52 protein-coding genes and 1 pseudogene (2 of these 53 running past the window's edge) are annotated in these 57,671 nt (G+C 40.3%); 28 read left to right on the top strand and 25 right to left on the bottom strand.

Annotated elements, in window-relative coordinates:
• From atpA to ADHAQ_RS0113775, 5 genes are all read left to right on the top strand, one after another.
• Window positions 1–372, top strand: partial view of a F0F1 ATP synthase subunit alpha gene (gene atpA / locus ADHAQ_RS0113800; RefSeq protein WP_026463436.1) — the final stretch only. It extends 1,206 nt beyond the left edge of the window; 372 of the gene's 1,578 nt are visible here — the last part of the coding sequence; the start codon falls outside the window, past its left edge; the stop codon is at window positions 370–372.
• Window positions 373–473: 101 nt separating this feature from the next.
• Window positions 474–1,364, top strand: coding sequence for an ATP synthase F1 subunit gamma (atpG, locus tag ADHAQ_RS0113795; protein ID WP_026463435.1), 891 nt, complete (start codon window positions 474–476; stop codon window positions 1,362–1,364).
• A 204-nt stretch (window positions 1,365–1,568) separates the two neighbouring features.
• Window positions 1,569–3,227: an alkaline phosphatase PafA gene (gene pafA, locus ADHAQ_RS0113790; RefSeq protein WP_026463434.1), complete on the top strand. Its 1,659-nt coding sequence runs from the start codon at window positions 1,569–1,571 to the stop codon at window positions 3,225–3,227.
• Window positions 3,228–3,297: 70 nt separating this feature from the next.
• Window positions 3,298–3,852: an inorganic diphosphatase gene (locus ADHAQ_RS0113785; protein WP_026463433.1), complete on the top strand. Its 555-nt coding sequence runs from the start codon at window positions 3,298–3,300 to the stop codon at window positions 3,850–3,852.
• A 322-nt stretch (window positions 3,853–4,174) separates the two neighbouring features.
• Window positions 4,175–4,921 carry a UbiA prenyltransferase family protein gene (locus tag ADHAQ_RS0113775; protein WP_157433418.1) on the top strand — a complete coding sequence of 249 codons (747 nt, stop codon included), beginning with the start codon at window positions 4,175–4,177 and terminating at the stop codon, window positions 4,919–4,921.
• Between the two features lie 30 nt (window positions 4,922–4,951).
• Here the strand turns inward: ADHAQ_RS0113775 and ADHAQ_RS0113770 are convergent, their stop codons facing one another.
• The 6 genes from ADHAQ_RS0113770 to ADHAQ_RS0113745 all read right to left on the bottom strand — a co-directional run bounded on the left by ADHAQ_RS0113770 (window position 4,952) and on the right by ADHAQ_RS0113745 (window position 10,231).
• The gene (locus tag ADHAQ_RS0113770) at window positions 4,952–6,469 is read right to left on the bottom strand and encodes an NAD(P)H-hydrate dehydratase (RefSeq protein WP_026463431.1); all 1,518 of its coding nucleotides are present in this window, start codon (window positions 6,467–6,469) and stop codon (window positions 4,952–4,954) included.
• 4 nt (window positions 6,470–6,473) lie between these two features.
• Window positions 6,474–7,205 carry a phosphatase PAP2 family protein gene (locus ADHAQ_RS25700; protein ID WP_051359922.1) on the bottom strand — a complete coding sequence of 244 codons (732 nt, stop codon included), beginning with the start codon at window positions 7,203–7,205 and terminating at the stop codon, window positions 6,474–6,476.
• Between the two features lie 61 nt (window positions 7,206–7,266).
• The gene (locus tag ADHAQ_RS0113760; RefSeq protein WP_026463430.1) at window positions 7,267–8,478 is read right to left on the bottom strand and encodes an NADH-quinone oxidoreductase subunit D; all 1,212 of its coding nucleotides are present in this window, start codon (window positions 8,476–8,478) and stop codon (window positions 7,267–7,269) included.
• Between the two features lie 30 nt (window positions 8,479–8,508).
• Complete coding sequence (locus ADHAQ_RS0113755) at window positions 8,509–9,096, bottom strand: NADH-quinone oxidoreductase subunit C (protein ID WP_026463429.1); 588 nt, start codon at window positions 9,094–9,096, stop codon at window positions 8,509–8,511.
• Window positions 9,097–9,150: 54 nt separating this feature from the next.
• Window positions 9,151–9,672, bottom strand: coding sequence for an NADH-quinone oxidoreductase subunit B (locus ADHAQ_RS0113750; protein WP_026463428.1), 522 nt, complete (start codon window positions 9,670–9,672; stop codon window positions 9,151–9,153).
• 49 nt (window positions 9,673–9,721) lie between these two features.
• Window positions 9,722–10,231, bottom strand: a complete 510-nt coding sequence (locus ADHAQ_RS0113745; protein ID WP_026463427.1) for an NADH-quinone oxidoreductase subunit A — start codon at window positions 10,229–10,231, stop codon at window positions 9,722–9,724.
• A 244-nt stretch (window positions 10,232–10,475) separates the two neighbouring features.
• Between ADHAQ_RS0113745 and ADHAQ_RS0113740 the strand changes: the two genes are divergently transcribed.
• Window positions 10,476–11,894, top strand: coding sequence for a thioredoxin-like domain-containing protein (locus ADHAQ_RS0113740; protein WP_026463426.1), 1,419 nt, complete (start codon window positions 10,476–10,478; stop codon window positions 11,892–11,894).
• Window positions 11,895–11,931: 37 nt separating this feature from the next.
• Here ADHAQ_RS0113740 and ADHAQ_RS0113735 read toward each other — a convergent pair whose 3' ends face one another.
• The 3 genes from ADHAQ_RS0113735 to ADHAQ_RS0113725 all read right to left on the bottom strand — a co-directional run bounded on the left by ADHAQ_RS0113735 (window position 11,932) and on the right by ADHAQ_RS0113725 (window position 14,066).
• Window positions 11,932–12,585: an SdpI family protein gene (locus ADHAQ_RS0113735; RefSeq protein ID WP_026463425.1), complete on the bottom strand. Its 654-nt coding sequence runs from the start codon at window positions 12,583–12,585 to the stop codon at window positions 11,932–11,934.
• Window positions 12,586–12,697: 112 nt separating this feature from the next.
• Complete coding sequence (locus tag ADHAQ_RS25695) at window positions 12,698–13,558, bottom strand: glycerophosphodiester phosphodiesterase (RefSeq protein ID WP_051359921.1); 861 nt, start codon at window positions 13,556–13,558, stop codon at window positions 12,698–12,700.
• Window positions 13,559–13,820: 262 nt separating this feature from the next.
• The gene (locus ADHAQ_RS0113725) at window positions 13,821–14,066 is read right to left on the bottom strand and encodes a hypothetical protein (RefSeq protein WP_157433417.1); all 246 of its coding nucleotides are present in this window, start codon (window positions 14,064–14,066) and stop codon (window positions 13,821–13,823) included.
• A gap of 475 nt (window positions 14,067–14,541) precedes the next feature.
• Between ADHAQ_RS0113725 and ADHAQ_RS0113720 the strand changes: the two genes are divergently transcribed.
• From ADHAQ_RS0113720 to ADHAQ_RS0113710, 3 genes are all read left to right on the top strand, one after another.
• Entirely contained in the window at window positions 14,542–14,943 is a 402-nt protein-coding gene (locus tag ADHAQ_RS0113720) for an acyl-CoA thioesterase (protein ID WP_026463423.1), read from the top strand.
• A gap of 25 nt (window positions 14,944–14,968) precedes the next feature.
• Window positions 14,969–15,403, top strand: a complete 435-nt coding sequence (locus ADHAQ_RS0113715; RefSeq protein WP_026463422.1) for a nucleoside deaminase — start codon at window positions 14,969–14,971, stop codon at window positions 15,401–15,403.
• Window positions 15,404–15,515: 112 nt separating this feature from the next.
• Window positions 15,516–16,868: an APC family permease gene (locus tag ADHAQ_RS0113710; RefSeq protein WP_034256814.1), complete on the top strand. Its 1,353-nt coding sequence runs from the start codon at window positions 15,516–15,518 to the stop codon at window positions 16,866–16,868.
• Between the two features lie 48 nt (window positions 16,869–16,916).
• Here the strand turns inward: ADHAQ_RS0113710 and ADHAQ_RS0113705 are convergent, their stop codons facing one another.
• Complete coding sequence (locus ADHAQ_RS0113705; protein WP_026463420.1) at window positions 16,917–17,606, bottom strand: helix-turn-helix transcriptional regulator; 690 nt, start codon at window positions 17,604–17,606, stop codon at window positions 16,917–16,919.
• Between the two features lie 181 nt (window positions 17,607–17,787).
• The gene (locus ADHAQ_RS0113700) at window positions 17,788–19,503 is read right to left on the bottom strand and encodes an AsmA family protein (protein ID WP_026463419.1); all 1,716 of its coding nucleotides are present in this window, start codon (window positions 19,501–19,503) and stop codon (window positions 17,788–17,790) included.
• Window positions 19,504–19,728: 225 nt separating this feature from the next.
• Here ADHAQ_RS0113700 and ADHAQ_RS0113695 point away from each other — a divergent pair, with 225 nt between their 5' ends.
• From ADHAQ_RS0113695 to ADHAQ_RS0113680, 4 genes are all read left to right on the top strand, one after another.
• Entirely contained in the window at window positions 19,729–20,658 is a 930-nt protein-coding gene (locus ADHAQ_RS0113695; protein ID WP_026463418.1) for an alpha/beta hydrolase, read from the top strand.
• A 474-nt stretch (window positions 20,659–21,132) separates the two neighbouring features.
• Complete coding sequence (locus ADHAQ_RS0113690) at window positions 21,133–21,522, top strand: hypothetical protein (RefSeq protein WP_026463417.1); 390 nt, start codon at window positions 21,133–21,135, stop codon at window positions 21,520–21,522.
• A 91-nt stretch (window positions 21,523–21,613) separates the two neighbouring features.
• Window positions 21,614–25,162, top strand: a complete 3,549-nt coding sequence (locus tag ADHAQ_RS0113685) for a BamA/TamA family outer membrane protein (protein WP_026463416.1) — start codon at window positions 21,614–21,616, stop codon at window positions 25,160–25,162.
• Window positions 25,163–25,170: 8 nt separating this feature from the next.
• Window positions 25,171–25,779, top strand: a complete 609-nt coding sequence (locus ADHAQ_RS0113680) for a histidine phosphatase family protein (RefSeq protein ID WP_026463415.1) — start codon at window positions 25,171–25,173, stop codon at window positions 25,777–25,779.
• A gap of 115 nt (window positions 25,780–25,894) precedes the next feature.
• On the opposite strand, the gene ADHAQ_RS0113675 is transcribed toward ADHAQ_RS0113680, so the two are convergent.
• Window positions 25,895–26,611, bottom strand: coding sequence for a hypothetical protein (locus tag ADHAQ_RS0113675; protein WP_026463414.1), 717 nt, complete (start codon window positions 26,609–26,611; stop codon window positions 25,895–25,897).
• A 451-nt stretch (window positions 26,612–27,062) separates the two neighbouring features.
• Between ADHAQ_RS0113675 and ADHAQ_RS0113670 the strand changes: the two genes are divergently transcribed.
• Complete coding sequence (locus ADHAQ_RS0113670) at window positions 27,063–27,611, top strand: hypothetical protein (protein WP_026463413.1); 549 nt, start codon at window positions 27,063–27,065, stop codon at window positions 27,609–27,611.
• Window positions 27,612–27,694: 83 nt separating this feature from the next.
• Here the strand turns inward: ADHAQ_RS0113670 and ADHAQ_RS25690 are convergent.
• Window positions 27,695–28,491 (bottom strand): annotated as a pseudogene (locus ADHAQ_RS25690) (amidohydrolase family protein).
• A gap of 373 nt (window positions 28,492–28,864) precedes the next feature.
• The gene (locus tag ADHAQ_RS0113660) at window positions 28,865–30,208 is read right to left on the bottom strand and encodes a neutral/alkaline non-lysosomal ceramidase N-terminal domain-containing protein (RefSeq protein ID WP_071781115.1); all 1,344 of its coding nucleotides are present in this window, start codon (window positions 30,206–30,208) and stop codon (window positions 28,865–28,867) included.
• A gap of 53 nt (window positions 30,209–30,261) precedes the next feature.
• Here ADHAQ_RS0113660 and ADHAQ_RS0113655 point away from each other — a divergent pair, with 53 nt between their 5' ends.
• Complete coding sequence (locus tag ADHAQ_RS0113655; RefSeq protein ID WP_026463411.1) at window positions 30,262–30,657, top strand: DUF6960 family protein; 396 nt, start codon at window positions 30,262–30,264, stop codon at window positions 30,655–30,657.
• An 84-nt stretch (window positions 30,658–30,741) separates the two neighbouring features.
• Here the strand turns inward: ADHAQ_RS0113655 and ADHAQ_RS0113650 are convergent, their stop codons facing one another.
• From ADHAQ_RS0113650 to ADHAQ_RS25685, 3 genes are all read right to left on the bottom strand, one after another.
• The gene (locus ADHAQ_RS0113650; protein ID WP_026463410.1) at window positions 30,742–31,398 is read right to left on the bottom strand and encodes an SGNH/GDSL hydrolase family protein; all 657 of its coding nucleotides are present in this window, start codon (window positions 31,396–31,398) and stop codon (window positions 30,742–30,744) included.
• A 150-nt stretch (window positions 31,399–31,548) separates the two neighbouring features.
• Window positions 31,549–32,715, bottom strand: a complete 1,167-nt coding sequence (gene galK, locus ADHAQ_RS0113645) for a galactokinase (RefSeq protein WP_026463409.1) — start codon at window positions 32,713–32,715, stop codon at window positions 31,549–31,551.
• Between the two features lie 390 nt (window positions 32,716–33,105).
• Window positions 33,106–33,483 carry a T9SS type A sorting domain-containing protein gene (locus ADHAQ_RS25685; protein ID WP_051359919.1) on the bottom strand — a complete coding sequence of 126 codons (378 nt, stop codon included), beginning with the start codon at window positions 33,481–33,483 and terminating at the stop codon, window positions 33,106–33,108.
• Between the two features lie 148 nt (window positions 33,484–33,631).
• Between ADHAQ_RS25685 and ADHAQ_RS0113635 the strand changes: the two genes are divergently transcribed.
• From ADHAQ_RS0113635 to ADHAQ_RS28120, 4 genes are all read left to right on the top strand, one after another.
• Window positions 33,632–34,753: an NAD(P)/FAD-dependent oxidoreductase gene (locus tag ADHAQ_RS0113635; RefSeq protein WP_026463408.1), complete on the top strand. Its 1,122-nt coding sequence runs from the start codon at window positions 33,632–33,634 to the stop codon at window positions 34,751–34,753.
• A 92-nt stretch (window positions 34,754–34,845) separates the two neighbouring features.
• Window positions 34,846–35,955 (top strand): type III polyketide synthase, encoded by a 1,110-nt coding sequence (locus tag ADHAQ_RS0113630; protein WP_026463407.1) that lies wholly within the window; start codon window positions 34,846–34,848, stop codon window positions 35,953–35,955.
• Window positions 35,948–36,664: a methyltransferase domain-containing protein gene (locus ADHAQ_RS0113625; protein ID WP_026463406.1), complete on the top strand. Its 717-nt coding sequence runs from the start codon at window positions 35,948–35,950 to the stop codon at window positions 36,662–36,664. Before ADHAQ_RS0113630 ends, ADHAQ_RS0113625 begins: the two co-directional genes overlap by 8 nt.
• A 60-nt stretch (window positions 36,665–36,724) precedes the next feature.
• Entirely contained in the window at window positions 36,725–36,937 is a 213-nt protein-coding gene (locus tag ADHAQ_RS28120) for a hypothetical protein (RefSeq protein ID WP_169728001.1), read from the top strand.
• A 12-nt stretch (window positions 36,938–36,949) separates the two neighbouring features.
• On the opposite strand, the gene ADHAQ_RS0113610 is transcribed toward ADHAQ_RS28120, so the two are convergent.
• The 7 genes from ADHAQ_RS0113610 to ADHAQ_RS0113580 all read right to left on the bottom strand — a co-directional run bounded on the left by ADHAQ_RS0113610 (window position 36,950) and on the right by ADHAQ_RS0113580 (window position 46,461).
• Window positions 36,950–37,852, bottom strand: a complete 903-nt coding sequence (locus ADHAQ_RS0113610) for a histone deacetylase family protein (protein ID WP_026463405.1) — start codon at window positions 37,850–37,852, stop codon at window positions 36,950–36,952.
• Window positions 37,853–38,072: 220 nt separating this feature from the next.
• Entirely contained in the window at window positions 38,073–38,312 is a 240-nt protein-coding gene (locus ADHAQ_RS0113605) for a hypothetical protein (RefSeq protein WP_026463404.1), read from the bottom strand.
• 146 nt (window positions 38,313–38,458) lie between these two features.
• Window positions 38,459–39,847, bottom strand: a complete 1,389-nt coding sequence (locus ADHAQ_RS0113600) for a LutB/LldF family L-lactate oxidation iron-sulfur protein (protein WP_026463403.1) — start codon at window positions 39,845–39,847, stop codon at window positions 38,459–38,461.
• A gap of 261 nt (window positions 39,848–40,108) precedes the next feature.
• Window positions 40,109–41,758 carry a M28 family peptidase gene (locus tag ADHAQ_RS25680; RefSeq protein ID WP_051359918.1) on the bottom strand — a complete coding sequence of 550 codons (1,650 nt, stop codon included), beginning with the start codon at window positions 41,756–41,758 and terminating at the stop codon, window positions 40,109–40,111.
• Between the two features lie 23 nt (window positions 41,759–41,781).
• On the bottom strand, window positions 41,782–42,261 hold the full coding sequence (ispF, locus tag ADHAQ_RS0113590; protein WP_026463402.1) for a 2-C-methyl-D-erythritol 2,4-cyclodiphosphate synthase: 480 nt from the start codon (window positions 42,259–42,261) through the stop codon (window positions 41,782–41,784).
• A 112-nt stretch (window positions 42,262–42,373) separates the two neighbouring features.
• Window positions 42,374–43,654, bottom strand: coding sequence for a M16 family metallopeptidase (locus ADHAQ_RS0113585; protein WP_026463401.1), 1,281 nt, complete (start codon window positions 43,652–43,654; stop codon window positions 42,374–42,376).
• A gap of 47 nt (window positions 43,655–43,701) precedes the next feature.
• Window positions 43,702–46,461, bottom strand: a complete 2,760-nt coding sequence (locus ADHAQ_RS0113580; protein WP_026463400.1) for a SusC/RagA family TonB-linked outer membrane protein — start codon at window positions 46,459–46,461, stop codon at window positions 43,702–43,704.
• Window positions 46,462–46,777: 316 nt separating this feature from the next.
• Between ADHAQ_RS0113580 and ADHAQ_RS0113575 the strand changes: the two genes are divergently transcribed.
• The 4 genes from ADHAQ_RS0113575 to ytxJ all read left to right on the top strand — a co-directional run bounded on the left by ADHAQ_RS0113575 (window position 46,778) and on the right by ytxJ (window position 49,891).
• Window positions 46,778–48,757, top strand: a complete 1,980-nt coding sequence (locus tag ADHAQ_RS0113575) for an alpha-ketoacid dehydrogenase subunit alpha/beta (RefSeq protein ID WP_026463399.1) — start codon at window positions 46,778–46,780, stop codon at window positions 48,755–48,757.
• A 94-nt stretch (window positions 48,758–48,851) separates the two neighbouring features.
• Complete coding sequence (locus ADHAQ_RS0113570; protein WP_026463398.1) at window positions 48,852–49,154, top strand: hypothetical protein; 303 nt, start codon at window positions 48,852–48,854, stop codon at window positions 49,152–49,154.
• Between the two features lie 49 nt (window positions 49,155–49,203).
• Window positions 49,204–49,533 carry a hypothetical protein gene (locus ADHAQ_RS0113565; RefSeq protein WP_157433415.1) on the top strand — a complete coding sequence of 110 codons (330 nt, stop codon included), beginning with the start codon at window positions 49,204–49,206 and terminating at the stop codon, window positions 49,531–49,533.
• Window positions 49,534–49,552: 19 nt separating this feature from the next.
• Entirely contained in the window at window positions 49,553–49,891 is a 339-nt protein-coding gene (gene ytxJ, locus ADHAQ_RS0113560) for a bacillithiol system redox-active protein YtxJ (RefSeq protein ID WP_026463396.1), read from the top strand.
• A 74-nt stretch (window positions 49,892–49,965) separates the two neighbouring features.
• Here ytxJ and ADHAQ_RS0113555 read toward each other — a convergent pair whose 3' ends face one another.
• Window positions 49,966–50,373, bottom strand: coding sequence for an OsmC family protein (locus tag ADHAQ_RS0113555; protein ID WP_026463395.1), 408 nt, complete (start codon window positions 50,371–50,373; stop codon window positions 49,966–49,968).
• Between the two features lie 117 nt (window positions 50,374–50,490).
• On the opposite strand from ADHAQ_RS0113555, the gene ADHAQ_RS0113550 reads away from it, so the two are divergent.
• The 5 genes from ADHAQ_RS0113550 to ADHAQ_RS0113530 form a co-directional block, all read left to right on the top strand.
• Window positions 50,491–51,186 (top strand): hypothetical protein, encoded by a 696-nt coding sequence (locus ADHAQ_RS0113550; protein ID WP_245590616.1) that lies wholly within the window; start codon window positions 50,491–50,493, stop codon window positions 51,184–51,186.
• Between the two features lie 96 nt (window positions 51,187–51,282).
• On the top strand, window positions 51,283–52,167 hold the full coding sequence (gene lipA, locus ADHAQ_RS0113545; protein ID WP_026463393.1) for a lipoyl synthase: 885 nt from the start codon (window positions 51,283–51,285) through the stop codon (window positions 52,165–52,167).
• Between the two features lie 565 nt (window positions 52,168–52,732).
• Entirely contained in the window at window positions 52,733–56,161 is a 3,429-nt protein-coding gene (locus ADHAQ_RS0113540) for a T9SS C-terminal target domain-containing protein (RefSeq protein ID WP_026463392.1), read from the top strand.
• Window positions 56,162–56,185: 24 nt separating this feature from the next.
• The gene (locus tag ADHAQ_RS0113535; RefSeq protein ID WP_084524017.1) at window positions 56,186–57,151 is read left to right on the top strand and encodes a PorP/SprF family type IX secretion system membrane protein; all 966 of its coding nucleotides are present in this window, start codon (window positions 56,186–56,188) and stop codon (window positions 57,149–57,151) included.
• A gap of 18 nt (window positions 57,152–57,169) precedes the next feature.
• Window positions 57,170–57,671: the beginning of an OmpA family protein gene (locus tag ADHAQ_RS0113530; protein ID WP_051359917.1), read on the top strand. Its footprint extends 1,478 nt past the window's final position; 502 of the gene's 1,980 nt are visible here — the first part of the coding sequence; its start codon is at window positions 57,170–57,172; its stop codon lies off the right edge, out of view.

Genomic DNA, 57,671 nt, shown 5'->3' with positions numbered 1-57,671 from the left:
GTAGCTGGTACCCTTAAGTTGGATCAGGCGCAATTCCGGGAATTGGAAGCGTTTGCAAAATTTGGTTCTGACCTGGATGCTTCTACTAAACTGACTATCGAGCGTGGTCGTCGTAACTTAGAAGTGTTAAAGCAACCTCAATTCTCTCCGGTATCAGTAGAGGAGCAGGTGGCAATTATTTATTGCTGTACCAATGGTTTGCTGGATGATGTGCCAGTAAATGAAGTTAGAACGTTTGAAAAAGACTTTTTAACTACCATGCGTACTTCTCATCCAAATGCTTTAGGTTTATTAAAAGCTGGTAAATTAGAAGATGCAGCAATTCAGGCTATCAAACAAGTAGCTAAAGATCTTTCTGCTCGTTATAAATAGTAATAATTAATAAAGGCTCATTTCTGCTAAGGAATGAGCCTTTTATATACATATAAATTAAACTTTAAGAGTTTAGTAAACTTAAGGTAAGACGCAAATAGATGGCAAGTTTAAAAGAAGTACGTAACCGTATTGTTTCGGTAAACTCCACGCAACAGGTTACCAAAGCCATGAAAATGGTTTCTGCTGCAAAGTTGAGACGTGCGCAGGATAACATTATAAGAATGCGTCCATACGCACAGCGCTTAAGCAGTATCCTAAACAATTTATCGCGGTTATCGGAAGATTCTGTGCCGAATGTTTTCAGCCAAAAACGGGATGCTAATCGTATTTTAGTAATTACTATTACTTCTGACAGAGGTTTAGCAGGTGCTTTTAATACTAATATAATCAAGGCTGCTACTGCCTTAGTTAATGATAAATATGCTGCCCAACATGCGGCAGGTAATGTAGAATTTTTAACTATCGGTAAAAAAGGCTACGAAGGATTGGAGCGTAGAGGTTTTAAAGTAATTGGTGACTATACTACTCTATTTACTAACCTTTCTTTTGATAATGTTCGGTTGGCAGCAGAATATGCTATGGACCGTTTTACGAATGGTTATTATGACCGGGTAGAGCTTATTTACAATGAGTTTAAAAATGTTGCTACTCAAGTAATTCGGACGGAGCAGTTTTTACCAATCGAAGACAAAGCGACTGAAGATAAAGCGGCAACTACTACTTTAGATTATATATTTGAACCAAGCCGGGAAGAAATTGTGCAGCAATTAATTCCCAAATCCTTAAAGATTCAGGTATATAAAGCTGTATTAGAATCTAATGCTTCTGAGCATGGCGCCCGAATGACTGCCATGGATAAGGCAACTGAAAATGCGGGAGAGTTATTGAAGGCTTTAAAATTAACGTACAACCGTTCTCGTCAAGCAGCTATTACTACCGAAATTCTGGAAATTGTAGGTGGAGCGGAAGCCTTAGCATCGAGCCGGTAAGTAAGATAAATAATCCGATATCAAAAACGCTCCTACATCAGGAGCGTTTTGCTTTATGCCAAAGGGTATATTTCTTCAAGAGTATGAGGTAAGAGATTACATTATTAAGAATATATTATTATTTAATCCAAGCCTGGGGAGTTAACAGGAAAGAACCTTAACAATATTATCTTTACCGCATTTAGAAGTTAAAAACTACAACCAGTGAAGATTCGTCAGTTAAAAAATTATCTTACTTTAATTTTAGGTTTTGTTTGCCTTTCTACTTTTGGTCAGAAAAATAAAAACACTTTAGAACGACCTAAATTAGTAGTGGGTATTGTGGTAGACCAAATGCGGTACGACTACTTATATCGTTATTGGAATAAATACGGCAATGATGGCTTTAAGAGGCTGCTTCAGAAAGGTTTTAGTTACGAAAATACGCATTACAACTACGAACCAACTTATACTGGGCCCGGACACGCTTCTATATATACAGGTACCACACCAGCTGGCCATGGTATAGTAGGAAATGATTGGTTTAATCGGGCTACCGGCAGAAACATATATTGTACAGAGGATAAATCAGTACAAAGTGTGGGTAGTACTTCAGTTTGGGGGCAGATGTCGCCGGCCAATTTATTGGCGACCACCATTACGGATCAGTTACGGATGGCTACCAATATGCAATCAAAAGTAATTGGTGTTTGTATCAAAGACAGGGGTTCCATAATACCTGCCGGCCATGCGGCTAATGCTGCTTATTGGTATGATGGAACCAATGGAAGTTGGATTAGCAGTACGTATTATATGAAGGAGCTGCCCGCGTGGGTACAACAGTTTAACAATCGTAAATTAGCAGATAAGTATTTAAGCCAGCCTTGGAATACCTTGCTGCCAATAGAGCAATATACAGAAAGCACGCCGGATGATAATGAGTTTGAAAAAACATTTGCCGGTGAAAAAAGACCAGTTTTCCCCCATAACTTACCAGCATTACGTGGTAAATCTTGGGATTTGATCCGGTCTACGCCGTTCGGAAATACCTTAACCAAAGATTTTGCTTTAGAAGCTATCAAAAATGAGAACTTAGGTAAAGGGAGTAACACCGATTTTTTAGCTTTGAGTTTTTCTTCTACCGATTATGTAGGCCACCAATTTGGTCCTAATTCTGTGGAAGCAGAAGATACTTATATCCGGTTAGATAAAGATATAGCGGAGGTACTTAACTTTTTAGATAAGCAGGTAGGAGAAAACCAGTACCTAATATTTCTTTCTGCAGACCACGGCGGAGCCCCAGTACCAGCTTATGCTAAAAGTATAAAGGTGCCAGGTGGTACCGTTTCTTCACCAGAGATCCAGGATTCCGTAAAGCAATTCTTAAATATAAAATATGGGAAAGCAGATTGGGTGCATACTTTCATAAACCGCCAAATTTATTTAAACCATAAAACTATTACCGCCAAAAAAGTTAATTTAGCGGAAATGCAGCAGAAAGTGGCTGATTACTTACTGCATTTTGAAGGTGTATTAAAAACCACTCCCGCTACTGCTCTTGCCGGGAGTAGCCCGGAATCAGGAGTAGAAAGTTACTTACAAAAAGGATATTTAAGTTTACGATCAGGAGACGTATTAGTAACCCTTTTACCCGGATGGTTTGAAGGATATGCCGGAAAAGAAACAAAAGGTTCTACCCATGGAAGCAGTAATGCGTATGATACCCACGTGCCATTACTATGGTATGGCTGGCAAGTAAAAAATGGGGCATCCTCTACCAGAGTTAGCATAACAGATATTGCGCCTACCATTGCTCAATGGCTGCATATAACAGAACCTACCAGTACTACTGGCAGGCCGCTACAAGAAGTATTAAACAGATAAATTAAATAAAATCTGGCCAGGTAATTTGGGCAGAATGAGAAGTAAAGAATATAAGTTAAATACAAAATACATGACAAGAAAGAACAACCCTTGGCACAGTGTGACATACGGTGAGAATGCACCGGCAGTGGTAACTGGAATCATAGAAATTCCAAAAGGCTCTAAAGCCAAATATGAATTAGATAAAGAAAGTGGTTTATTAAGGTTAGACCGTGTGTTATTTTCAGCAGTTCACTACCCAGCTAATTACGGATTTATTCCACAAACCTATTGTGATGATCAAGATCCATTAGATATTCTGGTAATTTGCTCTATTGATGTAGATCCAATGTGTATTATAGATGCCAAAGTAATTGGGGTAATGCAAATGATTGACAACAATGAAGAAGATGATAAAATTATTGCGGTAGCGGCTAATGATATGTCCGTAAATCACGTTAATGATATATCGGAATTGCCTCCTCATACTTTACTGGAAATTCGTCGTTTTTTTGAGGATTACAAGAAATTAGAGAATAAAGAAGTTATTGTAGAAAATTTCTTAGGCCGTGAAGAAGCTTATGAAATTGTGCGCAGAAGTATTGAACTATACAACGAAACTTTCCGCAAAGCAGAAAATGCCTAGTATTATTTCCTGAAATCATCTTCTGAAATGGAAAGATAAAAAGGAAAATAAAATAAGTATGCCGGTTTTTATATCTGCTTTAGTGGCAATATAAAAACCGGCATACTTTTTTATAACCAACTCAAAACCTGGTTTTAGGCAGTTGAATATTTTTTGCTAAGAAAAAGGTTAAACCGCGTATTAAAAGGAAAGTATTTTTATAATAATTAAAAACGCTACATTGAATAAGTACCTGTTGCCATATTTATTTTTTGGAAACATTTTTATTGCCCTCTGTGCTTTTTCTTTAGTATGGTCTACCTGTTTGCTGATAAACTTCCCAATGCCGTGGGAGCTGGGCGGGTGGGTATTTTTAGCTACTTTTTTTTTATACAATTTTGATAGCTTGTCGCCTATTAAATTGCACCAGCCGGTTCTTGTTTCGGAGCGGAAACGTTGGGTAATAGCTCACCGGAAGCAACTGGTATTTTTTGTAATAATTGCAGGCATAGCTATACTCCTTATATTTTATGTTTCTTTCCGCCTTTCCCATTTTTGGTTATTAGCTCACCTGGGTTTTATTTCTTTATTTTATTCTTTGCCAATTATTCCGCTCCGAAAAAAAGTTATTCCTCTCCGGGATATTCCCTTGCTTAAAATTTTTCTGATTGCTTATGTATGGGCCAGCGTAACGGTGTGGTTACCTCTATTAGCCGCAGATTGGCCTATATCGGCTAGGGAAGGCTGGCTATTATTTATGCAACGATTTTTTTTCTTACTACCGCTTACCATCATTTTTGATATCCGGGATGTGGAGCGGGATAGAACTACTGCTACGCTTACTTTACCTGGGCTGGTCGGCATAAAATGGGCAAAAGTAATATCATTTTTAATCTTATTGCTTTATATATTTATTGTTATAGCTTATCAGACAGGACCGAAGCAATATGCATTACTACTATGCGGAATGATCTATGGACTAGTAATTGCAGTGGCATCCGAAAAGAAGGGCGATTATTTTTATGCTTTGGTAGCGGATGGCATTATGATTTTGCAATTTCTTTTTTTGTGGATGGCCGCTAATTTTTAGGTTATTGTATACTAAATGCTTGCTTCTGGCCTATTTTTTATCTGGCTGAAGTTGTAGAAAAGCTTTGCCTAAATATTCTATTACATCGGAGGCAACCAAAGCAAATTCGCCTTTCTCCTGACTAGCTATATCGCCAGCCAATCCGTGAATGTAAACTCCCAGCAAACAGGCTTCCAGCGAAGAATATTTTTGAGCCAGTAAAGCTGTAATAATGCCGGTAAGTACATCGCCGGTGCCCCCGGTTGCCATGCCCGGATTGCCGGTACAGTTAAAGTATAACTCGCCGGTTGGTGTACCAATGCAGGTATGGCCACCCTTTAATACAACATAGCACTTATATTGCTGGCAAAAAGTTTTTAACTGTTCCAGCCGCTGATAATCGTTCTCAGCTTTGCCCACTAACCGTTCAAATTCTTTGGGGTGGGGCGTTAAAATAGAAGCAGCTGGCAGTTGTTGTAACAGTTCTTTTTCTTCTGATAATATATTTAAGGCATCGGCATCTAGTACAATTGGGAAGGACACTTTATGCAGCAACTGGCGAACAACTGCTTTTGTTTCTGCTCTTTTATCTAATCCCGGCCCAATGCCAATTACCTGGTACTTGTCTATATCTGGTAATTCAGTTAAGCAGGTTTTATTGGAGTCGGGTAGAGTCATGGCTTCCGGAACTGCTGTTTGTAGGATAGCGTAGCCGGTTTTTGGGCATTGGATGGTAAGCAAGCCGACGCCACTGCGCAAACAGGCCCGTGAAGCCAATATAGCGGCTCCCATTTTGCCATAACTTCCAGCCATTAATAACGCATGCCCATAGGTGCCTTTGTGCGAAAATTTGGTACGCGGTTTTATATAACCAGCAACCTGATTTCCTGAAATTACAAAATTATCCGTTAGGGCATGCTTTATATAGCTTGTACTAAGGCCAATAGGTACAGTTTGCCACTCACCAACATAAATAAAGTTTTGGGGTAGAAAAAAGGTCAGTTTAGGTAATTCAAAACTTACGGTATAAGCAGCTTGTATAATAATATCTGTTGGCTGGTTAGGTACTTCCGTAAAAAGGCCAGAGGGAGTATCAATAGCTATTTTAGTTGCAGAAGCTTTATTGATACTCGAAATAACCTCAGCAAACAAACCTGTAACAGGCCGGCTTAAGCCTGTGCCAAATAATCCATCGATTATAAAGTCTACAGCCGGAACCTCTGGTAACGGGTTGTAATCCGAAATATTCGAAACCTGGATATCCTGCGGTAAACGCTCCTGGTTTATAATAAAATCGGAGGAGAAGCGTGCAGATTCAGGAGCAACAATCCAGACCTGGACAGCATAATGTTTTTGAAATAGTAAGCGAGCAATGGCTAAGCCATCTCCTCCGTTGTTGCCGGGGCCGCAGCAAACCAGAATACGAGCAGCTTCTTCTTTAAATTTATTATCGAACCAATTAACAAAAGCTTTGGCCGCTCGCTCCATTAAATCTACCGATGCTATTCTTTCTTCCTGAATGGTTTGCTGATCAGCTTCTCTTATTTGGGGAGCGGTTAAAATTTTCATAGTGTCAGAAGGTGGCCATTAAAGTTAATCCTTGCCCACCAAAAAGGGTGGTGGGTACTACAGCTATGCGTTTATTTTTTAAATAATGCTCGTGAATATAATAAACGGTATGTACGGAAATTAAGCCAATGCCGGCACCAGCCAATACGTCTGACATCCAATGCTCGTTGTTTAATACCCGCATTACACCAGTAGAACTGGCTATGGCATAGGCTCCCGCACTTATCCAGGGGCTCTTTGCCCTAAATTCTTTGTCTATAACCGTAGCAATTACAAAAGCAGAAGAGGTATGCCCCGAAGGGAAGGCGCGGTTATTTTCTCCATTGGGCCGCGTAACATTGGTGACGGCTTTTAAGGGATAAACCAAGGCGCCCATTAAAGCACCTGAACTAAGCAATAAGCCGGTTTGGCGACCAATATGATGTCGGTTCTGAGAACTAAATAAATCAAAAGCATATAAACCCAAAGCCGGAATAAAAAACACAAAATCATCAGCTTTGGTACTGAAGTTCGGAAACTCCCTTCGGGCATCCTTACTCGCATCGTAACTGCTATAAAATCCATTATCCCGGACAGTGTAAATTCCCAAACCTACGAGTGCGGCAGGAAGAATAGCTCCTTTTACATAAGCATGCTTTTTTACTTCCGGCGGAATTTGTTTTAAAGAATCGGTTTGTTGAGCAAATGAATTATTAATACCAAAAAGAAAAATAAACAGGGTAATCCGAATAATCATAACTATGGGTGGCGCAATTTTAATTTTTATAGGATATCATAATCTACTTCAACAGCAAAGATTATCCATCTAATTCGCCTAGTACAATATCAATCGAACCCACAATGGCAATTAAATCCGAAATCATACAGCCTTTGGCTATTTCTGAAAGTACAGAAAGATTAGAAAAACAGGGTGAACGTCGTTTACACCGGAATGGGATATCCGATTTGCCGGTAGACCGGAAGAAAAAGCCTAATTCGCCACGGGCCGTTTCACCTCTAAAGTAAAGTTCCTGTTCTTTTGGCCGTATTTTTTTAGGGCACATAGCCTGCGGATCGAAATCAGGTGTTCGCTTGTAGTCACCTTGCAAACGGTCCAGGCATTGCGAAATTATTTTTAAGGATTCCCGGCATTCCAGCGCCCGGACATAATTACGGTCCCAGCTATCGCCAGTAGTACCCATTATGCCTGTCCCAATCGGGATATCGAATTCTAATTCGGGATAAACAGAATATCCATCAATCCGGCGTAAATCGTACTTAAGCCCCGAGCTGCGGAGCATGGGGCCAGAGCAACCATAATTAATGCCTACATCCAGTGGCAAAATACCAACATTAGCTGTGCGGTCAATAAATATTTTATTCTCAAGTAAAATGGTATTCAGATCATCTAATTTTGGAAGCAGGTACTGAACAAATTCCTGGCAGCGTTCCTCAAAACCAATAGGCAAATCATAATACAAGCCACCAATCCAGATGTAATTGTAAAGTAATCGAGCACCGGAAATCCATTCTAATAACCGCATAATATGCTCGCGGTCGCGAAGTAACCACAGGAAGGGAGTATAGGCACCAATATCAAGCGCATACGTGCCGATTGCCAGAAAGTGGGAGCCAATGCGGTTAAGCTCGGCTACCAATACCCGGATGTGCTCCACCCGTTTCGGGATTTGTCCTTCTATACCCAACATTTTTTCCACGCCCATTGCCCAAACATGTTCGGAATCCATGGCCGCCAAATAATCCAAGCGATCTACATAGGGAATAGTTTGGTTATAGGCCCGCGTTTCAGCATGTTTTTCGAAGCAACGGTGCATGTAGCCAATGTGAGGCATAACGTTGGTTACTATTTCTCCATCAGTGATTACCTCCAGACGCAATACGCCGTGGGTAGAGGGGTGCTGCGGCCCCATATTGATAACCATTTCTCCCGGGCATATTTTTTCCGGATCGAAGAAATTAGGCTCTGACTGAAGCAGGTATTGGGTATATGGTGAGCTTGATTCTGCCATCTTTATTAGTAGCTATAACTAAAATAGCTTTTAATTTTCATTAACCAGAGGAGGTAAACCCGGGTTGATGGTGGATGCCAGGCCTTCGCCCTTAAATCCGTTTACCTCATTATGATTATCGTATCTAACTTTAATGCCGTGGTAATAATCCGGCCATTCATAATCCCGGCGCAAAGGGTGCCCATTCCAATCATCCACGCATAATATCCGCCTTAAGTCCGGATGACCCGTAAAGTTTATTCCAACCAGGTCGTAAGCTTCCCGTTCGTGCCAATCCGCTGTTTTCCAGATAGGAGCAACTGTCGGAACATTGGGTAATGCACCCGCTGGAGTAAGCCGTTCCGTTACTACTTTTAACGTTAGCTGATGATCGTAAGGAATAGAGTACAAATTATAAATAACCTCTAAAGTTCCTGCTTCCGGGCCATTATCTAAGCCAGTAAGGCAGGCTAGGTAATCGAAGTAGGTTTGCGGATTTGAAAACAACTCCTGGCATACATCTGCTATTCGGGCAGTTTCTATAACCAGGTAGGGCTGGGGAGCTTGGTTGTGCTCTCTTACCACTACCTCACTTCCAAATTTATCTATTATAAAGTTCCTGATTTCTTCGAACGTCACTTTTATTACTTAAAAGTATTGGAAAATAAATTAAACTATTAGTTACGGGAGCTACTAGGCCTCCTGTTTTGCTAATAAGTGCTGGACAGCTTTTGGTGCTAATAAACTTTCGTTTCGGATTTTCTCCTGAAGCTTCATAAAGGCCCCAATAAGGGCTTCTGGCCGGGGCGGACATCCAGGTAAATAAACATCAACCGGAATAATGCGGTCTACCCCTTTAACAACGTGATAGCCCTGTTCCCAATAAGGACCTCCACAGTTGGCGCAATTGCCCATGGATATAACATAACGGGGCTCCGGCATTTGTTCGTACAGCCTACGTATGCGGTCTGCCATTTTAAAGGTAACCGTACCGGAAATAATAATAACGTCCGATTGTCTGGGAGAAGCACGGGGTATAATTCCTAACCGATCTATATCATAAGCTGAAGACCAAGCCCCCATCATTTCAATGGCGCAACACGCTAACCCAAATTGCATGGGCCACAAAGCTGATAGCCGGGCCCAATTTAGCAGGTCATCCAACTTGGCAACAATTACGCCGCTCTCGCCATCTTTTTCACGTGGAAAACTCATTTTATATTAAGCTTTTAGCAAATTATAATCACTAATTATAAAAAAATCTTTAGGCAGCTTTTACAGGTGTTTCCTTCCTGATCTGAAACTGCCGCTCATTTACTCGCTGGTAAAGTTCAGCAGGTACAGTAGCATGGCTTTTGGGTATTATTGGCTTTGCTTTCACCCAATCCAGATGTCCTTTTACCCAGGCATAGGCCAGGCCTAAAGCTAAAATTCCAATAAATAAAAACATCTCGGCTACTGCAAACCAACCCCACAAACCATTAGTGGCTTCAATTAACTCGCGATTTCCAAACACAACAGCCCACGGAAACATAAACGCTAATTCTACATCAAAAATGATGAAGATAAGTGCAATTACATAAAACCGGGGATTAAACTGCACCCAGGAGCTTCCCACAGCTTCCTCGCCGCACTCGTAGGTGGCCAATTTCTCTGCGTTGGGTTTATGGGGCCTTATCAGTTTAGAGGTTAGTAAACCAATAATGATAAATATTCCACCCCCAATAAAGAACAGTAATAAGGTGCCAAAATCAGATAAATATTGCGAATCCATTTGTTCCTAATTTTATACAAAGTTAAGGGTATTTACGGAGGATTTAAGATTTTATTATTAGCGGCAATTACCATAGGAAAAGCAATAACTCCATTTTATTATTAGTATTTGTTCCGGCTTGTTCAGGCTGTAGAAAGCAATGAAGGGTTAATTCCAATAACAAACGTAACCTTTCCTAAATAGTACAGGTTCTATATAACTTCGTTAAATATTATTTTTATTTACCTACAGATTACCGCAAACTATGATTACTGGACGAGTACGTGCCCCTAAATTAAATACCCGGCACGGTTGGTTAAATTCGGATAAGGAATATACACTACAAGATTTTAAAGGCAAAATTATTCTGCTTGACTTCTGGACCCTTGGTTGTATAAACTGCCAGCACATCATCCCGGACTTAAAACGGCTTGAGGAAGAATTTGCGGAAGAGTTAGTGGTAATAGGGGTTCATTCTGGTAAGTTCGACGCCGAAAAAAGTCATAATGCCATTCGTAAAGCCATTTTAAAATTTGGTATCCCGCATCCGGTAATCAATGATGCCGATTGGGAACTCTGGCGCCAGTATGCCATTAATGCCTGGCCAACCATTGTGCTGATAGATCCTGACGGAAATGTGATAGGCCAAAAGGCGGGCGAGGGGGTATACGATGTGGTGAAGCCAAATATCGAAAATCTTATAGCCGAATACGGTGATAAAATAAATAGAACTGTTTTTCATTTTAAACCAGAAGAGAGTCTGGATTCGGTTTTACAGTTTCCAGCTAAATTAACGCCAGATGCCGAAGGGAATATTTATGTGACGGATAGTGGGCATAACCGCATCCTGAAGATTAATGAGGATGGCAAAATTTTGGAAATAATAGGAAGTGGTAAAACTGGTTTTGAAAATGGTTCTTTTGAAGATGCTTCCTTTAACGAACCTCAGGGAATGGCTTTGCGCGATAACATCTTGTATGTTGCCGATGCCAAAAATAATGCCATCAGAATTGTAGACCTGGTAGAAAAAGTGGTTTCTACCGCTGCCGGTACCGGAGAACTGGAATATTATTTTTATGAAGAAAAATGGGACGAGCCGGTAAACCCCAATAGTCCCTGGGATTTGGTGATAGCGGGCGATGAGCTGTTTATTGCCAATGCCGGTAATCACCAAATACTTAAAATGGACCTGCGTACGGAAAAGGTAATGCGGTTTGCTGGTAATGGCCGGGAAGCATTAGCTGATGGGCCGTTGCGTGAAGCAAGTTTTAATCAGCCCAGCGGCTTAAGCTTACGAAATCATTTGTTATTTGTAGCTGATGCGGAAGCAAGTGCTATCAGAGTTATTGATTTACACACTGATATGGTAACTACTCTAATCGGGCAAGGATTATTTGTTTTTGGAGATCAAGATGGAGTAATGGAGGCCGCTCTATTGCAGCATGCTGTAGGAATTACTGTTCAGGACGATAAATTATATATTGCCGATACCTATAATGGAAAAATTAAAGTATTGGATTTGAAGCTGGCCCGGGTTAAAACGCTTGTTTCTGGATTGGACGAACCCAATGATGTGACCTTTGTAAATGGGATGCTTTGGGTAACGGATACGCACCATCACCAAATATTAAAAATAAACTTGGAAACCGGGGAGAAACATATTGTAGTAGTGGCAGAGAGATGAGCAAACAACCCGTCTCTTTGGTTTAAATTAAACCTGCCTAGTAGTTTTTAGCTCTTTTATAAAGAACGTAAGAATAAACAATAGGCGCTGCTATAAGTAACGTAAGATAGGCGGGAAAAGCCAGGGTATATTTGGTTTCCCAAAAGTTATAAATAAGCATGAAGAGCGAACTATACACCCATAGTAAACCAGTAAAGTAATGTGTTCTTTGCCAGATTTGTTCGTTCCGGAGCGTCCAGGGTAGCCGTAGACCCACCATTTTATTACGTGGAATTTGGCCAATGAACGTACCCGAAACCAGAAACAAACTTATTAAACCGTATTTAATAGCCAACTCAGCTTTAATATCATAGCCTAGAGCCATAAAGCCTACTAAGAAAAATACATAAGTAAGGAGCAGGTGCACTAACGTCTGAATTAAATTCAGGTATTTGTCATGGTCTGCCAGGTTGAGTTCGGGACTAACATTAAAGCGGGGCGCAAGTACGAATATACCATAAATACCTGCATTGAGGCAGGCAAAAAAAAGTAATACCATTTTATTGCCGTAGCGGTCTACTTGCCCATCAAAGTTCCAATGAATCGGGAAACTATCTAGGAAATCTTCCCAGAAGATTATAAGGAAAATAAAAGGCAATCCTAAAATAAGTAGGCGTAAACTCTCTTTTCGAAACCACTTCTGATCTGGCATAGGGAATATTTAAACAACCTTTCGTTACCTGAAAAGGTAATATACTACATTTTTATTAATGTGCTGCGGGGGCTAAGAAGTCAAGGTAAAGTAGCGAAATACTTTTATCGGGCTATTCTATGGTAAGGGTGGTGGCCGCATTGGTAATTATGCCATCGGCACCCCAATCTACTAATCTGTTTATTGCATTTGGTTTATCTACTGTCCAGATGTAAGTTTTAAAGCCATTTGTATGGATGTGCCGGATTATAGATTTGGAAGCAAAGTATTGATTAAGATTAATAGCTGAAGCCCGGTAATATTTATCGAAACTACCCCACCGTATAGTATGATCGAAGTAAACAGGGAGCCACGGTATCTTACCAATTATCAATTTATGAGAAGCAACCGGATATTCATTTTTCCAGATATTTTGCAGTATTTCATCGTAGAATGATTGTAGAATGCACCAATTCTGGGCCTGGTACTTTTGAATCAAAGCAATAGTTTTATCTTCTATACCAAGATAAAAATTATCACCTTTTTTAACTTCAATTAATAACTTCTTACGTCCTTTTACCAGCTTTAAAACTTCTTCTAAAGTAGGCACCTGCTCATTGGTATAGGTTGAGTCAAACCACGAGCCGGCATCAAGCTTTTTAATTTCTGCTAAAGTAAGTTCGGCAATTTCACCCTTGCCATTGGTAGTCCGGTCAACAGAGGCATCATGCATAACCACTACTTCCCCGTCTGTTGTTTGATGAATATCTATTTCTATAAAATCGGCGGGCGATTGTAATGCTTCTTTTATGGAGGACAGGGTATTTTCTGGTGCAACCGACGAAGCTCCCCGGTGGGCAATAAGCGCAATTTTCCGTTTTTGGTGTCTGAGCCGCACCTTTTCAGGAGATTCGGAATGGCAGGCCGCTAAAAGAATGCCTAACCCACCCAATACCATAATGTGCTTAAAAATTTGGTACCAATAAGTAGACATATAAAATGGTGAGGTATTCACTTTTACAGAAATTCTGAAAAGCTAAATTACAATATTCTTGCTTATAAAATACTGGATAATTAAAGTAAAATAAATGTGAGGTTTAGCCGGTGTGTACGCAGGAGTATAATTGGGGATAGGTTAAAGTGTAGATCTTCTGGTAGTGAAAGTAAAACTGGATATTAATAAAAGTGAAAGAATAGAACTAAAGCTGCAATATGGGCTTAAAGCCATTTCACAAACCTTAGTTCTATTTCATCACTTAATCCTTTGGAACCAACAGAAAACTAATGCCATCATATTCATTTGATTTGAGCGCCTGGCTTTTTAAGACCTTTAATCGCGACTCATAATTCTCAATTACTTTGTTAGGAATAAAGAGCTTTTTAGCTTTCCGCAGGTCCATCACCAATATATAGGCATTTGTTTCAACTACCTTTACCACTTGTTTTAAAAACAAATGGGAGGGCTGAATCAAATAATTATAGATATGTTCCTGCGTTTTCATTACCATTTTATTTAGAATAGCAATTCTTTAAAAGTTTTAATAAATTTATTTAGCCCACCTATAGAGTTGGGTTTAATTCTATACTCGAAGTATAACTAAATTGTTTAAGGTAATGCCTTGTTTTTAATAAATACTTGAAAATAGAGTGTTTACGAAGTGTGATATGTTGTTTGTTGTTTTTATAATAGTATTATTTAAATAAAAGTATTTAATTATGCCCTTGTAATATGGAATGCTTAATATAATTTTTAAGGGACTTAAAAAAATACATTTCAATAATGGTAATTCAGTTGGAATAGGCAATAAAAAATTATGATTTACCTAAAAAAATAATAATCCGTACTTTAGTTCCTAATCCAGGTTGTTGCCGGAAAGGCAATTTTGCTTAAGGATAGTACCGGAGATTGTCAGGTTTGGGAGCTTTGGCCACTAAAACCTTGATTAACTACATATAATAAGAAACTTTTTTAGAGCGATGTCTGATCCCAAATTAGGAAAATTTAAATGCCGCATTCAAGTGCTTCCTGAGGATATTGACCAAATGGGGCATGTAAATAATGTGGTGTACCTGCGGTGGGTTCAGGACGTAGCTACGGCTCATTGGTTTCATGTTGCTTCACCGGAGCTTCAGAAACAATATGGCTGGGTAATCTTGCGGCACGAAATAGACTATCATCGTCCTGCTTTTTTAACAGATGAAATAATGGGGTATACCTGGGTGGGAGAACACCAGGGAGCTAAATTTTACCGCTTTGTAGAGATTTATAATGTTAAAACGGAGAAATTATTGGCATCCGCAAAAACTACCTGGTGCTTGTTAGATGGACAAACCATGCGCCCGAAAAGAATTGAAGCAGATATATTAGCATTACTTTAAGCAAACAGAATTAAAAAATTAGTTTATGGATGAATTTATGAAACTGGCCATTGAAGAAGCACAAAAAGGGCGTGCAGAAGGTGGTATTCCTATTGGATCGGTATTGGTTAAAGACGGAAAAGTTGTAGCGCAGGGGCATAATAAGAGGGTACAGGAAAATAACCCGATTTTGCACGGTGAAATGGATTGTTTGAACAATGCAGGGCGTATTGGTAGTTACCGGAATACCGTAATTTATTCTACGCTTATGCCTTGCTTTATGTGTGCCGGCACCATTGTGCAGTTTAAAATTCCAAAAGTAATTGTAGGCGAATCGCAAACCTTTAGTGGGGCCCGCGCATTTATGGAGAGCCACGGGGTAGAAGTAATAGATTTAAACCTGCCGGAGTGCGTTACCATGATGGAAAATTTTATACAAGAAAAGCCCGAGCTCTGGAATGAAGATATTATGGAGTTATAATTTTAAAGGGCGAGGAGTATCTGCTAAATAAAAATTAAAAACTCTTACCTACCTTTATAAAAATTTTTTCAGCAGCCTTACTTCCTGTAAAAGAAGTAAGATAGTCGCTTACATGTCAAAAATCGATTTAGAAAGACGTCTCGGATTAATGCAGGCCACTGCCATCAATATGATTGATATGGTAGGCATTGGTCCTTTTATTACCTTGCCCATGGTTATTGGCATGATGAATGGTCCTTACTTCATCTATGCCTGGGTGGCCGGTGCAATTTTATCTTTCATTGATGCCTTTATCTGGAGCGAGCTGGGAGCAGCTTTTCCAAGAGCCGGTGGTAGCTATAACTTCCTGAAAGAAGCTTACGGTAAAAGTGGCGCAGGCCGTTTCATGAGCTTTTTATTTGTCTGGCAAACCATGATTCAGGCGCCGCTGGTAATGGCTTCTGCCGCCATCGGATTTGCATCCTATTTTTCTTTCCTGGTTCCGTTGTCGCCCCTTGGCTCTAAGTTGGTAAGCGGTGGGGTAGTGGTGTTAATTGTGCTGTTGCTTTACCGCAAAATTGAAGAGATTGGCAAAATAAGTGTTTTGTTATGGATTGGCGTTTTGCTAACCATGCTTTGGATTATTGGGGGCGGCATTGCTTACGGCAACTTTACTCAACCCATTAAACAAATGAACGATGGGGTAACGTTTAATTTTGCTTTTATAGCCGCTATCGGGTTTGCAAGTGTAAAAACGGTATATAGTTATTTAGGGTACTATAATGCGTGCCATCTTGGTGCCGAAATCATTAATCCTACCAAGAATATTCCCCGAAGCATGTTTCTTTCTATTGCGGGTATTGCAGCCTTGTATTTGCTGATGAATATAAGTGTGGTAAGTGTGGTGCCGTGGCAGCAAGCTAAAGAAAGTGAATTTGTGGTAAGCCTTTTTATCCAGGAAATTGCCGGCAGTACGGCGGCTAAAATTGCTACCTGTTTAATATTATGGGTAGCATTTGCTTCGGTGTTTTCGGCCACACTGGGGTATAGTCGTATTCCTTATGCCGCCGCTGCTGATGGTGCCTTTTTTAAAGTTTTTGGCCAGTTGCACCCCACCAAACACTTTCCGCATTTTTCTGTTTTGGCTTTAGGAGCCGTTGCGTTTGTGTTTAGTTTGTTATTTAAACTCAGCGATGTAATTAGTGCCATTTTAGCTATGCGCATTCTTATCCAGTTTATCGGTCAAGCCATTGGGTTAATTATACTTCGCAGTAATAGAGATAAAAAAGAATTTCCATATAGAATGCCTTTATTTCCGCTACCTGTAATTCTAGCAATTGCCATGTGGGTAGGAATTCTACTTTCCACAGGTATTACCATGGTGCTTTCTGGATTAGCAGTTATTTCTGTTGGTACAGTTGTATATTTTATAAAAGCTAAAATAAATAGCGAATGGCCATTTAACGACAGACCGGTTCCGGATTAAATTATAACTAGCAACCTCCTAAGTCTGTTGCTGCTTTTTTCCCAGAAGCTAAATCAAATCAAAAGCCCTGGCATACTGATTAATCTCGTAGAAGGAAGTAATATTTAATTTGTTTCGGATATTCTTCCGGTGCGTGTCTACGGTTGCTACGGAAATGTGTAATTCTTCGGCTATTTCGGAGGATGTTTTACCTAAGGCTGATTGCCGTAATATTTCTCTTTCGCGGTTAGATAGTTTGGCAAAATCGTTGTAATGACGCCGCAGAAAAGCATTTTCTTCCAAAATACGTTCTGCCTTTACCGTTATTTTAGGTATGGTATCAATAGGAATAGCAACCGATATCGTTAATATGGGTTTACCCGCATCATCCCATAACAGTATTTTAGTGCTCGAAATATGCCAGGTCCAGTCTTCGTGGCCAGCAAGCCGTACCTGCTGAAAGTAAGAGCAGCTTTCTTCATTGTTATTTCTCTCTAATAATTGCCGAATTTTCGGGGAATATTCCTTTGCATCATCGGCATTGAAAAAGCGGTTATGATATTCTTCGGTTCTGATGCCGGTGATTTCTTCTAAACTAACCCCTATTTGTTTTAAGCCATTCGGCGACATCCAAACCAGGGACCAATCAAGTAAACTATGAATAATGATAACGCCCGGTATATCGGACGCATAGGCTTTAACTTCTTCTATTTTTGCTTCAATCTTTCTCTGTAAATCACTGGTACTATTATCAGCCATGCCTGAAACTGTCTTAGAATTAAGTTTGAGTTGAAATATATAGATTAGGGCAAGTACGTAAAAACAGGTTTTCAGGCGCTGTCTTTCCCGTTATTATCGGAGAATAAATAATTCGGCTGGTAAATTTATTGTTACTTTCCTGAGCTAATTAACATAAACAGAATTTTTTTTATAATACAGATTAATTGGATTGTGGTACCTGGCTATTCAAACCCAAAGTAGATCGTACCCCACTTGTCAGGCCATCTATCCAAAAGGTAAAGAAAGACCGGTTCATTCTTCTGTTACTGTTTATTTTTCCCTCCTTAAATTTGCCTTCTAAGGTATTATTGTTAGAATTTAAAACTATCTTATTAGCAAAAACAGTTAATACTTTTTTGAAGACAGTTTGCTTTTTCTCTTTTCCTCGCTCTTTACTTGCTTCTTCGTTGCCTGACTTATCCTTGGAAAGCAGATCTACTTTAAAGTCATCATAGTATAAGTGCATAGTACCTGTAACGGCAGTTCGGGTAAGGGTCATCCGGAAGTCTCCTTTCTGAAGTGTTCCGCTTTTAACCCGGACATAATAAGCTGGTTCTATAATGGGATTTATAATCTTAGGGTTAGCTTTACCTATGGACCCGGATATAATGTGTTGAGCTTGGGGATCTAATAAATTTACGCGCGTAACGGCCTTAACATGTGCCTCGCCCATTACAACTACTTCGCCACGTAAAACTGCCGGATTTTTAGCCGACATATATTTTTTATCGTTGGTAAAGTTAGTGATAGATACATTAATTTTCTCAAGCGTTAAATACCCAGTTCGGGTGGCTCGGGGGGCTAATTCATCGTAACGGATAAACAAATTGTGGATGTTGCATTGCTTAAGGTTAAAGTTTACTTTGACCTGTTGTACCATATCGTGCAGCAACGGTTTTTTCTGCTTTTGTTTGAAATTTTTAGTATCCATAAAGGCCTGCACGCGGGGATTATACACCTGAAAACTATTAATGTTTAGGCTGGATAAACGAGCAAAATTAGGAAAATCGGCGCCGGAAAATTTTACTAAAGGTATCCAAATGCGAAGTTGGGGAACTGCGTTACCTACTCGTTTAGCTAAAGCCGCCGGAGTATATAAGGGTACTACCCGTACCTGTCGAAGCTCAATCTTTTTATCTGCTGTATTTAGCCATACTTTTTTAGTTTTTAGCCGGTAGTAAGCATCTGGCAGCAGTATATTGCTCTGGTTGGCATAAGCCTCTATATGTTTGGCATAATATTGTCGTTCCGGATCATTATAGGCAATGCTATCAAAACGGATATCGTTAACGGTAAGGGAAAAACTATCTAACTCTACCGTATGCCATTTGTCTTGGAATTTCTTATAGCTAAAAGTAGCTTCTCTAATTTTAAAAGCTCCCAGTTTAAAGTTTTTAAGCGGACCGCTTAGTTTCTGGTGTAATGGCTGCGACGTCGTATCCTTAGCCATTTGCATGGCATGTATAATTGGTTTGTTTAAACTAATCTGGGTTAGTTCCAGCGGCTTATTAAATAATAGGTTCAGGTAACTTAAACCCCTGAAATCAATAGCTTCAGCTTTTAGCTGTACCAGCAAAGGTGGTAAGTTTGGATAGTTTTGCTTTTTTCTGTTTTGCCACAAGTTGGGGTTGGGGGTTAGGGTTATACCTTTTAAAGTAAGCGTGCCACTTAACAAGGAAGTTTGTAGTTGAGCGACCTTAAAGCTATACAGGCCCTGAGATTTTTCCTGTACTGTTTTTTCCAGTTTCTTTTGGAGCCAGGGTTCTAATACAAACGCCCGAACCAACATGATAAGCAAGACTAATCCGAATAGAGCTATTGAGAAATAAACTAAACCTTTATTCTTTTTATAATCAAAAATAAGTTTGCCCGGCATGCCTGTTTTTATGAATACTGCATTTGTACGCAAAAACAAAATTTATATCTAAATTGGAATAATAGAAAAAAGCCTTGATTTGGTAAACTAATGCGAGGCACGCCAGTTGTTTTTAAAGGGAAGAGAAAAATATTTTGTGCTTTTACCGGTTTCCAATATATTGAAATGCTGTTTCGGATAAGTTTAAAAGCTAAACCAAAAACAACTAAAACATACCACCACAAAATGAAAAAACTGTTATTGTTTTCCATAATAAGCTTTTTAACCATTTCCATGGTTTATAGTCAGCAAAATGCTCGTGAAATACCGCTTTACGAAGGGAAAATTCCCAATGAGGTTCCTGGGCCTGATGAAGAAAAAGGAGAAATGTCCGGGGATATTTATGTGGTAAGGAAAGTAAGGAAGCCGACCCTGACCGTCTATTTACCAGCTAAAGAGAAAGCTAATGGCACCGCTGTTGTTATTTTACCGGGTGGCGGATATGGCATTGTTGCCTCTCGGCACGAAGGGGTAGATGTAGCTAAAAAGTTTAATGAGCAGGGAATTGCTGCGTTTGTGGTAAAATACCGGTTGCCCGATGCAAAAGTTACTTCTAATCCTGAGATTACGCCATTGCAAGATGCCCAGCAAGCTTTAACTATAGTGCGAAAAAGGGCTAAAGAATGGGATATTAATCCGGCCCGGGTTGGTATAATGGGCTTTTCAGCCGGGGGGCATTTAGCCTCTACTGTTGGAACTCATTTTAACAATGTGGTGGCCCCAGCTGCCGGCAAGGTTAGTGTTCGGCCAGATTTTATGTTATTAATTTATCCAGTTATCAGCGGCGATCCGGCTATTGCCCATCAGGGATCTTTTAATAATTTATTGGGTAAAGGAGCTTCTGTTGAAAAGATTAAAGAATATTCTAACGAGCAACAGGTTACAGCCCAGACGCCACCTACGTTTTTATTGCATGCTTCCGATGATAATGTAGTGAAATCTGCCAACAGCATTGTGTTTTACCAGGCACTTATGCAGAATAAAGTTCCGGCTGAATTACACATTTACCAGAACGGGGGCCATGGGTTTGGCCTTAATAACAAAACAACCCAAGACTATTGGTTTGACCGTTGTACAAATTGGTTAAGCAGTAACGGGTTGTTAAAAGCAAATTAATAAAAAAGGCCAGCAATTAGCTGGCCTTTTTTATTAAATCACTGCAAAAGGTAGCCGTTTTGTGATTCTTTAGTACCTTTTCTATGGTCAACCTTCCGGTGGCTGTTCCGGCTTTCTTTCAGATAAACTTCTGATTTTTCAGATTGGTCTGGAGTTATAATATTTTTGAGTTCGGTTTGCCTCCTTTCCCGAATAGCTTTTATCTCCTGACGTTGTTCCGGAGTATGCTTGGTTTCTTTAGGGTATTTTTTCTTAAGACCTGCATGTCCTCGGCATGTTTTAAATTCATGTCTGCAAACGGCTTTTAAAAGATAAAGCCCGACATTTAATAAATAATGATCTTTTTCTTTCTGGTTAAAAAAGCAGCGCTTTAAAAGTTTTAAGATAAATTATCGTTACTTGTTTATGTGTAGGTATCCTGCTATTTTTCCATTTAAATAAAATTTTATTACTCGTTCCTATTGCCATTATAACATGAAAAAAATAATACTGCTTCTTTTGTTTATGCTCCCCCTTGCTGTATCTGCTCAGGAATTATTGGGTAAAAAGAAAAAGTACATAGATTCGGTAAAATCGAACTCGGATATTATTATAGATACCCCGGAAATGACCATCTGGAACAATAGAACGTTGGATGGGGCTAAATACCTGATATGTTATTTCCAGGATGAAAAATGTTATAAATCCGTTAGCATTTTCCCTGCCGATAAATTAGCGCATTGGGAAAAAATATTAGACAATAATTGCATGCGGGTAAAGGGGCAGGATAAGCTTTGGATAGACCAAAAACGCAAAATGATGTTTAAAATATTGCCCGGCGAGAACGGTACATTTGGCTTGGAAAGCACCAAGTCGAACGAATAAAATTAGCTTGCGTAGTTAGCCAAAATATAAGAAACGCTATTTATCTATTTATTGGCTAAATACGTAAGTTAATTCTATTAACCGAATTGAAATGTACGTGCTTCTGAAAAAACTTTCCTTACTATTCTTTTTTATAAATATTGTAATTTGTGGGTTTGCTCAATCCGCTTCTCAGCCCGCCGAGCCTACCGGAGAAATTAGCTACACCCTGTTTTTGGTGGGCGATACCGGTGAGCCGCAAGCCGGAATAAACCAATCGTTAAAAGCACTCCAGTCCCAGCTAAATAAAGCTAGCCAGGCCAGCCAGTTAATTTTATTAGGAAACCCATTTTACCCAAAGGTCTTACCTAAGAAAGATGACTTGGAACGAACAAATGGAGAGAACAAATTAAAACCTCAGCTTGATCTGATAAAAAACTTTGCCGGTAAAACTATATTAATTCCGGGTGACTACGGAAAGAAAAATAAAGATGAACGGCTCCACCGCCGGCAGGAAAATTTTATTGCTGATTACCTGGAAAACGATAAGCTGGTTCAGCCGGATCATAGCTGCCCGGGGCCGGTAGAAATGCATATCAATGATGATATTCTATTATTGATATTAGATACGAAATACCTTTTACCTAATAATCAGCCACCCGCCGAAGGCAGTGGTTGCGAAATAACCAGACCCTCTCAGGTGCTGGCCCAGATAGATGATATTCTACGGGCTTATCCGGAAAAGCACGTTGTACTGGCTACTCATATTTCTCCGGATATGAATGGGTTGGAGTACCGTTACCTGCAACGTTCGCTGGCTATGTACCTGGCATCCCATCCGGGCTTGGTAATGGTTCAAAGCAACGGCGCCGCACTTAGCCATAGCTTTGCCGATAGCCTTCATTACGTTTCGGCGGGAACAATGGCCTCCCGGGCTAAGTTTGCCGCCAATGTAAAAACATTGTTTACTAATCCTGCTTCAGGCTTTGCTAAAATTAATTTTTATAGCAGCGGCGAGGCTTGGTTAGAGTTCTGGACGGCTACTAACTCCAATGATGCTCCGGCTTATCGGGCTTTGTTGATGAAAAAGCCGACGCAGGCTATGTTGGTAGCCAGTTTAGCAAACCAACACTTTGATTTTTCTGATAGTGTAGTAACTACCAGTGCTAGTTTGGATTACCAGGCTGGTAAATTCAGGCGTTGGTTATTAGGAGATAATTACCGGGACGAGTGGAGCGAAAAAATTACGGTGCCTGTTTTTGATATAGGCAAAATGCACGGAGGGTTAAAGGTTGTTCAAATGGGCGGCGGTTTTCAGACGCGTTCGTTGCGGTTGGCCGATGCCAACGGAAAAGAATATGTATTACGTTCTGTAGAAAAATACCCGGCAGCGGCTTTGCCCCGGCCATTACGTGAAACCGTTGCCGCCGATGTAGTAAAAGATCAGATATCGGCTTCCCATCCGTATGGTCCGCTGGTAATTCCTACTTTATCGGCAGCGGCCAATGTTTACCATACAAATCCTAAATATTTTTATATTCCGGATGACCCCCGGTTTGGGAAGTACCGGGTTGGCTTTGCTAATACCCTAGGTTTGTTTGAAGAACGCGCCGATGATGATCAATCGGATGCCCCCAATTTCGGAAACTCTAAAAAAGTAGTTAGTACTTCTAAAGTTATCGAGAATAAAGAAGAAGACAATGATAATGAAATAGATCAGAAAGCGGTATTGCGGGCTCGGTTATTTGATTTCCTGATTGGCGACTGGGACCGGCACGAAGACCAGTGGCGGTGGGCCAGCTTTGAAAAGAAAGGAACGAAAGGGAAAATTTACCGACCTATTCCGCGCGACCGCGATATGGTATTTTTTGTGAACGAGGGCGTAATTCCAAATATTGGTAGCCGCAAATGGCTTTTACCTAAAGTACAGGGCTACGACCACGATTACCGGGATATTGCCGGTTTTAATTTTAACCCTCGGTATTTTGATAGACTGTTTCTGACCAGCTTAACTCTAGAAGATTGGGTGGCCACAGCCAATGAAATAAAAAATGCTATATCTGATTCCGCCATTGAAGCAGCCGTAAAACAGTTGCCTGAACCAATATTTAAAATGTCCGGGGCTGAAATTATTTCTAAGCTGAAAGCACACCGCAATAGTTTGCCCAAAGATGCCGCTGATTATTATAAATTTTTAGCGAAAGAAGTAAACGTGGTAGGAAGTGATAAAAATGAGCTTTTTGAGGTGCAACGGGGGGAAGGACTTACTAAAGTAACGGTACGAAAAATAGCTAAAAGCGGGCATTTAGAGCAGGTTTTATTTGAGCGGACTTTTAACATTAACGAAACCGAAGAAATTCGCTTGTATGGCCTGGATGGTAAAGACGAGTTTAAAATAACCGGCAAGGCAAGCAAGGGAATCCGGGTTAGAGTAATTGGTGGTGACGATGCCGATAAAATTGTTGACGATTCTAACGTAAAAGGAATTGGTAAGAAAACAGCTGTATATGATACAAAATCAGGTAACGACCTTCAGTTAGGTAAAGAAGCTAAAGACTTTACTTCTTCTGATCCTAAGGTAAACGAGTACGATCCTAAGTATTTTAAATACAATTATAAAGGTCCGTTGCTGGCCGTCGGATATAACCGGGATGATGGCATTTTAGTTGGAGCGGGAACGCTGATCCGCACCCAAGGCTTTCAAAAAGAACCATTTGCGATTTCGCATCGGGTCCTGACCCGGTACGCCCTGCTTACTAATTCGTTTCGGGTAGATTATCAGGGCTATTTTACTAAAGTATTATTCCGGAAGATTGATATGCAATTAAATGCAGATATCCGGACACCTAACTATGCCGAAAACTTTTTTGGATTAGGTAACGAAACAACTTTTAATAAAGATGTACCTTTTAATTTTTATCGGTACCGATCTAAGCAGTACTACTTTAGTGCACTGTTCGGAACAAAATTAGGTAAGCACCATACCCTTCTATTGGGGCCCACTTACCAAAGTATAGATTTAAATACGGGAAATGATAATTATGCCGCTGTTTTTGGTATCATAAACAATGAGGGGAGCGACTTCTACCAAAGAAAGAACTTTGGTGGCTTTGATTTTCGCTATACTTTTGATGCCCGGGATAATGCCGCAATACCTACAGCCGGTAATTTATTGCGGGTAGGGGCAGGAGTATATGTTGGTTTGAATGAAGATGCTGCTAATTATCAGAATATATTTGGTGAGTGGAGCTTTTACAAAACTTTCCGAATACCGCTAAAATTAACTTTTGCTAACAGGGTAGGAGCTGCTCATAATTTTGGTGATTATGAGTTTTACCAGGCCAATACGTTAGATGGTAATTACAACCTGCGGGGGTACCGGCGCAACCGATTTGCCGGTGGTACCAGTTTTTATAATAACACAGATCTCCGGTTACGATTATTCAGCTTTAAAACTTACTTATTCCCGGGGTCCTTAGGTATAATTGGATTTCATGATATAGGAAGAGTATGGGAGGAAGGTGAAAAATCAAAAACGTGGCATACCGGTTACGGCGGGGGCATATGGATTTCACCGGTAAATATGTTTGTGCTTTCCGCTGAATATGCCATTTCTAAAGAAACCAAAATGCCTCTTTTGCGCGCCACCTTCTTATTCTGATTTTTATAATGCCGCAGCAAAATACATCTAAGGTTACCTTACATATATTTTTGGTGCGGCATTATAAGCCAGCTATTTCCCGCTCGGGCTGGTTTAATCATAAGCAGGCGACCCAGTTTGTGTCGAAATACGATGCAGCTGGGATTGAAGCTATTTTGAATAAACCAAAAGTGTTGCTTTTTGAACAGATAAAGCGGGTACATTGCAGTGCACTACCAAGGGCCAAACAAACGGCCTTAGCTTTATTTGGTCCGGAAGTAGAGTTAGTAGAAGATAAGATTTTTAATGAATGTGAGCGTAAAATTTTAGCCTTACCACTCTTTCGTTTTCCTATTAGTGTTTGGTTGGCCGGGGCACGCCTGCTATGGCTCATGGGCCTTAATAACAAAGAGATTGAAAGTTATAATAAAGCCCGCCAGCGGGCAAAGGAAGCGGCTGAAATCTTAGCCCATTATGCCGAAGAGGAAATACGGACGGTTTTAGTAGCTCATGGCATGCTGAACATATTTATCAGGAGGTCTTTGGTAAAAATGGGCTGGAAAGTTATAAGAAAAGGCGGCAATGGATATTTAGCTGTTACAGAATTAGTAAAAAATGCACGTTATTCCGCATTGTAATCAGATTTACAACGGGATTAAATTTATTTATAATACCCGTCGGAATGTGCCAGCCGTAATATTTTATCAAGTTAAATAAAAGAGGTAAATCTATTTCTGATTCAAAGAAGAAAGTTTAATTACAGGTATAAGCAAATTTCCAGATTGGCTGATTACCCTCGTAAACATTCCGGATAAGCCCTTTTTCATCTAAAGTATAAGTGAAAAGCCTTATTAAATTGCTTGTGCCAGAACAATTGCTATCTGCTTTAGTTAGCAGATTTGTACTTAGATAAAAAGGTAACTTAACAAAGTTATCCGGTAAATCTATAAAATATAAATCACTAACAGCATTAAGATTGTTTTTCTTTTTTAAATTATAGCTATAAGTATAGTTACATAAAACCTGTGATCCGATACGGGAAGTCAGGGTGGTTAAATTGCCGGAAGTCCAGGTAATATCGTAACTATAAATTGTGCCGGATGTGTTAAAGGTACTTTCTTCCTGAATAGATGTAAGCTGTTTATCTGTATACTTATACTGTACCTTTCCTTTATATACCCAGTCCGGGCCTTCCTTGAAATAAGTAATCTGTTTTGCTACTTTTCCTGAATTGTTATAGGTGTATGTAAAGCGGGTGTAGGGATTTTCCAGAGGTCTTTCTTGCTGTATCATTTGCCCTGATGCATTATAATGCATCAGGGCACCTGTTGATGTACCGTTACCTATAGCTACCATATTAGCCCCATCGTAGGTAAGGATGTAGTTTAACCCTCCGGTATTTATTTCTGTTAATAAGCATGAGGGAGTTTCGTCCTTTGTCTTTTTACAACTAACAAATACCAAGAGCATAAATAAGATTAAACAAAAAGCATGCTTAATTCTTTAATATTAGTTACTTCTAATATATATAAGAATCGGCAGGCAAAAAAAAATTTGTAACCTTATTTTAAGGAAGAAGCTGATTTAGTTAAGCTAATAAATCAATAAAAAAAGAGTAGCTAAAAAAAATAATAGATAGTAAAGTACCTGATCAACTTCTTGCTGTTATAGGTAAAAAAAGATTTCAAATTTAGTGACACTAAAGAGGCTGGGGCCAAAGTAAGCATGATTTGTAGGAATAAGTACTTTTCTTTTTCTTTTAAAATTATACAAGGTTACTAGTAGAGAATTGAAGGGTATCTAACAAAAAAGCCTAAGTGATTAGAATTAAGTATTTAATAATCTAATTCTTAACCTCTACTTTTTCTGCTCGTAAACGTAATTACTTCCGCTTTTAGTTGAACATTTAAAACAGAAGATCATGAAGGGAAATCATAAAGGAAACAGTGGCAATGGCGATCATCGCTCGCCTGATAATATACATAGCAAGCATAATATGGATGAAGCCGTGCAGCATCCAAGCGGCGACGATAACGGTACTACTGCCCAATTTAAGAGCGGCGAACGGCATAAAGTTACCGACTCAGGTGACAATAAGCTAGGTCGTCAGGGAGGTGGTCCCGGAGAACATCAAAGCAAAGCCGGGGAACAAGGTTATAAATCAGAAAATAATTTTAATACCAATAAAGAAGGCTCGGCTACCAAGTCTGGTGAAGTGCGCGGTGCCGGTACTTTAAAAGATGGTTCGAGTAGCGATCAGGATTGGAAATACGGGTATAATAACTCTGATTATTCTGATGATATTAAGCAAACCCGATGGAACCGGCAGGATTCCGGGCCAGGGGCTGTTACCGGAAGTGCTAACCGGAAAGGTGGAGATGCAGATGGCCGGGGAGGCGGAAAAAGCAGTGGCCACGAGGGGATGAATAACCCTGATAACCCGGTAAAAGTGAATAAACGAAACGATTAATTTAAGATGAGAAAGCCTGCTTGAGAGAGAAGCAGGCTTCTCTATTTATAAAGTTACCTTTTCTGTTTTACCTAAAACAGGTATTAATTTGGAAAGGCTTTAGAATCAATTCCCGGGAAAATTTTAAGGGCATTTTTATGATACACCTTCTTTAATACGTCATCAGGTAAACCCATACCGTACATTTTCCAAAAGGCATGGCGCTTCCGGTAGTAATCAAAGTATTCATCCTGAGTTTCTAAAACCCGGAAAAAAGTATAGTATTCTGTGGGTTCCCAAATGTCCTTTCCAAACAAAATACGGTCCTGATATTTTACGAAAAAGTCGCGGGCAAAACGCGGTTGCCGGCCCAGTTCCGCTAATACAGCTCCAATTTCGGTGTACATGTTTGGCATTTCGTCCATCAATTTACCAAGGCGGGCCAAGTCGCCATCCAGCCTAAATGAGCATTTATAAAAATAGTTTTAGGATGCTTTTTAAACATACGGTGCTGTTCGGCCATAATTATTTCCCAGGAAGGATATTTACTGGCAGGGCGGGCCCGGTTAGGGAATTGTTTTAGCTCCAGCCAACGCTCGTTGTGTTTATCATGCGGATCAAAAAATTGTTTAGGTTCACCTGTATGAATAAGTACCGGTATTTTTAACTCCGCACACTTGGCCCAGATTGGATCCAGCCGCGGGTCGTCGGTTTGAATACGCTTGCCGTTTTTATCTGTAACGGTCAGCCCCAGATTCTTGAAAATTTTAAGTCCCTGCGCCCCATTCCTAACATCTTGCTCTAGTTGGGCAGCTGCTTTTCTGCCAAAATCCGGATCATCAACATTATTAAAATTTATGTTAGCAAAAACCAAAAAACGGGTTGGGTAGTTGCCTTTCATATTGGCTACGCCACTTTTTAGTTCGCTCCCGCTGCCGCCACTCAGGTTAACCATGGTTTGCAGGTTAAGCGCATCCATGTCTTTTACCAGTCTGGCTAAATCAGCTTTACTCATATTAGCGTTTTGGTGGCTATGTATATCTATAAAGGGATATTTTGCCCGTTTGGTAGGGTGATCCGGTACTTTTAAACCAGATATAGGTTCGTATTCTTCAAAAGTTATATCCTGAGCCTGCAGAGTAAGTGTAAGACCAAAGCTTAGCGTGCAGCAAAAGAATAGGGACGCTACTATCTTAGATTTCATAGGAAAGACAAAGTATGAGCATAAACCAAATTTAACATTTCTTTAGTGGTTGTCAACTTAAATAGTTGGTTTATAACTTCTTTAGTAGTAAAGTAATCATTTCGGAGAGGTAGGCGCCGTTATAAGGTCCAAAAAAGTTCATGTCCCGGGTTTCATACTTTCTTAGGTCGTAATATTTATCGGGTGTTATGTACCCAATATAGCCGCCATTAAAGCTGGTTATTAGTAATTTGTCATTGCCTGTTCCAAGTTGTTTTTCAATATCCGGTACTAATTCCCCCGAAAAATCGCAAGGCGTTCCAATCCAGAGCATATTGCCCAGGCGCATTCCGGTTAAAGTTGCCGGGTATTTGCCAAAGGCCAGGTGAAATAAAGCTGGGTGGAACCGCCAGTTTTTAGCGAAGCGCCAATGCGGGCTGCGCAGGTACAAAGGCACAGAAACTGCCCTAAGTTTGAACTGAAAGGCTAAAGGGATATCCTCGAAATCAGTTCTGATAATGCTGGCCAAGCCTTCGGCCATGTTATTGGCTTTCTCGTAACCGGTTCCCGGTGCCGCCGGACTATGACTGGCTACCGCACCGGCTCCAAATGCGGCAAAATTAATACCGGGTTGTTTTTCCAGTAGTCTCACAAACGCACCGGGGTAATCACCCGTAATGGCTACCTCAGCAGCGGGCAAACAGGTAGCATGGGCAGCGTAGGTACATAGTAAAGCCGTTTCGCCATTTGTTTTTCTGATTTTGAGCAAGCGTAGAAAAGTATCTCGTCCGCCTTTTTCGCCTACCAACCGGTTATTGACAAGTTTATCAGCATTTAAAGCAGAAAAGCCAATCTGGGCTGGAGCTGCGCTTTGTTCAGCATGTTGCACCGCCTCTGTAATAGATTGAGAAAGATGTTGAACAATAATTTTGCTGTATTTACCTGCCATTAAATAACCTGCCGGTTTGCGGGCCCAGCCGCCCATGCTGCTGTGCGAATGGGTGGCGGTTAAATATATCTGGTTTTTGCTATAACCAAGGGTAGCCAGTTGTTTTTGTAAAGCTTTGGTTACGGCCATGGGTACAATGAGTAAGTCCATGGTTACAAAGGCAACCTTTTGGTGGTGGTTTTTAAATACAAAGGCACGTACATAAATAGAGTCATGAATGCCTTCTAACCGTTTGCCCATACGCTTGCCATAACCTGCCATGGGTGCCTGTGTAGTTGGGGTAATATTAACTTTAGCCCAGCCCGCCTTTATGGTATCGGGGACTATAGGTAGAATAGGTAAATTCTGAATGGCAGCCGTAGTTTTACGGTAATATTTTTTCTGCTGATAAGGAGTACGGTTTACGGGTAAACAAGCTGGCAGCCCCACTAGCCAAATGAAAAGAAGAATCCAAAAATGCTGCTTTTGTATTTTATTTGATTGCACGGTTTCCTTAAACTAATTTTGCAACGTAAAATTGCAGATTAAAAGTACAAAGGATGCTCCGCAAAGCAATAGAGTTTGGATTATACCCTTGGTTTCCGGCCCATGGTTATTCATATATTCATCCAGCCAATCGGCAGGATTTTGAAGCCATACAGCCGCACGACAAGGTTTTTGAGAAGATAGATGAGAATGACAAGTGGATTCTGTTGCAATACGGCCATAAACAATTTAAAGTAGAACCTGATTTGTACCGCTCAGTAAGCAAATTGCCTTTTAGCTTTGGCGATTTAGTAGAAGAAGTTAACCGGACGCCGGGCCAGTTTCGGGTACGCGGCGAAATATTTAATATTTACTGGAATTACCCCGAGGACCGGGCTTACTACCAGGTTCGGGAAGGAAAAAAAGAGATCGAGCGCCATTATACCGCGGAAGAACTTAGACCTGTTTAGTTAGGTAGCAGACATAAGAAGCTATGAACGACAGGGAATGCAGGAAATACCGTAAGTGTTTCCCTGCATAACCTGGTGGTCAGCTTATTTTAAATATGGCTTTACTACTTTTGCCCAAATATCATAACCTGGTTTCGTCATATGCAGGCTGTCGGCCCGGAACAAGATTGGATTTGGTTTGCCATTGGATAACATCATGGGCGTATAAACATCAATAAAGCTGGTATTTTTTTCAGAGGCCAGAAACGCTCCAATCTGTTCATTCGCCGCTTTTATTTGCGGTGCAAATTTCATCCGGGATGGGCTGGGCTTTATAGAAATAAACGTTACTTTGGCTTTAGGTGTGCCTTGGCGAATTTTAGTGAATAAATCTTTAAAGTCATTAACTACCTGTTCTGCTGATTTTCCGGAAGCTAAATCATTATCGCCTACATAGATTATTACTTGTTTTGGTTTATAGGGAGTAATAATCCGGTCGGCAAAATGAGTCACTTCAAAAGTTTGAGAGCCTCCAAAGCCGCGGTTAATTATATTTTTACCTGAGAAATATTCGTTTAAGTTTTCCCATAACCGAATAGAAGAGCTGCCGGTAAAAACAATACTACCTTTTTTAGGAGGATTACTTTTATCTGCCTCCTCAAATGCCTTCATTTCGGGCTCCCACCTTTCAAATTTTTGGGCATGGGTTTTAAGGCTAAATATAAGGCAAACCAATACGCAAATTAAAAACAGTTGCTTCATGTAATAAAAGATTAATTCAGAAAGGAAGGTACAGAAAGTTATGCAAAAGCCTTATATATTTTTGCCATAAATTCCGGGCAGAATGGCCTCCAATAAAAAAGCACAAGTTTTTGTCTTGTGCTTTTTTATTAAGGAAAAAGTCAAAATGATCTAACAGGTATAACTACCAGCGCCATCTACTAGCTGATAGTTGTTTATTTCGGTAATAATATCATATTCCCGGATATATTCTTCGGTCATAAAGGTGTTAAACTTCTGCACAGAATCCTTTCGGACTAAACTAATGGTGCACCCTCCAAAACCACCGCCCATCATACGGCTACCGGCACAATAAGGCAATTGTAAAGCGGTATCTACTAAGAAATCCAATTCCGGGCAACTTACTTCATAGTCATCGCGCAACGATACATGGGAAGCAGTTAATAACTTACCTAATTCTTCAAAATTCATTTGCCGTAAGGCCTCGGCGGCATCCAAAACCCGTTGGTTTTCCAGGATTAGGTGGCGAATACGTTTTTGCTGTACCGGATCCGTCACCAGCTCCAGATCGGCAGCGGTAATGTCCCGGAAGCCTTGTACGTTGGGGTTCTTGCTTTTTATTTCCTCTAATGCGTTAGCAGTTTCCTGTACCCGCTCCGAATATTTACTGCCAGCCAACTCCCGTTTAACTTTTGAATCTGTTAGTATCCAGGCCCAATCTTTCATGTCAGCCTCTACATACTCAGAAGATAATTGGTTAAAATCCAAAATCATTAATTTGCCTTCCCGGGAAAATTGCGAAGCGTATTGGTCGAGCAGGCCACTGTTAACTTTCAGATATTCATGTTCTACGCGCTGACATAGCTTTACCAATGCCAAGTCATCTATGTCAGCAGTATAGGCAGCCCGTAAAGCATTCATCAGCGCTACTTCCATGGCCGCCGAAGACGACACTCCGGAACCAATAGGTACATTTCCCCAAATCACGGCGTCAAAACCTTTATCCAACTTAAACTGATTACCAAAAATAGTTATGCTGCCGTAGGTGTATTTTTGCCAGCTGTGGCTAGGCACATAGGCTTCTCCAATGGTGTATTCCATCTTATCATGGTAGTTCTGGCTTATAATGGAAATAAGCTGATCGGGCCGCGGCCGCAGGCAAACAATTACCCACCTGTTAATAGCTGATGGCATTGAAAGGCCTAGATTATAATCGGTATGTTCGCCGATTATATTAATCCGGCCAGGAGCATAAGCCACCAGGGTTGGGGTAGCACTAAATTTTTCCTGAAAATAATTACTGGTACTTTCAATATATTTTTTCAGATCAGTTATCATACTGCAATATCTTTAGAATACAAAATACAAACTGTTGCCCTTACTAGACGCAAGCAAATATATTTGGTTTTAATAGAATATAAGTTCTCGCTTATTGTAAACCCGTCAACTAAAAACCAATAAAGCTTTTCATGTCTGATTTTTAAGGGTGAAAGTGGAGGAGGAAATATTTTTTAAGCAGATTTCCTCGGCAAAAGGATTATGAAAACCAAAATGAGGTAAATATATAGGTAGGTTTTTATTAATTTGAAAAACAGTAGTGGTGCAGCTTTATAAGCACGGGCCGTAATAGAGTCCGGGCAAAAGATAAAGCTTATTTAAGGTTTTATTCTTGAATGAAAGAAGAGGTTATACCAGCCCTATAACCACCGCTATATTATTATAGTCAACTTAATTTATAATTACTTTTCGGAGTTCACTATAATCATCCGCCTGAAGTTTTACGTAGTACAAACCGTTTGCATACCTGGTTAAATCAATAGTTTTTGTAAATTGTTCATCTACATCATTTAACGTTTCACGGTAAACAACATTGCCAATTACATTCATTATACGTATTTCTGTTTTGCGGCCTTTAAAACCTGATAACGCTAAATGAATGATGCCATTACTGGGATTGGGATATACTAAAATATCCGGATTTGAAAGGCGGGTAGTACTTGGGGCAACTTGTTGCTTTTCTTTAGCCAGCTCAACGGGATAACTTGATTGTGACCATCCAATTGTGCATAGTAAGAGTATGTTTAATATAAGTATAAGTTTCTTCATATAAAGTATTTAATACCAATCTATTAATTTAGTAAAAGGTATAACGGTGTATTATTTATTAAAGTTTTGGATTATATTATTTTAGATTGCTGATTTTAGTATAATGGGTAAATAAGTTATTGGACATTTTTTATATTTGTATTGAACTATCAAAAATTCTGGAAATATAACAATCATTGGTGGTGGTTTAGCGGGTCTGATAAGTGCTATCCGTCTGGCCCAGCTTGGCCTGGAGGTGGTGCTTTTTGAGAAGAAATCTTTTCCTTTTCATAAAGTATGTGGAGAATACATTTCCAATGAAGTGCTTCCTTTTTTAGAAAGTCTTGGCATTGATATAGCAGAATTGCAACCGGCCCGCATTAACCAGTTTTTGCTTACCTCTCCTACTGGTAACGCCTTATCAGCACCATTAGATTTAGGTGGTTTTGGCATTAGCCGCTACACCCTGGATAACTACCTAGCCAATAAAGCCAAAAAGGCAGGTGTAAAAATTTATGAACAAACGGCTGTTCAGCACTTGCAGTTTAATCAAGATAAATTCCTGCTTCAGTTAAGCAACGGTCAGCATTATGAAACGGATTTAGTAATAGGTTCTTATGGTAAACGGACTAACCTGGACCGGCAGTTAAACCGACGTTTTTTTACCAAAAGCTCCCCTTATGTAGGGGTTAAGTATCACATAAAATATAATTTCCCCAAAGACCTGATTGCTTTGCATAATTTCAAAGATGGTTATGCAGGTATTTCGGCAATAGAAGAAGATAAATATTGTTTTTGTTACCTCACTACCCGGGCAAATCTAAAAGCTGCCGGATCTATTAAAAATATGGAGACGCAAATACTAGCCCAGAATCCGTACCTGAAGGCTATTTTTAAAGAAGCCCAGTTTCTGTACTTGCAGCCAGAGGTTATAAACGAGATTTCTTTTGCGCCAAAATCTTGCGTAGAGAATCATGTTTTATTATGTGGGGATGCAGCCGGATTAATTACTCCATTATGTGGAAATGGCATGGCCATGGCCATGCACTCAGGTAAAATCTTAACCGATCATTTAATAAAGTTTGTGGCCGGAGAATATTCCCGAAGCCAATTAGAACTAGCTTATACTAAAAGTTGGGAGCAAAGCTTTGCTACCCGTTTATGGGTAGGGCGTATGGTACAAAGCATGTTTGGCCGCCCCATGTTAACCGAACTATTGGTAAGTACGTTTAAGCATTTACCGGCGGGTGTCCGGCTTCTGATGCAACAAACTCATGGTAGGCCTTTTTAGTATTCTTGATTATATATTTTAAACCTGCGCCAGTATTAGCCACTTAAAATTTTATTAAAACAATTTGAGCTTAATTTGTTTATAATAGCACAATGAAGAGTTATATCTGCGCAATTGGAACTGCAAACCCATCTGTGCTAATACCGCAAATGCAGGTAGCGCAGTTTATGGCTAATGCCCTGAATTTTGACTCTGCCGAAACCCGGAAGCTAATGGCGCTTTATCGGGCATCTGGTATTGAACAGCGTTTTTCGGTTTTGGATGACTTCAACAACCAAAACGGGGATTATACTTTCTTCCCTAATACGCCGGACCTGGAGCCTTTCCCCACGGTAAAGCGGCGGATGGATGCTTACAAGCAACATGCTTTACAACTGTCGGTAGCGGCTATTAATGATTGCTTAGTGCATATCCCGGAAGTTACCCTGAGCTCCATTACGCACTTAATAACCGTTAGCTGCACCGGAATGTATGCTCCTGGTTTGGATATTGAGATTTTAGAAGAGCTTCACCTGCCCACCACCATTCAGCGCACAGCCATTAATTTTATGGGCTGTTATGCTGCTTTTAATGGTTTAAAAGTGGCTGATGCCTTTTGTAAAGCTAATCCGCTGGCCCGGGTGCTGGTAGTTTGCACCGAAATATGTACCATTCATTTCCAGAAACACCGCGAAACTGATCATCTTATTTCTAATGCTTTATTTGGCGATGGCGCAGCGGCGGTTTTGGTGCAAGCCCGCCCAACTGAAAGTACTTGCCTGCGCATGGAATCTTTTCATTGCGATCTGGTACCAGCAGGCAAAAAGGAAATGGCCTGGCATATATCCGACTTTGGATTTGAGATGACCTTATCTTCTTACGTACCGGAAATGATCAAAAAAGGTATCCGGCAGCTGGCATCCAATTTACTGGCTAATCTGGATGTTAATTTTACGGAAATCAACTTGTTTGCCATTCATCCGGGAGGGCGGAAAATTTTGGAGTGTATTGAAATGGAGCTGGGAATTACGCGGCACGAAAACCGGTTTGCCTACGACATCTTGAAAAATTTCGGCAATATGTCGTCGGCTACGGTATTGTTTGTATTAAAAGCTTTAATAGAGTCGGTTGGACCGGAGCACGAAGGCGCGCCTGTTTTAAGTTTTGCTTTTGGTCCTGGACTCACGCTGGAATCTATGCTTTTAAAGGTACAGCATGTTTAAAAAGCGTTCTCAGGAGCTGGAGTTAATGGACGATCTTAATCTGTCCAATGAAGCTCTCCGTAAGAACTTGGACGAACTGGAAATAATTAATAAGTGGTTGGGCGGTAACCAGGTTGTAACCAATGGGCTGCATAAAGTGCTTAAAAAGTATTATTACAAAAATTTACCTGATACGACCTTAACTATTGCGGATATAGGTTGTGGTGGGGGCGATATTTTACGGGAAGTAGCTGTTTGGGCCAAAAGAAAAAGTATTCCGGTAAACCTAACTGGAGTAGATGCAAACTCCTTTATGGTTTCTTATGCTACCCAGAAGTGTAAGGAGTATGCTAATGTTCAGGTGGAGCAGCAAAATATTTACGCAGAGGAATTTAAACAACAGCAATTTGATGTAATAATCTGCAGTTTATTTTGCCACCACTTTACCGATGAGCAACTTGTTAAGCTGTTGCGGCAACTACATAAGCAGGCAAAATTAGCCGTTATCATTAACGATTTACACCGGCATCCCTTCGCTTATTATTCTATTAAATGGCTTACACAAGCTTTCTCAGGCTCTTATTTAGTTAAAAACGATGCTCCACTATCCGTATTACGCGCCTTCCGCCGTCCTGAATTAATAAAAATACTAGCTCAGGCAGGTATTCAATTTTACTCCTTGCAATGGCAATGGGCATTCCGGTGGCAAATAATTCTTTATAAAAGGTAAGTTTTAAACAAGTTTCTCCTTATTTTAGTCTTCTCACTAATGGCCACGGCGCTACCATCCATGACAAAGAAATCAGTTACTTTCTGGATATTACTCGTTGCTTCCCTTTTTATTGCCACTTTACTAATTTCCATTACGCTTAAAATAATGAAAGCAGCTTTTTATTTACTGCTTTTAACTGTAGTTACGCCCATCATATATTTCCTGCTGAAAAGCTTACTATCATCAGGAAAACAAAATTCTAATTCAGATAAACTGAAAAGCCGGGATTAACTTCAGGCAATTTTAAAAATATAAATACTGCGCTAACCGGAATGTATTGGCATGAGCTTCTACAATGTCGGTAATCTTTTTTGAATAGCCGCCTCCCATACTTACCACTACTGGTAGTTTGTTCTGGTGGCAGGTTTCCAGCACAAACCGATCGCGGGCTTTGCAACCAGCCATGCTTACTTTTAAACGCCCTAACTTATCAGTTGCCAGAATATCTACGCCAGATTGATAAAAAATAAATTCGGGTTGCACCTTATCCAGCAGCTCTGGTAAAGTTTCGTGTAAAAGAGTTAGGTACTTTTCATCTTCCGTGCCGTCGGGTAAGGGAATATCCAGGTCTGATTTTTCTTTATGAAAAGGATAATTGTGGCCGGAATGCATGCTAAACGTAAATACTTGAGGTTCATGCTGAAAAATCTGAGCGGTCCCATTGCCCTGGTGTACATCCAAATCAATAATCAGTATTTTATTAAAATTTTTGTGGTGGAGCAGATAATTTGCTGCTATTGCCTGATCGTTTAACAAACAAAAGCCTTCGCCGCGGTTGGTAAAAGCATGGTGGGTGCCGCCAGCTATATTCATGGCTATACCGTGTTCCAAAGCAAATAAGGCTGCCTGAACGGTGCCATTCATAATTATAATTTCCCGCTCTACTAACTCCGACGATAAAGGAAAACCTGTTTTCCTGATTTCAGAAGCCGTTAACTGTAATTGGCTTAGCCGGTTCCAGTAATCCTGGTCATGGGTAAGTAAAATTACCTCGTCCGTTAGCGGCTCGGGTTCAAAAAGATTGGCAGACATAATGGTGCCTTCGTAAAGTAACTGCTCGGGTATTAAATCATACTTCAGCATCGGGAACCGATGGCCTTCTGGCAAAGCATGCGCATATTTTTTTGTCCAGGCAATTTTAAGCATGGGCTTCTGGTCTAATATTTCCTATATAACCTTTACAAACCTTAAGTGTTAAAATTTTTATTGGATTACTATTTAATAAAATATATTTATAGGATTATAACTATATAAACACTTATTGGTAGCAGCTAGTAAAGGTAAATATGCACGTAAATCATAAAAGAAAGAATTAACCAAAGTAATATCTGGTTAAAAATTAAAATGAATTTGAAAAGCAAAATTTTTACTCTCCTCTGTGCTTGGGTGGTTTATAAATGGCTCCGGTTGCTAAATCTACAAACAAGGGTACCACACCTGTAATCAGGTCTAAAGCTACAAAACCCGGTCGCATATCTCTTTTTGGTTGGCCAGGATGAGGTTTACGTATTTGTTTTGTAGTGATAGGTCCGCCCAATATAGTGGCACAACCAGATAAACTAATGGATAAGATACAGGTATATACTAAAGCTTGTATACTCTTCATGCAATTGTTATTGGTGAAAAAGAAAGAATAAAATAGTTCTTCCCTAACGCCAGTAACCAAGCTTTAGTATTAGGATTATTTTGAGTTAAATTTCTTGTTATACTGGAGCTGTAATAAAAAAGCCCCAAATTACTGGGGCCTTTTTATTAAAATTTCTTTTTATCTATATGGTCGTTCCAGAGATCTTTAAAAGTTTTGGTAGGCGCTTGAAGCGGCTCCCGTTTTTTACTCCAGGTATTCTTCTGGATAAGCCGCAACCCGTAATTCTTTAAACCTGTTGGCACCATATTGGTTAACGATTTGTGGGTCATAGCAAATTCCCAGGCTTTGATGGCCATTTTTTCCTGCTTTTCAACGTGGCCTTCAGCTACGCTTTGTTGGCGGTTTAATAGCAAAAGGTTATGCAGGTTAATTTTAACCGGGCAAACTGAGGTGCAGGCGCCACATAGGGAGCTGGCAAAGCTTAAATGTTTGTGTTCGGCCATGCCGTTGTAGTGTGGCGATATTACCGAACCAATAGGACCACTGTAAGTAGTTTCGTAGGTATGGCCGCCAATATTTTTATAAACCGGGCATACATTCAAACAAGCTCCGCATCGGATACAATTTAAGGCTTCCCGCTTCTCTGGTAAAGCCAGCAAATCTGAGCGGCCATTGTCTAACAAAATAACAAACATTTCCTCCGGACCATCTTTTTCCTGGGGTTGCCGTGGGCCGGTAAATATAGTGTTATAAACGGTTACATTCTGCCCGGTACCACTCGTGGCTAATAACGGCCAGAACAAGTCCAGGTCAGTTAGTTTAGGAATAAGTTTTTCAATGCCAACTATGGCAATATGGGTTTTAGGAAAGGTGGTAGATAATCTGCCGTTGCCTTCATTTTCCGTAACTGCAACCCCGCCAATATCAGCAATCAGAAAGTTGCCCCCCGTAATACCTACTTCGGCCGTTGTGTATTTGTTCCGGAGCAACCGCCGGGCCGTTAATACCAGTTCCTGCGCATCATCAGTAGGTTTAATTTTAAGTTTTTTAACAAACAAATCAGCAATGTCTTTTTTAGACATGTGCATGGCAGGTGTAACAATGTGGTAAGGACGTTGCTCGGCCAACTGTACTATGTATTCCCCTAGATCAGTTTCAACGGTTTCAATGCCATTTTTTTCCAGGTAAGTAATCAGGTGTATTTCTTCTGTAGTCATTGATTTAGATTTTACTACAGATTTAGCCCGTTTACGTTTCATAATCTGGCCTATTTCCCGAAGTGCTTCTTCCGCATTCTGGGCCCAAATAACCTTGCCGCCGCGTTTGGTAAAATTCCGCTCAAATTCGTTTAGGTATTTATCCAGGTTGTTGATAACGTTGGATTTTATATAAGAAGCCCGGGCCCTTGCCGCATCATGATCTAGATATTGTTTCAGCCCGTTCTGAACCGCAAAATTATACTTACCTATATTAAATTTTATTTTCTGCCGGTGGTCCATATCAAACGCTTTTGATTCGGCATCCAGCAGAAATTGTTTTAGTTTCGTTCCCATTTTTAGTTTGTCGTCGATTACTCGTCGTCTTCAAGCAAATATTTAAACCTGCTGCTTTATTTTAAATCCCGACAGTAAAAGGTATTTTATAAAATACGAATTTTTGTCTTTAAAATTACTTTAAAAATACAAAAATAGCCAGAGCAGGCTAGATTTTAAATCTAATCTTCTCTGGCTATTTGTTAAAAGCTTTTTAGAATTAGTTAGGTGGCCCGGTATAGCCTTTAGCTTCCGACAGGCAGGTTTTGGGCAACAGCACAATCAGGGTTTATTGCTGTCTACTTTTATACGCTCTTCGCGGTTCACTAAATCCCAAGCCGTATAGAAAACCAAATCAGTTATTTTTTTCACCTTATCAAATAAGATTTTATCTACTTCATCGGTCTCTTTGTGGTAATCTTCATGAACGCCGTTAAAGTAAAATGCTGCCGGTATTTTGTTTTTAGCAAAGTTATAGTGGTCAGACCGGTAATAAATCCGATTAGGATCGTTCGGATCGTTGAATTTGTAATCTAGTTCCAGCTTGGTATACGTACTGTTTGTTTGTTCGCTTATGGCATGCAACTCCGATGATAATTTATCAGACCCTATTACATACACATAGTTTTTGTTAGTAGCATGTTCCGGATCTAACCGGCCAATCATGTCAATATTTAAGTTGGCTACCGTATTGGTTAACGCAAAAACCGGGTGATTGACATAATATTCTGAACCAAGCAACCCTTTTTCTTCGGCAGTTACGGTCATAAATAAAATACTACGTCGTGGACCAAAGCCCTCTTTTTTGGCTTTAGCAAACGCTTCGGCCATTTCTAAAACCGCCACCGTGCCAGAGCCATCATCATCGGCCCCATTAAAAATTTTGTTTCCTTCTTTACCAACGTGGTCATAGTGAGCAGTTATTACTATTAACTCCTCTTTTTTGTCGGTTCCTTCTAAATAGCCCAGAACATTCTCGGTAGGAGCAGGGGTTCGTAGTTTTTCTGCTCGTATCGTTACTGTTTTAGCTACCGAAAAGGCAGGTTTGCGGGTTGTAGTAGCACCGTTGGTTAAATATGCGCCTAGCTTTGATACTGAAGAACCTAATAGAGCAGCTCCTAAATCAGGCGAAGCAAACACCGTAGGTACCAATTTAAAGGCAGGATTTCCTTCTCTTTTTCTGCCAATTTTGTCGCGCATAATAGATGGTCGCAAGTCTTCCGCTGTTTTTTTGAAATTGTCAGTAGTCTTGCCGGTTATTAAAATTACCACGTTAGCTCCTTTTTCCCGGGCAAGAGCTGCTTTATTCCGGTAGTCGGTAGCCCAGTTCGATTTTTCATTTGTGCCGGTAATCAGGGATTGGCCTTGGCTGTTTACTGGTTCTCCGGCAAAAATAACTACTGCTTTACCTGTTACATCTACCCCCAGGTTTTTGTAATCAGAGTACTTTTTATCTTCTATGCCGTATCCGGCAAAAACTACTGGTATATTGGTTTCCTTATCAAAAGGAGTATCGCCTAAAACATAAAAGTCTTCTATAAATTTAAAGGCTTTATTGTTCACTCTTACATACACCTCGCCCCATTTAGCTCTTTCCAGGTCAAAAGATTGTAAATAGTTGTCCGGACCTCCTTTAACCGGGCCAACTAATCCATTTGCTTTAAATTGATTCTTGATGTATTCGGCAGCCATTTTCTGACCTTTTTCGCCGGCTTCCCGGCCTTCGTATTCATCCGATGCCAGTATAGTTAAGTGTTTGGTTAAATCTTCGGGAGTAATAGTGGCCGCATACGTTGGGGCCGCTGTTCGTAACTGTTCGAGGTTAATCTGGTTGTTGGCTGAGCTTTTGGATGTAGTGCTGGTAATAGCCTTTTTCGTGCAACCAGGTGCACCCGCTAATAAAAGAACAACCGGAACTAAATATTTATACATATAAATTGGGAATACTGCTTAAATTAATTTTTTTGAATAAGGACCGTTGCATACGCCGCAACGCCTTCTTTGGTGCCAACAAAGCCTAATTTTTCCGTGGTAGTAGCTTTAATGGAGATATCATCTTCCGGAATATTAATGACTTCTGCCAAACAAGTTTTCATGGCCGGAATATGAGGATTTACTTTTGGCTCCTGTAGGCAAATAGTAGAATCAATGTTGCCAATCGAATAACCTTTTTCGGCAAGTAACGCAACTACTCGCTTTAATAATATTTTAGAATCAATGCCTTTGTATTGCGGATCCTTATCCGAAAAATGGTAACCTATGTCGCGCAAATTGGCGGCTCCTAATAAGGCATCACAAATTACATGGATTAATACGTCTGCGTCGGAGTGGCCATAAGCTCCGTGCGTATGAGGAATTTTAATGCCACCCAACCAAAAGTCAATACCCTCGCGCAGTTGGTGCACATCGTAACCAAATCCGGTTCTGATTTTCATTTATGCTATACTTGTTTAATGCTGATTCGGGCAAAATTACAAATTGAAGAGCACAATGTGTACATAAAAAATCCTCTCCGGTGCAGGAGAGGATTTTAGAAGCGTTATTTTTTTATTCTTCTTCGTCTGAAAGGTCTACGTTTTGGGAGGCAATAGCCGGATCAGCATAATAATATAGTGTAGTGCAGTTATCAGGTCGTAAAACTGTTTTGGCCTGTGTTAAAATATCTTCAGCGGTAACTGCCTGTACTTTTTCGCCTTCCTGGTTTACCAGGTTGGTATCTCCTAATAATTTGCTGTAGGCTAAGTTCATGGCCCGGTTCAGTAAATCAATTTCAGAGAAAACAATAGACGCTTCGGCTTGGTTTTTTACTTTTGTTAGCTCCTCCTCGTTCACCAGGTTCTCCATCATTTCTTGGGTAATGGCTTCTATGGCCGCATTAGCCTCCTTGGCATCTACGCCTTTATTCAGTTTCCCCTGAATAATAAGCAGCCCGGTATCGGTAGAGCCCGTGCAGGAAGCACTAAGGGAGTTGAATAATTTTTTTTCTTTTACCAGTTTGCCGTATAACCGAGAAGATTTTCCTCTGCCCATTATATCACCTAATAAGTCCGCGGCATAATAGTTTTTGTCCATTCTGCCGGGCATTAGGTAAGCTTTATATATGCCGGTTAAAGGTACTTTGGCGGTATGCTCTGCTATTTTTTCTTTTTTCCGTGTTGGTTCCTGCGGTAAGTTCCGGCTGTACTTTACACCGGAAGGAATCGGGCCAAACCATTTTTCGGTAAGTTCCTTTGCTTTATCAAAAGTGATGTTACCGGCAATAACTAAAATGGCATTGATAGGTGAATAATGTTTGTTAAAGAAATTCCGGACATCCTGCATCTGCGCATCGGCAATATGCGAAATTTCCTTACCAATGGTCGCCCATTTATATGGGTGTACTTCATAAGCCAACGGACGTAATTTTAACCAAACATCGCCATACGGCTGGTTTAAATAGTTTTGCTTAAACTCTTCAATTACAACTTTTCGTTGCACTTCCAGGCCATGCTCATCAAAAGCCAGGCCCAGCATCCGGTCCGACTCCAGCCAGAAACCTGTTTCAATGTTTTGAGCAGGTACCGACAAATAATAATTGGTTATATCCGGGCTGGTAAAAGCATTATTTTCGCCACCTACTTTTTGCAGGGGCTCGTCGTAGTTTGGGATATTAACCGAACCACTGAACATAAGGTGCTCAAATAAATGAGCAAATCCGGTTTGGTTTTCATTTTCGTCTTTAGAACCAACATCGTACAGCACGTTTATTACTGCCATGGGCGTGGTAAAATCTTCGTGCACAATTACCTGAAGGCCGTTATCTAGTGTGAATTCTTTAAAATCTATCATTAATAAATATTAACTGGCAAGTCTTATTTTGCGGGAGTAAAGTTATTTTATAAAGTTAAATTAATTCCCATTATGTAAGTACGTGGAACAGGAATATTATAGTTGTCAATACCTTGTCCATAAGCGGTGCGGCCACCAATTTCCGGATCATAACCAGAATATTTGGTAAAGGTTCTCAGATTCTGCCCACTTATAAACAGTTTTCCTCCTATTTTGGAGTTACCTACTGCTATTAGCTTAGGAAAGTTTACCGAAAGCGTAATACTTCTTAACCTTAAATAGGAGCCATTCTCTATATAGTAGCTAGATGGTTTCCTGTTATTAGAACTGCCATTAATACGCGGAATAGTGGCTGAAGTATTATTGGCGCGCCAGGAATTTGAGTAAACCTGGGATGAGGCATTTTGAGGAATTGCTGTATGAAAGCCATTAGATAAGAAATTATATAAATTAGGCAAAGTATTGTTAAGAATGTTATTTCCTGCTACGCCCTGGAGAAGAAAATTTAATGCTATTTTTTTATACGATAAGGTATTATCAATACCATAAATAGATTTTGGAAAAGCTGTTCCAATTACTTTTAATTCAGGGTTCTGGAAATTTTCCAGTTCTATATCCCCTTTATTGGGCCAATCATAAAAAGAATTAAGAGGAGGTTCAGAAGGAACATCTGTATATAAGCCAACGGCCTTGTAGCCATATAAGGAAGCAACAGAAGCTCCTTTAGTCAAGTAAAGCGGCAAGTTGTAACCAGATTTTTCAAAAACGCCCAAATCAGTTATTCGGTTTTGAGTTCTGGCAAAAGAAAAATTTGTTGTCCATAAAAATGCCCCTCGTGTATTTTGGGAGTTAATGGCTAATTCTACTCCCCGGTTCTGGATTTCCAGCCCATAAGTAACAGGATGAGCCGGAACATCAGCATAAGAGATGTTTTCGAAAAGGTTAGAAGTATTGCGGTTAAATACATCTAAAGACATATATACCCGGTGCTTTAAAAACCCTAAATCAACGCCGGCATTAAGCTCTCTGGTTTTCTCAACCGGAAACAGATGGGCATCATTAGGATGAATATCGGTAGAAAGAGAAACTAAAGGTTTAAAAAGATTGCCTGTTTGCCCAAAGCTTGCCCTGATTTTTACATCATTAAAAAAAATGTTTGAGGTGCTGCTGGGAGTGGATAAAATATGCCAAGTGGCTGAAATAGCAGGTGAAATAAAGTACGTGCTTTTTTCTGATGAAAATCCTAATCCGTCCCTACTTAAACTGGCATTAACGAAATACTTATCCGCGTAGTTATAGCGTAATCCAGCAGTTAGAGAGGAAAGATTATGTCCTTTAAGAGTGGTTTTAAAATTTTCGGAAGTAGAAGTAGATGAATTGCCATTTTTTATAAGTCTTATGTTTGTTACGTCAACATTATTTAAGGCCCTCTGATAAGATAAATCAGTTATGAAATTAAAGCTATGTTGCCCGATATGTTTACTATATAATAGAGAAATCGCCTTATAGGAGCTTTTATTATTTGAGGAGTAATTATTGGTGGTGATTATTGAATTGTCATAAATACCATAGGGCCTATTATACATGCCATTCCCCCTGTAGGTAACAATAGGAGCGTAATTGTAGCTGAAATTTCCTTTTTGGTTTATATTATTTAGCTGGTAATTTATGCTAAGCTGCAGCCCTTTGGTAATAATATATTGGGCAAATAAATTAGCCCAGGAAGAATTGCTTTCTTTATATAAGATATTTTGTAGATAAGCAACAGGATTAGTAAACCTATAAAAATCTCTATAACCGTGTATAGAAAACTTCGGATCTATTGTATAATTAAAGGCGCCTTGGGTATTTTTAATGCTGACAATAGGAGGCGCTAACAGTGCGGCTTCAACAACTCCATCCTGAATAGGAGTATTAACCAGGCTACTTCTAAATGCTGATATTCCGATCTTTAATTTTGGTGTAATATTACCATCGTAGTTTAGCCGGAAGGCATTACGTTTAAATTGCGTATTAAGAATTGTGCCTTGTTGATTTGTATTGGCTGCAGAAGCATAAATGCGATGATTTTGGCTGCCACCACTGTAGCTCAGGTTATGATTCTGAAGAGGAGCCGTCTGGAAAATTTCATCTTGCCAATTTGTGTCCGCTGTTTCTTGCCCGGGTTTAATATAAAGGTTTTCTGCTAGGATAAGGCTCCTGTATTCTGATGTATTTAATAAAGAGAGGTGGTCAGGAGCTTTTTGCCAGCCAAAATAATTGTTAAAATTTACTTTGTTTTTCTTCTGGTGGGTACCGCGTTTGCTGGTAATTAAAATAACGCCATTGGCTCCCCGCGCACCATATAGAGCAGTGGCGCCTACGTCTTTTAAAACTTCGATCGAGGCAATATCACCAGGGTTGATATAATCTAAAATGGAAAAAGGTTGTTGTTCAATGGCTGTATTAGAGGTATTAGGCACGGAAAGAACAAGAGGAACACCATCTAAAATGTATAAGGGCTCCGCATTGCCAAAAATAGTATTGATGCCGCGTATGCGCACCGAAGCGGATGACCCGGGTGCCCCTGAATTTTGGGTAACCTGGACCCCGGCTACCCGCCCTTTTATTAGCTGATCAATAATAGGAACCGGTACAGCCTCTAACTGTTGCTCAGTTAGGTGCACTACCGATCCGCTAATAGCTTTTTTCTTTATCAGGTGAGATTCAAAGGTTAATGTGTCGGCCGGAAAAATAGAATCCTGCAGGATTGGTTTATTGAGCTTACCGTAAAGCAAGGGCGGTGCCTTACCAACAGCCTTGCTCATTAGTAGCATAAGGCAAGCTGCGATAAGAACTAAAATGAACCTCATTACTATATTAAATTTTCAGCTGTATTAAAGGATAAGTAAGTGTTAATGCAATTATTTATTAAAAGATAATATCAATTCTGAAAGCAAAGGTGTTCAGGTTTTATTCTACAGGTTGATAAACAAAAGTATAGGAATTTACTATATTAAGAAGCTTATATAAATTTATTTTTTGGGGCTCTGGTGGCAATATTTAATAATGATTAACTAGTTAAACTTACCGTGCCGCCATCATTATTTTCATTAATTTTGCCAACCGAATTTTAATGATTATATGAGTTTTAACCGAAAAGAATATACTGACGACGATTTACTTGAATTATATAGGCAGGTAGCGCTGTCGCGCATGATCGAAGAGCGAATGCTGACTTTGCTACGGCAAGGAAAAATAAGTAAGTGGTTTTCAGGCATTGGGCAGGAGGCTATTTCGGTAGGCACAACTCTGGCTTTAGAGCCCGACGAATACATTTTACCCCTGCACCGCAATTTAGGGGTTTTTACCAGCCGCAACATTCCTTTAGATAAATTGTTTGCCCAATTTCAGGGGAAGAAGACTGGGTTTACCAAAGGTCGTGACCGTTCCTTTCATTTTGGCTCCAAGGAGCATCACCTGGTAGGCATGATCTCGCACCTGGGGCCGCAACTGGCCGTTGCCGATGGAATAGCGCTGGCCGATTTATTAGATAGGAAAGAAAAAGTAACGCTGGTTTATAGCGGAGACGGGGGAGCCAGTGAAGGCGATTTTCATGAGGCTTTAAATGTGGCAGCCGTTTGGAACTTGCCGGTCATTTTCCTGATCGAGAATAATGGGTATAGCTTATCTACTCCTAATAGCGAGCAATTTAAATTTAATTATTTTATTGATAAAGGACCATCTTATGGCATTGATGCCTTGCAAATAGATGGCAATAATGTAGTAGAGGTATATGATACTATCCGCCAGGCGGCGGCCCGTATCCGTAAAAATCCGGGACCTATTTTAATTGAGGCTATTACTTTCCGGATGCGCGGGCACGAGGAAGCATCCAGTACTAAATATGTGCCGCAGGAGTTGTATGAGAAGTGGGCTAAAAAAGATCCGGTTGAAACCTTTGAAGCCTATCTTTTAGGGGAGAAGGTACTTACCCCACGACTGTTGACTACCATTCGGGAAGAGTTGCGTACCCAGATTGAAGACGGAATAACCAAGGCTTTTGCTGAGCCAATACCGGAAGCGAATGCCGCAGAAGAGGTAGCAGATATGTATGCGCCCTACAGGCCAGAACTAATAGCGCCGGCAACGGAGAACAAATCGGAGAAACGGTTTGTAGATGCTATTTCGGATGGTTTACGCCAGAGCATGGAAAAATACCCGGAACTGGTATTAATGGGTCAGGATATTGCCGAATATGGTGGGGTATTTAAAGTTACAGAAGGCTTTGTTGAAGCCTTTGGAAAGGAACGGGTGCGTAATACGCCATTATGCGAATCGGCCATTGTGGGCATCGGTTTAGGATTGGCAATTAAAGGTAAAAAATCAGTTATCGAAATGCAGTTTGCTGATTTTGTTACCTCTGCTTTTAATCAGATTGTAAATAACCTGGCAAAATCTCATTACCGCTGGGGGCAAAATGCCGATGTGGTAGTCCGGATGCCAACAGGTGCCGGAACGGCCGCCGGGCCTTTTCATTCCCAATCAACGGAGGCCTGGTTTTTTCATACCCCTGGTTTAAAAATAGTATACCCCTCCAGTCCGTACGATGCGAAAGGTTTATTAAATGCAGCTATTGCAGATCCTAATCCGGTTATGTTCTTCGAACATAAATTGCTGTACCGGAGTATTGCCAGCCAGATTCCGGATGCCTACTATACCTTGGAAATTGGTAAAGCTAAATTAGTAACCGAAGGCGAAGATTTCTCTATTATAACTTATGGTATGGGGGTGCATTGGGCAAAACAGGCGCTTCAGGCCATGCCCGAGGTAAATGCTGAAATACTGGATTTATGTACGCTATTACCCTGGGATAAAGAAGCGGTAGAAAAAACCGTGAAAAAGACCGGACGGGTTTTGGTATTGCACGAAGATACATTAACCGGGGGGATTGGCGCAGAAATAAGTGCCTGGATTAGTGAAAACTGCTTCCGGTTTTTAGATGCTCCGGTAATGCGCTTAGCTAGTCTGGATACAGCTGTACCGTTTTCAGCGTCTTTGGAGCAGGCCTTTCTGCCAAATCAGGAACTCAAAGAAAAAATAAGACAGTTGCTGGCGTATTAACAACAGGAACATAAGTTTGTATAAGCGCTTCTGCGTGTTTTGATTAGACATTATTTAAAAAATTAAGCATATTTGTAAACAGAGAAGTACTTATATGCTTAAATACCTTTTGCGTTTGAATTCTTTTAAAAATTTTCTGGTACTGTTGGTAATAGTAGCAAGTTTAGCCGGCTGCCAGAATGGGAAAATACCTTGCCCGAGTTTTGGCAAGTCTAAATTGTTTTCTGCTTTTAGAGGCAAAAAAAAACCTGGAATGGGAGGCGCTAAAGAGGCACCATCCGGGCAAAACGTTACGTATACTAAAAACGGGTTAATAAAAACGAAGAACTACAAACGGTTAAAGCAAGATCGTCATAAGCAGAAGAAATACAAATATAAACCTAACTTTAACGGTTAATCAGGGTATTACTATGACTAAGCTGTGTTGGTTAATAAATAAAAAAGCAATGCTTGCTTTTTTTTGTGGATTGCTGGTGTTGCAGGTTGTAGCGCCTGCTTATTCTCAGATTGCTCATGGGAGATTGGGAAAAGCAAAAGCAGAAACTAAAAAAAATAAGCGAGCGGCGGCTGATTTTGATGCTGATCATAAAGAAACGCATCTTGATTTTTCCTCGCACCAACTAAAGCCAGGCGAGAGTGGCCGTAAATCTAAAATTGTGGAGGAAGATCCTACTGGTTTTGAGCACGACCGTGAAATAGACATTATAAGAGAGGAGCCGGGGATGCGTTCAAATAAAAGAAAGATGTCCCGGTCAGTAAAAAGCAAAAAAAATTAAAGCAAAAAGATTAGCAATGATAAACTGGAGTCCACTTACGCAGCAAGATCAGATTCAAACCATTATAGAAGAGTCTAAGCAAGCTCCTGTAATAATATTTAAACATAGTACTTCCTGCTCCATTAGTGCTACCGCAAAAGCACGCCTGGAACGCCAGTGGGATGATGCCGGTCTGGAAAATGTAAAACCTTATTACCTGGATTTGCTGTCTTATCGTTCTGTTTCTAATGCTATTGCCGAAACGTTTGCCATAATGCATCAATCGCCTCAGTTGCTGTTAATTAAGGATGGGGAATGCTTGTATGATGCTTCTCATATGGGCATTCGCCTGGATGAGGTAAAGAAGCAGGTAGCTTAATATCAAACTTAGTAGACTTAACGCGTGCTATATATACTTTTTTTTATAGTTTAGCGTTAAGTCTTTGCAGCTTATTACAGGTACTTAAAAGTTGTGGTTTGCTTTATATCAGGATGCAGGCTCAAAGCTACCGGACATGTATGAGCAGCATTTTCCAGCAATGCACGGTCCTGAGGTGATAAGTTGTTGGCTGGCATCGTAAAGTTTAAAATAATTTCGGCTATACGACGAGGATTTGCAGACATTATTTTGGTTATTTCAATCTGAATACCATCGATATTCAGGCCATGTTTATTTGCTACAATGCCCATAATGGTGGTCATGCAACTACCCAGAGCAGCACAAACAAGGTCTGTTGGAGAGAATGCTTCACCTCGACCATTATTATCTACAGGCGCATCTGTAATAATAGTATTGCCGGATGCATTGTGTTTAGCTTCGGTTCTTAAATTGCCGGGGTAAAAACTTGTAATTGTGCTCATTATCTGATAACTAACTTTTGTGATGCGCGTAAATTTAGTTACTTTTAGTTAATTTTAATTCATAATTGCGTGCTCAAATTTAAACTCTTAATATTTGGCTTATTTATATTCACAGCTGTGTCTGCCCAGAGACAGGAGGAAGAACCGTATAAGCGCGAATTTAACTATGGTATTAATTTTAATACCAATGCCGGACTTATCGGCGGTGGTATGGTCAAGTCATCCCGCTACTTAGGTGGTAACTGGTCTAAGTTTTGGGCGCTGGAAATTGTAGAAGTAAAGAGCCCTAAAGAGAACCGGGTATTTAGCATCCAAACGGGTAATTCTTTTATTTTGGGTAAAAGCAACTACTTGTATGTATTACGACCTCAGTATGGCCGCGAGTTTATATTCTTTCGAAAAGCTCCGGAATCTGGTGTACAAGTAAACGGTATTCTGGCTGGTGGCCCATCCATTGGCTTATTAGTGCCTTATTATGTTTCTTATGATTATGCCGGTCCGGCCGGTGGTCGTCCAGGTCAGTCCAGAGTGCGCACAGAACAGTACGATCCTGGAAAGCACACATCTCCGGAATATATCAGAGGAAGTTCCGGTTTTTTGACCGGCATGCAGGAAGCCAATCCTAATATTGGTGCCCACATAAAAAGTGGTATAAGTTTTGAATATGGCCGCTACCGGGAAGATGTTACCGGTGTGGAGGTAGGCTTTTTATTAGAGGCTTACCCAAATAAAATGGTCCTGGTTCCGCAAGCCAAAAACGCCTCCTTCTTTACTTCTGCTTACCTTACCTTGTATTACGGACGCCGTAAATAATTTTCTATAATTAAATTGGGCTAAGTAATTTAAGGAAGGATTGCCAGCAGAATATAATTGAATAATATTATTGTTTATCTTTGCAGCATGGATGAAATTGTGATGTTGCCGGTAATACAACCGGCCGAAATACAAGCAAGACCGCGTAAGCCAGATTGGTTACGGGTTAAACTTCCGGTAGGAAAAGAATATGCCCGGGTTAGAAACCTGGTAGATGAATATAAATTACATACTATTTGCGAGAGTGGCAACTGTCCTAATATGGGAGAGTGCTGGGGAGCTGGTACGGCTACTTTCATGATTTTAGGGAATGTATGCACCCGTAGCTGTTCTTTTTGTGCAGTAGCCACCGGGCGGCCAAATGAATATGATCAGGATGAGCCACGCCGGGTAGCGGAAGCTATTAAATTAATGGGCGTAAAGCATGCTGTAATTACTTCTGTGAACCGTGATGAACTGAAGGATCGCGGCGCAAGTATCTGGCATGAAACGGTAGTGCAGGTAAAACAATTATCGCCGGAGACTACTATTGAAACTTTGATACCAGACGTAAAAGGTAATTGGGAGGCTTTAGAAGTGATGATATCGCCGGGCCAGGAAGTAGTTTCACATAATATGGAAACGGTAGGGAGTTTGTACCGGATGGTGCGCCCGCAGGCTAAATACGAGCGCAGTTTAGAGCAGATTAAACGGACGAAGGAATATGGTAAGCGTACAAAATCTGGTATCATGTTGGGCTTAGGCGAAACTAAAGAAGAAGTATATAAGGCTATGGATGATCTGGTTCAAAATGGGTTAGACATTTTAACATTAGGCCAATACCTGCAACCAACCAAACGGCACCTGGAAGTTGCCGAGTTTATTCATCCTGATTTATTTGCGCATTACCGCGAAGAAGGTTTGAAGCTTGGATTAAAATATGTAGAATCCGGACCTTTGGTTAGATCTTCTTACCACGCAGAGCGCCATGTTTCGGTTTAAGTAAATATAAATTATAAATACAAATAAAAAGCGCCTCCAACTGAAAAGTAGGAGGCGCTTTTTATTTGTATTTATAATTTTCAAGATAGCTTTTAATGAAAAATCTTAATAGTTATATATAATAATATTAATATCAAGAGTTAAACTAGGAACGAATAATAGGCTTTATTATTATTTTTAAATTAAAATATTTTCACCCTTTGCAGTAGGTGTTAAGAACTTGTTTTAAAAAATGGTAATGCTGCTACGTGCTAGTAATTAAGTAGATAGGTGTGGGTAGGTGGGTTTTATAATTATTTCTACAAAGCTAACCTAATTATTTAACTTGAATAACGGGGTAATAACGCTATAAGTGGTGCAAATCTTTTTTTTTTAATAACATTAATTATTAATAAAATTCTTGATATTTGTTATTTGATACCCAGCATGAATTGGGTTTACCCTAATGGTTTTAAGGTAATCCTTCCAAGCAGAAGATATGGTGTCAGAAACTATATGCTAGAGCAAATTTTATTTTAGCTAACTTTTATTATAAGAATGTATACAAATTGCTGCCCTTTTTAACATGAAGAAACTTTTACCGGTAATTGCTCTTTTCTTTTTCTTCTCATTATACAGCTTTACGCAAGCTGTCGCTCCTCCTCTTTTTGATGTTCAGGAATTTGGCGTATTAGGCGGATCCGTAGTTAATACTGGCCAGACCTTAGTTTACGCCAAAGTAGGTTCTACGCCAGGAAACGTATTAGGGTTTCCTCCAGGTACTGCATTAGGAGGTGTAAATAATAATGACATTGTCTCTCAGGCGGCCCGCGAAAGTGCCGTAAATGTGTACAACGCTCTGGAAGGCCAAACTTCTACTGTAAACCGTACCGGCCAGCAACTGGGAAATGGTTTTGCTAATACGCCTGAGGCGGTTAATGGTATGCGCATTGGTCCGGGGGTTCATAATTTTGCCGGTAATGTTTTGCTTTCTGGTAAGTTAATATTAGATGGCGGAGGCGATCCGAATTCAGTGTTCATCTTCCAGGTAGGCCAGGATTTTGTTATTGATCCGGGTTCAGCTATTGGTGTTGATAATGGTACGCAGCCTAAAAACGTATTTTTCCAGGTTGGCAGAAACGTATTGGTAGGCCCTAATGGTAAGCCAGGAACACCAAGCAGTTTAACCGGAAATATTTTAGCAAAAGGCAACATTACTTTAGATACGTTTGCCAGTTTAGAGGGACGGGTATTAGCAATTTCTCCTAATAGTGTTGTTACCTTAAATAATAATATTATTTACCTGCCAACAATAGAAGAAGCAGACCTTAGCATTACTAAAACAGTAAGTGCGGGGCCTTATACAATTGGTGGAGTAATAACTTATACGCTTACTGTAACTAATAATAGCTTAAATGAAGCTACTAATGTACGGGTTACCGATGTGCTTTCTGGTAACCTGGCCTTTGTAGATTATGTTGCTACCCGTAATGGAGTAGCTGATAATTCTATTACTTTTAATCAGGGTACAGGGTTTTTCGCCGTTGGAAGTGTAGCTCCAAAACAAACTGTTGTTATTAATATTCGGGCTACTATAACAGCAGCGGGTATTGTTCCTAATACTGCAACTGTAATTGGGAACGAAGTAGATCCTAACCCAGGAGATAACTCTGGTGGAGTAACCATTGTGGTGCCAGTGGCATCAGCTGATTTAAGTGTGGTAAAAACCATTGAACCTGCTTCAGGTCCTTTTACAGTGGGTACCAGAATTACTTATGTGATTACGGCAAAAAACAACGGACCAAATAATGCTACGGGTGTTTTAGTAACCGATATATTACCGGAAGGAATTACTTTTGATTTAAGTGCTATAACAGCCACTACCGGCAATAACACCTATAATCCTACTACTGGTATCTGGACAATCGGGCCATTAGCCAATGGTGCAACCCAGGTGCTTAGAATACCAGGTACGATTAATAGAGCGGGTACTATTACCAATACCGCCGTTATTGAAGGTTCTAACCAGCAGGCAGATCAAGTTCCGGGAAATAATTCTTCAACGGTTACAATTGATGTAAATGCAAACGCGCCAGTAGCAGATTTAGCTGTTGTGAAGAGTGTGAGCCCTGGCCCATATAATTTAAATACAGAAGTAACTTATACTTTAACCGTGACCAATTTTGGTCCGGATGCGGCTACCAATGTTATTGTAACAGATATGTTGCCGGCTGGTTTGCAATACTTAAGCTATACTACTAGTCCACAAAATGTTATTAATACTGCTACTTCTGATCCGGCAAATGGAGTTTTCCGGATAGATAATATGGCGAATGGTGCAGTTGTAAGAATTATGATCAGAACCAGAATTATAACCACTGGTAATATCGTAAACAATGTAACGGTTATTGGTGATCAGGTTGATCCGAACCCAACAACTACTACCGGAGGAACTACCACAAATGGTACAACAACGTCCACAACTGGTACTACCACTACGACAACAAGTACTACAACTACGGCAGGAACAACCACCGATGGTGGATCAACCACTTCGACAACTGGTACTACTACATCAGGTAATACCGATGGTGGTTCAACTACATCAACCACCACTACATCAGGTACAACTACTGTAGGCGGTTCAACTACTGAAGGTGGGGGTACAACCGGAACAGTTATTATATGTGTACCGGCTGCTGCACCAGCGGCTATTACGGGACCTGCAACGGTTTGTCCGGGTCAGAATGTAACTTATTCGGTAACGGCCGTGCCTGGTGTTGGGTCTTATACCTTTACCTTCCCGGCAGGATGGAATAACGGGAACAACGTTATTGTTGTACCTGCAGGTGGAGCTAATCCTTCTATTACCATTCCAGCAGGTTCAGAACCAGGAGTTATTTCGGTTTTTGCTACCAATGATTGTGGGGATACAGACGCCACCACGCTGGCAGTAGCCATTGGAATAGGTCCGGAAGCAGCAGGTCCGATAACGGCTACTAATTTAGCACCGTGTCCTGGAACGCCAATTACCTTTAGTATAGCAGCGGTACCAGGGGCAACTTCTTATACCTGGTCTTTCCCGGGCACCGACTGGACTATAACCTCGCCGCAAGGTTCTACCACTATAACAGTAGTAGCGGGTGCCAGCAGAGGAAACGTGACGGTAACAGCTTCTAATAGTTGTGGCAACACTTCCAGTTCAGTAGCTATTACGCCAGGTCCGGGCCCAGAACAGCCAGCTCCTATAACAGCCAGCACCTTAACGCCATGCCCTGGCGCAACGGTAACCTTCAGCATTCCAGCCGTAACTGGGGCAACTTCCTATAACTGGACCTTGCCAGGCAACGATTGGACGGTAACTTCTGGACAAGGTACTAATACTTTAACCGTAGTAGCTGGCAGAACCAGCGGCAATGTAACGGTAACAGCCTCTACCGCTTGTGGTAATAGCTCCAGAAACTTAGCTGTTTCACCGGTAATTGTGGCTAAGCCAGGCGATATTACTTCTGATATTGGTCCTTGTGTAGGAATGAAGTTCTCAATTGCACCAGTAACAGGCGCTACCTCTTATACCTGGACAGTAAGCTCCGGACTAAGAATCGTTTCGGGTGCAGGTACAACCAATATTACAGTGGAAGTAGATCCGGCTAATGCTAATCTTACCAATGGAACGGTTACTGTAGTGGCTAATAATGGTACCTGTGTAAGTGAGCCGACTTCTCTAACTTTTGATCCATCCAGATCAGGTAACCAGTTATTCTTCCCGAATGCCTTTAGCCCGAATGGCGATGGTATAAACGATGTTTGGAAAGTAACTAATATTGAGAATTTCTCTGATAATGATGTAGTGATCTACAACCGTTGGGGCAACGAAGTTTACCGCAAAATAGGATACCGCAACGAATGGATGGCAGCCGGCCTGGAGCAGGGTACTTACTTCTACGTGATGCGGGTTAAAGATTGTAACCAAGAAAATAAGGTTTATAAAGGGTATGTTACCGTTTACCGCTAATTTTTAAAAATGAAAGATAGTTTTATGAGAATACTTTTATGCATGGCGGCATTCCTGGTTTCAACCGCCATATACGCACAACAGAACCCGCAATTTTCGCAGTATATTTTTAATGGGCAGATTAATAATCCAGCCTATACGGGTAGTAAAGAAGTTATCAATGTAAATGTAATTAACCGGACGCAGTGGGTTGGGATAGAGGGCGCACCTAATACCCAAACCTTTAGCATTGATGGCGCTACCAACAACAACCGGTTTGGTTTAGGCATGTTCATGATCCATGACCGGATTGGGGCGGGCGGGCAATATTCTGCTTATGTTAATTCGGCTGTTAAACTACAGGTAAGTGAAAAAGGGGTTTTAAGTTTTGGTACTTCAGTAGGAGTGTACCGCCAGTACATTCATGCTGATGAAATCAGAACTGGTCCGGGACAGACCAATACGCCTGACCCAACTATTCCAATGGGGAATGATGATTATGTGATTAAACCTGATTTAAGAGTAGGTACTTATTTCCATACCGAACGCTTTTATGCCGGTTTATCTGTGCAGAATTTGGTTTACTTCCGAAACTCCCGCTTGATTGAACCTCAACGTCATTATTACTTAACTTCAGGTTATGTTTTTGACATTAATCCGTCTATCAAGTTAAAGCCTAGTTTTATGATCAGAGAGGACTTTAATGGTCCAACCAATGCCGACTTTAACTTATTTGCTTTATTCTTTGATAAAGTTTGGTTAGGTTCTTCCTACCGTACTTCTATTAATACCAGCTTATTTAATAAACCTTGGTTTAACGATCAGGATTTGCGGTTACGGGATGCGGTTGCTTTTATTGCAGAAGTTTTCCCTACTCCGCGTGTCCGCGTTGGATATTCTTATGATTTAGCCCTTACACGTTTACGGGCTCATAATACTCATGAAATATCTTTGGGGTATATGTTTGTTAGAAAACAAAATAACAGAATGTTAACTCCGCAATACTTTTAAAAATAAGATTACATAACCATGAGATATAAGTTTACAGTTATTTTTTACACCTTTTTGATTACAGTTGCCTCGGTTGTAACCGGGCAAGCTCAATCGGAACGAAAGGCTAAGCGACTATTTGAAAGCTTTGATTACTCTTTAGCTATTGAAGAATACCAGAAAGTATTAACTAAAAAGGAGCCTACTGTAGAAATTGCTCAACAATTGGCAGAAGCTTACCGCTTAACCAGTCGTACCCAACAGGCCGAGAACTGGTATGCGCGGGTAATAAAATTCCCTAACCCGGAACCTGTTAATATTTTTAATTATGCCGAAATGTTACGGGCAAATGGTAAGTATGCTGAAGCCAGAACCCAGTATACCAATTATGCAGCTAAAGTGCCGGCCGATGCCGCTACTGCCAATGCATTAATTGAGGCTGTTGACAGAGCCCTGCAATGGTTGCAGAAGCCAGCTTCGGCTCAGGTAAATCTGGTAAAAGAATTAAATTCAGGCAATGCTGATTTTAGCCCTGCTTATT

The sequence above is a fragment of the Adhaeribacter aquaticus DSM 16391 genome, assembly GCF_000473365.1.
Lineage (GTDB): Bacteria > Bacteroidota > Bacteroidia > Cytophagales > Hymenobacteraceae > Adhaeribacter > Adhaeribacter aquaticus.
Note: the sequence above shows the minus strand (reverse complement) of the source record. Positions and strands in the feature narration are given on the sequence as shown.

Bases quoted from the DNA above. Each gene is read 5' to 3' on its own strand.
- atpG (WP_026463435.1), top strand. From the start codon at position 474: ATGGCAAGTTTAAAAGAAGTACGTAACCGTATTGTTTCGGTAAACTCC.
- ADHAQ_RS0113785 (WP_026463433.1), top strand. From the start codon at position 3,298: ATGACAAGAAAGAACAACCCTTGGCACAGTGTGACATACGGTGAGAAT.
- ADHAQ_RS0113775 (WP_157433418.1), top strand. From the start codon at position 4,175: ATGCCGTGGGAGCTGGGCGGGTGGGTATTTTTAGCTACTTTTTTTTTA.
- ADHAQ_RS0113770 (WP_026463431.1), bottom strand. From the start codon at position 6,469: ATGAAAATTTTAACCGCTCCCCAAATAAGAGAAGCTGATCAGCAAACC.
- ADHAQ_RS25700 (WP_051359922.1), bottom strand. From the start codon at position 7,205: ATGATTATTCGGATTACCCTGTTTATTTTTCTTTTTGGTATTAATAAT.
- ADHAQ_RS0113760 (WP_026463430.1), bottom strand. From the start codon at position 8,478: ATGGCAGAATCAAGCTCACCATATACCCAATACCTGCTTCAGTCAGAG.
- ADHAQ_RS0113750 (WP_026463428.1), bottom strand. From the start codon at position 9,672: ATGAGTTTTCCACGTGAAAAAGATGGCGAGAGCGGCGTAATTGTTGCC.
- ADHAQ_RS0113745 (WP_026463427.1), bottom strand. From the start codon at position 10,231: ATGGATTCGCAATATTTATCTGATTTTGGCACCTTATTACTGTTCTTT.
- ADHAQ_RS0113740 (WP_026463426.1), top strand. From the start codon at position 10,476: ATGATTACTGGACGAGTACGTGCCCCTAAATTAAATACCCGGCACGGT.
- ADHAQ_RS0113735 (WP_026463425.1), bottom strand. From the start codon at position 12,585: ATGCCAGATCAGAAGTGGTTTCGAAAAGAGAGTTTACGCCTACTTATT.
- ADHAQ_RS25695 (WP_051359921.1), bottom strand. From the start codon at position 13,558: ATGTCTACTTATTGGTACCAAATTTTTAAGCACATTATGGTATTGGGT.
- ADHAQ_RS0113725 (WP_157433417.1), bottom strand. From the start codon at position 14,066: ATGAAAACGCAGGAACATATCTATAATTATTTGATTCAGCCCTCCCAT.
- ADHAQ_RS0113720 (WP_026463423.1), top strand. From the start codon at position 14,542: ATGTCTGATCCCAAATTAGGAAAATTTAAATGCCGCATTCAAGTGCTT.
- ADHAQ_RS0113715 (WP_026463422.1), top strand. From the start codon at position 14,969: ATGGATGAATTTATGAAACTGGCCATTGAAGAAGCACAAAAAGGGCGT.
- ADHAQ_RS0113710 (WP_034256814.1), top strand. From the start codon at position 15,516: ATGTCAAAAATCGATTTAGAAAGACGTCTCGGATTAATGCAGGCCACT.
- ADHAQ_RS0113705 (WP_026463420.1), bottom strand. From the start codon at position 17,606: ATGGCTGATAATAGTACCAGTGATTTACAGAGAAAGATTGAAGCAAAA.
- ADHAQ_RS0113700 (WP_026463419.1), bottom strand. From the start codon at position 19,503: ATGCCGGGCAAACTTATTTTTGATTATAAAAAGAATAAAGGTTTAGTT.
- ADHAQ_RS0113695 (WP_026463418.1), top strand. From the start codon at position 19,729: ATGAAAAAACTGTTATTGTTTTCCATAATAAGCTTTTTAACCATTTCC.
- ADHAQ_RS0113690 (WP_026463417.1), top strand. From the start codon at position 21,133: ATGAAAAAAATAATACTGCTTCTTTTGTTTATGCTCCCCCTTGCTGTA.
- ADHAQ_RS0113685 (WP_026463416.1), top strand. From the start codon at position 21,614: ATGTACGTGCTTCTGAAAAAACTTTCCTTACTATTCTTTTTTATAAAT.
- ADHAQ_RS0113680 (WP_026463415.1), top strand. From the start codon at position 25,171: ATGCCGCAGCAAAATACATCTAAGGTTACCTTACATATATTTTTGGTG.
- ADHAQ_RS0113675 (WP_026463414.1), bottom strand. From the start codon at position 26,611: ATGCTCTTGGTATTTGTTAGTTGTAAAAAGACAAAGGACGAAACTCCC.
- ADHAQ_RS0113670 (WP_026463413.1), top strand. From the start codon at position 27,063: ATGAAGGGAAATCATAAAGGAAACAGTGGCAATGGCGATCATCGCTCG.
- ADHAQ_RS0113655 (WP_026463411.1), top strand. From the start codon at position 30,262: ATGCTCCGCAAAGCAATAGAGTTTGGATTATACCCTTGGTTTCCGGCC.
- ADHAQ_RS0113650 (WP_026463410.1), bottom strand. From the start codon at position 31,398: ATGAAGCAACTGTTTTTAATTTGCGTATTGGTTTGCCTTATATTTAGC.
- galK (WP_026463409.1), bottom strand. From the start codon at position 32,715: ATGATAACTGATCTGAAAAAATATATTGAAAGTACCAGTAATTATTTT.
- ADHAQ_RS25685 (WP_051359919.1), bottom strand. From the start codon at position 33,483: ATGAAGAAACTTATACTTATATTAAACATACTCTTACTATGCACAATT.
- ADHAQ_RS0113630 (WP_026463407.1), top strand. From the start codon at position 34,846: ATGAAGAGTTATATCTGCGCAATTGGAACTGCAAACCCATCTGTGCTA.
- ADHAQ_RS0113625 (WP_026463406.1), top strand. From the start codon at position 35,948: ATGTTTAAAAAGCGTTCTCAGGAGCTGGAGTTAATGGACGATCTTAAT.
- ADHAQ_RS28120 (WP_169728001.1), top strand. From the start codon at position 36,725: ATGACAAAGAAATCAGTTACTTTCTGGATATTACTCGTTGCTTCCCTT.
- ADHAQ_RS0113610 (WP_026463405.1), bottom strand. From the start codon at position 37,852: ATGCTTAAAATTGCCTGGACAAAAAAATATGCGCATGCTTTGCCAGAA.
- ADHAQ_RS0113605 (WP_026463404.1), bottom strand. From the start codon at position 38,312: ATGAAGAGTATACAAGCTTTAGTATATACCTGTATCTTATCCATTAGT.
- ADHAQ_RS0113600 (WP_026463403.1), bottom strand. From the start codon at position 39,847: ATGGGAACGAAACTAAAACAATTTCTGCTGGATGCCGAATCAAAAGCG.
- ADHAQ_RS25680 (WP_051359918.1), bottom strand. From the start codon at position 41,758: ATGTATAAATATTTAGTTCCGGTTGTTCTTTTATTAGCGGGTGCACCT.
- ispF (WP_026463402.1), bottom strand. From the start codon at position 42,261: ATGAAAATCAGAACCGGATTTGGTTACGATGTGCACCAACTGCGCGAG.
- ADHAQ_RS0113585 (WP_026463401.1), bottom strand. From the start codon at position 43,654: ATGATAGATTTTAAAGAATTCACACTAGATAACGGCCTTCAGGTAATT.
- ADHAQ_RS0113580 (WP_026463400.1), bottom strand. From the start codon at position 46,461: ATGAGCAAGGCTGTTGGTAAGGCACCGCCCTTGCTTTACGGTAAGCTC.
- ADHAQ_RS0113575 (WP_026463399.1), top strand. From the start codon at position 46,778: ATGAGTTTTAACCGAAAAGAATATACTGACGACGATTTACTTGAATTA.
- ADHAQ_RS0113570 (WP_026463398.1), top strand. From the start codon at position 48,852: ATGCTTAAATACCTTTTGCGTTTGAATTCTTTTAAAAATTTTCTGGTA.
- ADHAQ_RS0113565 (WP_157433415.1), top strand. From the start codon at position 49,204: ATGCTTGCTTTTTTTTGTGGATTGCTGGTGTTGCAGGTTGTAGCGCCT.
- ADHAQ_RS0113555 (WP_026463395.1), bottom strand. From the start codon at position 50,373: ATGAGCACAATTACAAGTTTTTACCCCGGCAATTTAAGAACCGAAGCT.
- ADHAQ_RS0113540 (WP_026463392.1), top strand. From the start codon at position 52,733: ATGAAGAAACTTTTACCGGTAATTGCTCTTTTCTTTTTCTTCTCATTA.
- ADHAQ_RS0113535 (WP_084524017.1), top strand. From the start codon at position 56,186: ATGAGAATACTTTTATGCATGGCGGCATTCCTGGTTTCAACCGCCATA.